52 protein-coding genes and 1 pseudogene are annotated in these 56994 nt (G+C 72.4%); 41 read left to right on the forward strand and 12 right to left on the reverse strand.

Annotation, left to right across the window (positions count from 1 at the left end):
- Window positions 1-310, forward strand: a 310-nt coding sequence (locus N5I75_RS24845; protein WP_476680754.1) for a cytochrome P450, incomplete at its 5' end; no start/stop codon positions are given.
- Between the two features lie 114 nt (window positions 311-424).
- On the opposite strand, the gene N5I75_RS24850 is transcribed toward N5I75_RS24845, so the two are convergent.
- On the reverse strand, window positions 425-1429 hold the full coding sequence (locus tag N5I75_RS24850; protein ID WP_476680756.1) for a Gfo/Idh/MocA family protein: 1005 nt from the start codon (window positions 1427-1429) through the stop codon (window positions 425-427).
- A 160-nt stretch (window positions 1430-1589) separates the two neighbouring features.
- On the opposite strand from N5I75_RS24850, the gene N5I75_RS24855 reads away from it, so the two are divergent.
- The 10 genes from N5I75_RS24855 (at window position 1590) to N5I75_RS24900 (ending at window position 12312) form a co-directional block, all read left to right on the forward strand.
- Complete coding sequence (locus tag N5I75_RS24855) at window positions 1590-2354, forward strand: GntR family transcriptional regulator (RefSeq protein ID WP_476680758.1); 765 nt, start codon at window positions 1590-1592, stop codon at window positions 2352-2354.
- A 146-nt stretch (window positions 2355-2500) separates the two neighbouring features.
- Window positions 2501-3511 carry a sugar ABC transporter substrate-binding protein gene (locus tag N5I75_RS24860; RefSeq protein WP_476680760.1) on the forward strand — a complete coding sequence of 337 codons (1011 nt, stop codon included), beginning with the start codon at window positions 2501-2503 and terminating at the stop codon, window positions 3509-3511.
- Window positions 3512-3651: 140 nt separating this feature from the next.
- Complete coding sequence (locus N5I75_RS24865; RefSeq protein WP_476680762.1) at window positions 3652-4656, forward strand: sugar ABC transporter substrate-binding protein; 1005 nt, start codon at window positions 3652-3654, stop codon at window positions 4654-4656.
- The gene (locus N5I75_RS24870; RefSeq protein WP_476680764.1) at window positions 4653-5720 is read left to right on the forward strand and encodes an ABC transporter permease; all 1068 of its coding nucleotides are present in this window, start codon (window positions 4653-4655) and stop codon (window positions 5718-5720) included. The genes N5I75_RS24865 and N5I75_RS24870 overlap by 4 nt, the downstream gene beginning before the upstream one ends.
- Window positions 5717-6571 carry an ATP-binding cassette domain-containing protein gene (locus N5I75_RS24875; protein WP_476680766.1) on the forward strand — a complete coding sequence of 285 codons (855 nt, stop codon included), beginning with the start codon at window positions 5717-5719 and terminating at the stop codon, window positions 6569-6571. Before N5I75_RS24870 ends, N5I75_RS24875 begins: the two co-directional genes overlap by 4 nt.
- A 509-nt stretch (window positions 6572-7080) precedes the next feature.
- Window positions 7081-8223: an ROK family glucokinase gene (locus N5I75_RS24880; RefSeq protein ID WP_476680768.1), complete on the forward strand. Its 1143-nt coding sequence runs from the start codon at window positions 7081-7083 to the stop codon at window positions 8221-8223.
- Window positions 8224-8260: 37 nt separating this feature from the next.
- Window positions 8261-8845 (forward strand): sugar kinase, encoded by a 585-nt coding sequence (locus N5I75_RS24885; protein ID WP_476680770.1) that lies wholly within the window; start codon window positions 8261-8263, stop codon window positions 8843-8845.
- A gap of 112 nt (window positions 8846-8957) precedes the next feature.
- Window positions 8958-10238: a sulfite oxidase gene (locus tag N5I75_RS24890; protein WP_476681266.1), complete on the forward strand. Its 1281-nt coding sequence runs from the start codon at window positions 8958-8960 to the stop codon at window positions 10236-10238.
- Between the two features lie 73 nt (window positions 10239-10311).
- Window positions 10312-11622 (forward strand): bifunctional 3-oxoadipate enol-lactonase/4-carboxymuconolactone decarboxylase PcaDC, encoded by a 1311-nt coding sequence (pcaDC, locus tag N5I75_RS24895; protein WP_476680772.1) that lies wholly within the window; start codon window positions 10312-10314, stop codon window positions 11620-11622.
- A gap of 45 nt (window positions 11623-11667) precedes the next feature.
- A complete protein-coding gene (locus N5I75_RS24900; protein ID WP_476680774.1) occupies window positions 11668-12312 on the forward strand; it encodes an MBL fold metallo-hydrolase in 645 nt (214 codons plus the stop codon).
- A 7-nt stretch (window positions 12313-12319) separates the two neighbouring features.
- Here the strand turns inward: N5I75_RS24900 and N5I75_RS24905 are convergent, their stop codons facing one another.
- On the reverse strand, window positions 12320-12895 hold the full coding sequence (locus N5I75_RS24905) for an isochorismatase family protein (RefSeq protein WP_476680776.1): 576 nt from the start codon (window positions 12893-12895) through the stop codon (window positions 12320-12322).
- A 117-nt stretch (window positions 12896-13012) separates the two neighbouring features.
- On the opposite strand from N5I75_RS24905, the gene N5I75_RS24910 reads away from it, so the two are divergent.
- Window positions 13013-13792, forward strand: a complete 780-nt coding sequence (locus N5I75_RS24910) for an exodeoxyribonuclease III (RefSeq protein WP_476680778.1) — start codon at window positions 13013-13015, stop codon at window positions 13790-13792.
- A gap of 311 nt (window positions 13793-14103) precedes the next feature.
- On the opposite strand, the gene N5I75_RS24915 is transcribed toward N5I75_RS24910, so the two are convergent.
- Window positions 14104-15930 (reverse strand): SGNH/GDSL hydrolase family protein, encoded by a 1827-nt coding sequence (locus N5I75_RS24915; RefSeq protein WP_476680780.1) that lies wholly within the window; start codon window positions 15928-15930, stop codon window positions 14104-14106.
- A 165-nt stretch (window positions 15931-16095) separates the two neighbouring features.
- On the opposite strand from N5I75_RS24915, the gene N5I75_RS24920 reads away from it, so the two are divergent.
- From N5I75_RS24920 to N5I75_RS24940, 5 genes are all read left to right on the forward strand, one after another.
- Complete coding sequence (locus N5I75_RS24920; RefSeq protein ID WP_476680782.1) at window positions 16096-16533, forward strand: DUF6278 family protein; 438 nt, start codon at window positions 16096-16098, stop codon at window positions 16531-16533.
- A 133-nt stretch (window positions 16534-16666) separates the two neighbouring features.
- Window positions 16667-17410: an amino acid ABC transporter ATP-binding protein gene (locus N5I75_RS24925; RefSeq protein ID WP_476680784.1), complete on the forward strand. Its 744-nt coding sequence runs from the start codon at window positions 16667-16669 to the stop codon at window positions 17408-17410.
- 17 nt (window positions 17411-17427) lie between these two features.
- A complete protein-coding gene (locus N5I75_RS24930) occupies window positions 17428-18339 on the forward strand; it encodes a glutamate ABC transporter substrate-binding protein (protein WP_476680786.1) in 912 nt (303 codons plus the stop codon).
- A gap of 11 nt (window positions 18340-18350) precedes the next feature.
- Complete coding sequence (locus tag N5I75_RS24935) at window positions 18351-18995, forward strand: amino acid ABC transporter permease (protein ID WP_398193992.1); 645 nt, start codon at window positions 18351-18353, stop codon at window positions 18993-18995.
- Window positions 18992-19897 (forward strand): amino acid ABC transporter permease, encoded by a 906-nt coding sequence (locus N5I75_RS24940; protein WP_476680788.1) that lies wholly within the window; start codon window positions 18992-18994, stop codon window positions 19895-19897. Before N5I75_RS24935 ends, N5I75_RS24940 begins: the two co-directional genes overlap by 4 nt.
- A gap of 175 nt (window positions 19898-20072) precedes the next feature.
- Here the strand turns inward: N5I75_RS24940 and N5I75_RS24945 are convergent, their stop codons facing one another.
- On the reverse strand, window positions 20073-20831 hold the full coding sequence (locus tag N5I75_RS24945; RefSeq protein WP_476680790.1) for a hypothetical protein: 759 nt from the start codon (window positions 20829-20831) through the stop codon (window positions 20073-20075).
- Between the two features lie 116 nt (window positions 20832-20947).
- Here N5I75_RS24945 and ggt point away from each other — a divergent pair, with 116 nt between their 5' ends.
- Window positions 20948-22771, forward strand: a complete 1824-nt coding sequence (gene ggt / locus N5I75_RS24950; protein WP_476680792.1) for a gamma-glutamyltransferase — start codon at window positions 20948-20950, stop codon at window positions 22769-22771.
- Window positions 22772-22787: 16 nt separating this feature from the next.
- Here the strand turns inward: ggt and N5I75_RS24955 are convergent, their stop codons facing one another.
- Complete coding sequence (locus tag N5I75_RS24955) at window positions 22788-23609, reverse strand: ABC transporter permease (protein ID WP_476680794.1); 822 nt, start codon at window positions 23607-23609, stop codon at window positions 22788-22790.
- Window positions 23606-24547 carry an ABC transporter ATP-binding protein gene (locus tag N5I75_RS24960; RefSeq protein ID WP_476681268.1) on the reverse strand — a complete coding sequence of 314 codons (942 nt, stop codon included), beginning with the start codon at window positions 24545-24547 and terminating at the stop codon, window positions 23606-23608. Before N5I75_RS24960 ends, N5I75_RS24955 begins: the two co-directional genes overlap by 4 nt.
- A gap of 102 nt (window positions 24548-24649) precedes the next feature.
- Between N5I75_RS24960 and N5I75_RS24965 the strand changes: the two genes are divergently transcribed.
- The 12 genes from N5I75_RS24965 (at window position 24650) to N5I75_RS25020 (ending at window position 37937) form a co-directional block, all read left to right on the forward strand.
- Entirely contained in the window at window positions 24650-25816 is a 1167-nt protein-coding gene (locus tag N5I75_RS24965; protein ID WP_476680796.1) for a sensor histidine kinase, read from the forward strand.
- Window positions 25813-26481 (forward strand): response regulator, encoded by a 669-nt coding sequence (locus N5I75_RS24970; protein WP_476680798.1) that lies wholly within the window; start codon window positions 25813-25815, stop codon window positions 26479-26481. Before N5I75_RS24965 ends, N5I75_RS24970 begins: the two co-directional genes overlap by 4 nt.
- A 64-nt stretch (window positions 26482-26545) precedes the next feature.
- Window positions 26546-26797, forward strand: a complete 252-nt coding sequence (locus N5I75_RS24975) for a helix-turn-helix domain-containing protein (RefSeq protein WP_398194010.1) — start codon at window positions 26546-26548, stop codon at window positions 26795-26797.
- Between the two features lie 172 nt (window positions 26798-26969).
- Complete coding sequence (locus tag N5I75_RS24980) at window positions 26970-28259, forward strand: aspartate aminotransferase family protein (protein WP_476680800.1); 1290 nt, start codon at window positions 26970-26972, stop codon at window positions 28257-28259.
- Window positions 28260-28352: 93 nt separating this feature from the next.
- Window positions 28353-29912 carry a PucR family transcriptional regulator gene (locus tag N5I75_RS24985; RefSeq protein WP_476680802.1) on the forward strand — a complete coding sequence of 520 codons (1560 nt, stop codon included), beginning with the start codon at window positions 28353-28355 and terminating at the stop codon, window positions 29910-29912.
- A gap of 108 nt (window positions 29913-30020) precedes the next feature.
- A complete protein-coding gene (locus tag N5I75_RS24990) occupies window positions 30021-30863 on the forward strand; it encodes a nitrilase-related carbon-nitrogen hydrolase (RefSeq protein WP_476680804.1) in 843 nt (280 codons plus the stop codon).
- 24 nt (window positions 30864-30887) lie between these two features.
- Complete coding sequence (hydA, locus tag N5I75_RS24995) at window positions 30888-32288, forward strand: dihydropyrimidinase (protein WP_476680806.1); 1401 nt, start codon at window positions 30888-30890, stop codon at window positions 32286-32288.
- A gap of 14 nt (window positions 32289-32302) precedes the next feature.
- On the forward strand, window positions 32303-33325 hold the full coding sequence (locus tag N5I75_RS25000; RefSeq protein WP_476680808.1) for a TIGR03842 family LLM class F420-dependent oxidoreductase: 1023 nt from the start codon (window positions 32303-32305) through the stop codon (window positions 33323-33325).
- Window positions 33326-33350: 25 nt separating this feature from the next.
- Window positions 33351-34871, forward strand: coding sequence for an NCS1 family nucleobase:cation symporter-1 (locus N5I75_RS25005; protein WP_476680810.1), 1521 nt, complete (start codon window positions 33351-33353; stop codon window positions 34869-34871).
- Window positions 34872-34903: 32 nt separating this feature from the next.
- Window positions 34904-35476 carry a dihydrofolate reductase family protein gene (locus N5I75_RS25010; protein ID WP_476680812.1) on the forward strand — a complete coding sequence of 191 codons (573 nt, stop codon included), beginning with the start codon at window positions 34904-34906 and terminating at the stop codon, window positions 35474-35476.
- A gap of 187 nt (window positions 35477-35663) precedes the next feature.
- A complete protein-coding gene (locus N5I75_RS25015; protein ID WP_476680814.1) occupies window positions 35664-37154 on the forward strand; it encodes an NCS1 family nucleobase:cation symporter-1 in 1491 nt (496 codons plus the stop codon).
- A 54-nt stretch (window positions 37155-37208) separates the two neighbouring features.
- Complete coding sequence (locus tag N5I75_RS25020) at window positions 37209-37937, forward strand: aspartate/glutamate racemase family protein (protein ID WP_476680816.1); 729 nt, start codon at window positions 37209-37211, stop codon at window positions 37935-37937.
- Window positions 37938-37984: 47 nt separating this feature from the next.
- On the opposite strand, the gene N5I75_RS25025 is transcribed toward N5I75_RS25020, so the two are convergent.
- The 3 genes from N5I75_RS25025 to N5I75_RS25035 form a co-directional block, all read right to left on the reverse strand.
- Window positions 37985-38671: a hypothetical protein gene (locus N5I75_RS25025; protein ID WP_476680818.1), complete on the reverse strand. Its 687-nt coding sequence runs from the start codon at window positions 38669-38671 to the stop codon at window positions 37985-37987.
- Window positions 38672-38755: 84 nt separating this feature from the next.
- On the reverse strand, window positions 38756-39727 hold the full coding sequence (locus N5I75_RS25030) for a class I SAM-dependent methyltransferase (RefSeq protein ID WP_476680820.1): 972 nt from the start codon (window positions 39725-39727) through the stop codon (window positions 38756-38758).
- Window positions 39724-40728 carry a carboxymuconolactone decarboxylase family protein gene (locus N5I75_RS25035; protein ID WP_476680822.1) on the reverse strand — a complete coding sequence of 335 codons (1005 nt, stop codon included), beginning with the start codon at window positions 40726-40728 and terminating at the stop codon, window positions 39724-39726. Before N5I75_RS25035 ends, N5I75_RS25030 begins: the two co-directional genes overlap by 4 nt.
- Before the next feature lie 210 nt (window positions 40729-40938).
- Between N5I75_RS25035 and N5I75_RS25040 the strand changes: the two genes are divergently transcribed.
- From N5I75_RS25040 to N5I75_RS25085, 10 genes and pseudogenes are all read left to right on the forward strand, one after another.
- Complete coding sequence (locus tag N5I75_RS25040; RefSeq protein WP_476680824.1) at window positions 40939-42258, forward strand: sensor histidine kinase; 1320 nt, start codon at window positions 40939-40941, stop codon at window positions 42256-42258.
- Complete coding sequence (locus N5I75_RS25045) at window positions 42255-42977, forward strand: response regulator (RefSeq protein WP_476680826.1); 723 nt, start codon at window positions 42255-42257, stop codon at window positions 42975-42977. Before N5I75_RS25040 ends, N5I75_RS25045 begins: the two co-directional genes overlap by 4 nt.
- Window positions 42974-43654: a DUF4232 domain-containing protein gene (locus N5I75_RS25050; protein WP_476680828.1), complete on the forward strand. Its 681-nt coding sequence runs from the start codon at window positions 42974-42976 to the stop codon at window positions 43652-43654. Before N5I75_RS25045 ends, N5I75_RS25050 begins: the two co-directional genes overlap by 4 nt.
- Before the next feature lie 75 nt (window positions 43655-43729).
- A complete protein-coding gene (locus N5I75_RS25055; protein ID WP_476680830.1) occupies window positions 43730-44131 on the forward strand; it encodes a cold-shock protein in 402 nt (133 codons plus the stop codon).
- A gap of 198 nt (window positions 44132-44329) precedes the next feature.
- Window positions 44330-46171, forward strand: a complete 1842-nt coding sequence (locus N5I75_RS25060) for a gamma-glutamyltransferase family protein (protein WP_476680832.1) — start codon at window positions 44330-44332, stop codon at window positions 46169-46171.
- A 103-nt stretch (window positions 46172-46274) separates the two neighbouring features.
- Window positions 46275-47138 (forward strand): inositol monophosphatase family protein, encoded by an 864-nt coding sequence (locus tag N5I75_RS25065; protein WP_476680834.1) that lies wholly within the window; start codon window positions 46275-46277, stop codon window positions 47136-47138.
- Between the two features lie 116 nt (window positions 47139-47254).
- Window positions 47255-48673 carry a phytoene desaturase family protein gene (locus tag N5I75_RS25070; RefSeq protein WP_476680836.1) on the forward strand — a complete coding sequence of 473 codons (1419 nt, stop codon included), beginning with the start codon at window positions 47255-47257 and terminating at the stop codon, window positions 48671-48673.
- Window positions 48670-49186 (forward strand): annotated as a pseudogene (locus N5I75_RS25075) (O-acetyl-ADP-ribose deacetylase). Before N5I75_RS25070 ends, N5I75_RS25075 begins: the two are co-directional and overlap by 4 nt.
- A 666-nt stretch (window positions 49187-49852) precedes the next feature.
- Complete coding sequence (locus N5I75_RS25080) at window positions 49853-51322, forward strand: AlkA N-terminal domain-containing protein (RefSeq protein ID WP_476681270.1); 1470 nt, start codon at window positions 49853-49855, stop codon at window positions 51320-51322.
- A gap of 18 nt (window positions 51323-51340) precedes the next feature.
- On the forward strand, window positions 51341-51829 hold the full coding sequence (locus N5I75_RS25085) for a methylated-DNA--[protein]-cysteine S-methyltransferase (RefSeq protein ID WP_476680838.1): 489 nt from the start codon (window positions 51341-51343) through the stop codon (window positions 51827-51829).
- A gap of 8 nt (window positions 51830-51837) precedes the next feature.
- Here the strand turns inward: N5I75_RS25085 and uriT are convergent, their stop codons facing one another.
- The 3 genes from uriT to N5I75_RS25100 all read right to left on the reverse strand — a co-directional run bounded on the left by uriT (window position 51838) and on the right by N5I75_RS25100 (window position 55460).
- Window positions 51838-53280: a uridine transporter UriT gene (gene uriT, locus N5I75_RS25090; RefSeq protein WP_476680840.1), complete on the reverse strand. Its 1443-nt coding sequence runs from the start codon at window positions 53278-53280 to the stop codon at window positions 51838-51840.
- Complete coding sequence (gene uriH, locus N5I75_RS25095; RefSeq protein ID WP_476680842.1) at window positions 53277-54224, reverse strand: uridine-preferring nucleoside hydrolase UriH; 948 nt, start codon at window positions 54222-54224, stop codon at window positions 53277-53279. Before uriH ends, uriT begins: the two co-directional genes overlap by 4 nt.
- A 147-nt stretch (window positions 54225-54371) precedes the next feature.
- The gene (locus N5I75_RS25100; RefSeq protein ID WP_476680844.1) at window positions 54372-55460 is read right to left on the reverse strand and encodes an ADP-ribosylglycohydrolase family protein; all 1089 of its coding nucleotides are present in this window, start codon (window positions 55458-55460) and stop codon (window positions 54372-54374) included.
- A 149-nt stretch (window positions 55461-55609) separates the two neighbouring features.
- On the opposite strand from N5I75_RS25100, the gene N5I75_RS25105 reads away from it, so the two are divergent.
- Window positions 55610-56761 (forward strand): glycerate kinase, encoded by a 1152-nt coding sequence (locus N5I75_RS25105; RefSeq protein ID WP_476680846.1) that lies wholly within the window; start codon window positions 55610-55612, stop codon window positions 56759-56761.
- Window positions 56762-56994 lie beyond the last annotated feature (233 nt).

Genomic DNA, 56994 nt, shown 5'->3' on the forward strand with positions numbered 1-56994 from the left:
GATCGACATGGACGGCATCCGCATCCCGACGGGCGCCCCCGTCCTCATCGGCATCGGCTCGGCGGACCGCGACCCGGACCGCTTCCCGTCCCCGGACACCTTCGACATCCACCGCGACCCGCGCGGCCACATGGCCTTCGGCCACGGCATCCACTTCTGCCTGGGCGCCCCCTTGGCCCGCATGGAGGCCCGCGCCGCCATCAGCTCCCTGCTGACCCGCTGCCCGAACCTCACCCTGGCCGAGCCCCCGACCACCTGGCTCCCAGGAATGCTGATGAGAGGCACCCGCACACTGCACGTGCGCTGGTGAGCGGAAGCGCCCCGCCAGGGGCGCGGGGAACGGCGCGAGCAACCACGACGCGAGGGGTGATCGCCCACGACGAAGGACCCCCACGGCGGCGCGTACGAAAAAGGGCCCGCACGATCACACCCCGGCCACCTCATCCACCCGCACCACCCTCCGCTCGGCCCGCGACACCTCACAAGCCTCCGCAACCCGCAACGCGGCCAACGCCTCGAACCCGTCGCACGGATTGACCCGCTCCCCCCGCACCACATCGACGAAGGCGACAAGCTCCGCCTCGTACGCCGCGGCGAACCGCTCAAGAAACCCCGGCCACGGCTTCGCCGCGGCGGGCGGCCCCTCCGGCTCGGTGGAGGCGATCGGCGTACGGTCGTCGAGGCCGACGACGACGGTGTCGCGCTCTCCGGACAGCTCCATGCGGACGTCGTACCCGGCACCGTTGCACCGCGTCGCCGTGGCGGTGGCCAGCGTCCCGTCGTCCAGGGTCAGCACGACCGCCGCCGTGTCGACGTCACCGGCCTCCCGGAACATGGCGGGCCCCGCGTCGGACCCGGTCGCGTACACCTCGACGATCTCCCGCCCGGTGACCCAGCGCAGGATGTCGAAGTCGTGGACGAGGCAGTCCCGGTAGAGCCCGCCGGAGAGCGGCAGGTACGCGGCCGGGGGCGGCGCCGGGTCGGAGGTCAGGGCCCGTACGGTGTGCAGCCGCCCGAGCGCCCCGGACCGTACGGCCTCGCGCGCGGCCACGTACCCGGCGTCGAAGCGGCGCTGGAAACCGAGCTGGAGCACAGTGCCCGCCGCCTCGACCTCGTGCAGCGCGGCCAGGGTCCCGGGCAGGTCGACGGCGATCGGCTTCTCGCAGAACACCGGCAGTCCGGCGCGCGCCGCCCGGCCGATCAGCTCGGCGTGCGCGGCGGTGGCGGCGGTGATGACGAGGGCGTCGACGCCCCAGGCGAAGAGTTCGTCGACGCCGGGCGCCGCCGTCGCCCCGATGCGGTCGGCGAGGGCGGCGGCCCGCGCGGGCTCGGCGTCGGTGACGACGAGCGAGCCGACCTCCCGGTACCGCTCCAGCACACCCGCGTGAAAGGTTCCGATCCGGCCCGTTCCGATGAGTCCGATGCGCATGGACCCAACGTGCCGCTCCCGCCACATACTGTCAATCCTTTGTCCTGACAAACCGGGTTCGTGAGGGTCCGCTGCCACGGCGCTCCTGACGTGGCGCCTTTGTCCGGACAATCTGACTTCCGGACTTCCCGTCAACCACACCCGCCGCTACGCTCGCCCCGTGGCCAAACCCGTAGCCGACCCCACCCTCCCGCTCGAACTCAGCGTCGACCGCACCAGCCCGGTCCCGCTGTACTTCCAGCTCGCGCAGCAGCTGGAGGCGGCGATCGAGCGCGGGGCCCTCACGCCCGGCAGCCTGCTCGGCAACGAGATCGAGCTGGCGGGGCGGCTCGGCCTGTCCCGGCCCACCGTCCGCCAGGCCATCCAGTCCCTCGTCGACAAGGGGCTGCTGGTGCGCCGCCGCGGCGTCGGCACCCAGGTCGTGCACAGCCAGGTCAAGCGCCCCCTGGAGCTGTCCAGCCTCTACGACGACCTGGAGGCCGCGGGCCAGCGCCCCGGGACCCGGGTCCTGGCCAACACGCTCGTCCCCGCCTCCGCCGAGATCGCCGCCGCGCTCGCGCTCGCGGAGGGCGAGGAGGTGCACCGTGTCGAGCGGCTCCGCCTCGCGCACGGCGAGCCGGTCGCGCACCTCTGCAACCACCTGCCCACCGGGCTGCTCGCCCTGGAGGACGCGCGCCTGGAGGCGACCGGCCTGTACCGGCTCATGCGCGCGGCGGGGATCACGCTGCACAGCGCCCGCCAGTCGGTCGGCGCGCGGGCCGCCACCGCCGCCGAGGGAGAGCGCCTCACCGAGCCGGAGGGCGCTCCGCTCCTGACGATGCAGCGCACGACCTTCGACGACAAGGGACGGGCCGTCGAGTTCGGCTCGCACACCTACCGGGCCTCGCGCTACTCCTTCGAGTTCCAGCTCCTCGTACGTTCCTGAACGCGGTCCGCACGCACGCGGTCCGCACGCACGCGGTCCGAACGAACGCGGTCCGAATGTTCTGACAAAGGCGTTGACGCTGCCGGGGGACCCCGCTACAAACTCCTCCAGCCGCACCGCGCGGCCGGAGGAGAGGTGGCTCCACCATGCGCACGCCCCGTACGACGACCCGTACAGCTCGCACGGCCGCGGCGCTCGTCGCGGTGTTCGCCCTCGCCGCCGGCTGCAGCGGATCGGGCGGCAAGGACTCCGAGGACAAGGCGGACGGGCCGTCCGGCGGCCAGGGGGTGACGACGCCACGGCTCAAGATCGCGATGGTGACGCACTCGGGTGAGGGCGACACGTTCTGGGACATCGTCCGCAGCGGCGCCAAGCAGGCGGCGGCCAAGGACAACGTCGACTTCCTCTACTCCAACGACAAGGAGGCCAAGGGCCAGGCCGAGCTGGTCCAGGCCGCGATCGACAAGAAGGTCGACGGGATCGTCGTCACCCTCGCCAAGCCGGAGGCCATGGAGGCGGTGCTCGGCAAGGCGAAGGCCGCGGGCATACCGGTGGTGTCGATCAACTCGGGCTCGGAGTTCTCGCAGAGGTTCGGGGCGCTCAGCCACATCGGCCAGGAGGAGTCGGTGGCCGGTGAGGCGGTCGGCACGAAACTGGCGGACGAGGGCCGGAAGAACGTCCTGTGCGTCATCCACGAGCAGGGCAATGTGTCGCTGGAACAGCGCTGCGCGGGCGTCGAGAAGACGTTCAAGGGCAGCGTCGAGAACCTGAACGTCGACGGCACCAACGCACCCGCTTCCCAGTCGTCCATCGAGGCGAAGCTCCAGGCCGACAAGGACATCGACGCGATCGTGGCGCTCGGCGCGCCGATCGCGGCCCTCGCGGTGAAGGCGAAGGACGGCGCGGGCAGCAAGGCGGAGATCGCCACCTTCGACCTGAACGCCGAGGTCGTCCGGCGCCTCAAGGCGGAGGAGGTCGCCTTCGCGGTCGACCAGCAGCCGTATCTGCAGGGCTATCTGGCGGTGGACGAACTGTGGCTGTACAAGACCAACGGCAACGTCCTCGGCGGCGGGAAACCCGTGCTCACCGGCCCGGCCCTGGTCACCGGTGAGGACGTGCCCCAGCTGGAGAAGTACACCGCGCGCGGCACCCGGTGAATCGTTGGATGATCCCCGTGACCCATACTTGTGCGTTTGGGACCGCGAAATGGTCCCCAAGGACCGGACGACGGTCCACCGGGACCGGCCCGTCGCCGGTTCCGGTGTACGACGCAGCAGACCAAGAAGGGCACGGCCTCGTGGCACGGTTTCGGACCTGGGTGAGCATCGCCGTTGCGGGGGCGCTCGGCCTCTCGCTGGCGGGTTGCAGCAGCACCGGCGGCAAGCGGGCGGAGGACGCCAGGAAGGCCCAGGCCGCGCAGGGCAAGGCCGCGGTGACCACCCCGCGCTGGACCTTCGCGATGATCACCCACTCGGGGGACGGCGACACCTTCTGGGACATCGTCCAGAGCGGTGCGAAGGAAGCCGCCCGCAAGGACAACATCAACTTCCTGTACTCGCACAACGACGAGGCCAACCAGCAGGCGCAGCTCGTCGACGCCGCGATCGACAAGAAGGTCGACGGGATCATCGTCACCCTCGCCAAGCCCGCCGCGATGAAGGCTGCCGTGGCCCGCGCCGAGAAGGCCGGCATCCCGGTGATCACGGTGAACTCGGGCTCCGCGGAGTCCAAGGAGTTCGGCGCGCTCACCCACATCGGGCAGGACGAGAAGATCGCGGGCGAGGCCGTCGGCGAGGAGCTGAACAAGCGCGGCAGGAAGAAGGCGCTGTGCATCCTGCACGAGCAGGGCAACGTCGGCCATGAGCAGCGCTGCGAAGGCGCCAAGGAGACCTTCAAGGGCTCGATGACGAACCTGTACGTGGAGGGCACCAACATGCCCGACGTGCAGTCCTCCATCGAGGCGAAGCTCCAGTCCGACAAGTCCGTCGACGCGGTCGTCACCCTCGGCGCCCCGTTCGCCGCGACCGCCGTGAAATCCGCCGAGGACGCGGGCAGCAAGGCCGAGGTCGACACCTTCGACCTGAACGAGAAGGTCGCCCAGGGCCTCAAGGACGGCTCGCTCGGCTTCGCCGTCGACCAGCAGCCCTACCTCCAGGGCTACCAGGCCGTCGACCTGCTCTGGCTCTACCGGTACAACGCCAATGTGCTCGGCGGCGGACAGCCCGTCCTCACCGGTCCGCAGATCGTGACCAAGGACGAGGCCGCCAAGCTCGAGGAGTACGCGAAGCGGGGGACACGATGACGACGACCGCTCCCGAGAAGCAGCCCGGCAGGCAGCCGGACCCGCCCGTCGACGAGCGGCTGCTGCGCGCCTCGCCCTGGAAGAAGCTCCTCGGCCGCCCCGAGCTGGGCTCGGTCGTCGGCGCCGTCGCCGTCTTCGTCTTCTTCGCGATCTTCGCGGACAGCTTCCTGCGCGCGACCAGCCTCGCGACGGTCCTGTACGCGGCGTCCACCCTCGGCATCATGGCCGTCCCCGTCGCGCTCCTCATGATCGGCGGCGAGTTCGACCTGTCGGCCGGTGTCCTCGTGACGTCCTCCGCGCTGATCTCGTCGATGTTCAGCTACCAAATGACGGCGAACACCTGGGTAGGCGTCGGTGTGTCGCTCCTGGTCACCCTCGCCATCGGCGTCTTCAACGGGGTCATGCTGACCCGCACCAAGCTGCCCAGCTTCATCATCACCCTCGGCACGTTCCTGATGCTGACCGGCATGAATCTGGGCTTCACCAAGCTGATCAGCGGCACCGTCTCGACGAAGTCGATCTCCGACATGGAGGGCTTCTCGTCGGCCAAGTCCGTCTTCGCCTCGACGCTCACCATCGGCGGCATCGACTTCAAGATCACCATCGTGTGGTGGCTCGCGCTGATCCTGGTCGCGACCTGGATCCTGCTGCGCACCCGCGCCGGTAACTGGATCTTCGCGGTCGGCGGTGACGTGGACGCGGCCCGCGCGGTCGGCGTCCCGGTCAACAAGACCAAGATCGGCCTCTACATGGGTGTCGCGTTCGGCGCCTGGATCTCCGGCCAGCACCTGCTCTTCTCCTACGACGTCGTGCAGTCCGGCGAGGGCGTCGGCAACGAGCTGATCTACATCGTCGCGGCCGTCATCGGCGGCTGCCTGATCACCGGCGGCTACGGGTCCGCGGTCGGCGCCGCCATCGGCGCGCTGATCTTCGGCATGACCAGCAAGGGCATCGTGTTCGCCGAGTGGAACTCGGACTGGTTCAAGTTCTTCCTCGGAGCGATGCTGCTCCTCGCGACCCTGCTGAACGCGTGGGTCCGCAAGCGCGCGGAGGCGATCAAGTGAGTACGCAGCTGAGTACGGAGCATGAGCCGGCGGCGCCGCTGGTCGAACTGGACGGCGTCAGCAAGTACTACGGCAACATCCGCGCCCTGGAGGATGTCTCCCTGCTCGTGAACGCGGGGGAGATCACCTGCGTGCTCGGTGACAACGGGGCGGGCAAGTCGACCCTCATCAAGATCATCGCGGGGTTGCACCGGCACGACGCGGGCACCTTCTCGATCGAGGGGGAGGAGGCGAAGCTCGCGAATCCGCGGGACGCGCTGGACCGCGGGATCGCCACCGTCCACCAGAACCTGGCCGTCGTCCCCCTCATGCCGGTCTGGCGGAACTTCTTCCTCGGCTCCGAGCCGACGAAGGGGGCCGGGCCGTTCAAGCGCCTGGACGTCGACCTCATGCGCCGGACGACGCGTGAGGAACTTGCCCGCATGGGCATTGACCTGCGCGACGTCGATCAGCCGGTCGGCACGCTGTCCGGCGGTGAGCGCCAGTGTGTCGCGATCGCCCGCGCGGTCTACTTCGGGGCGAAGGTCCTCGTCCTCGACGAGCCGACCGCGGCGCTCGGTGTGAAGCAGTCCGGGGTCGTCCTCAAGTACGTGGCGGCGGCGCGGGACGCGGGTCTGGGCGTGGTCCTCATCACCCACAACCCGCACCACGCGTACCTGGTCGGTGACCGGTTCGTCCTGCTGAAGCGCGGGGCGATGTTCGGCAGCCACACCCGTGACGAGATCACCCTCGATGAACTGACCCGTCAGATGGCGGGCGGCAACGAGCTGGACGACCTCCGCCACGAGCTCGAACGGGCCCCCGTCCCCACACACCTGGGCGGCCACCCGACGGACCCGGCACGCAAGTAACCCGGCGTTGCTCGCCGCGCCGCCGTCGCGGCTGCCCTCCGGAAGCCATGCGACTGCGCCGCGCCGCCTGCGTTCGCCGTCGGCTTCCCCGCCGTCGTGGCTGGTCGCGCAGTTCCCCGCGCCCCTGAGATGCGCACTCCGTGCGCCATCTCAGGGACGCGGGAGGCCGCACGAAGTGCGCCTCCAGGGGCGCGGGGAACTGCGCGCTCAGCCCGCACGGGCGGATGGTCGCGTGCGAGACCTGAGCCACCCCGCCGGTGGCGGGCATGTCAGGGGCGCGGGGAACTGCGCGCTCAGCCTCCACCGGCCGGTGGTCGCGTGTGCGACATAAGCCACCCCGTCGGTGGCGGGCATGTCAGGGGCGCGGGGAACTGCGCGACCGGCCCCCACCGGCCGGTGGTCGTGGGCGCGACGTGGGCCACCCCGCCGGTGGGCGACACCGGGACCCAGCCCCCCGAACCAGAAACCCGGATCGCGGCGCAGCCACCACGTGAGGCAGAATCGCCGCAATGAGCACCTACCGCGACCTCGCCCACCGGGGCTCCGCCCGGGCCACCGTCCTGCGGACCGTCGGCACCCGGGAGCGCCGCTCGCACCTGACGGCCCCGCGCGTCCCCACCGTCGGTATCGACATCGGCGGTACGAAGGTGATGGCGGGGGTCGTCGACGCGGACGGGGTGATCCTGGAGACGCTGCGGGCCGAGACCCCGGACAAGTCGAAGAGTCCGAAGGTCGTCGAGGACACCATCACCGAGCTGGTCCTCGACCTCTCGGACCGGCACGACGTGCACGCGGTCGGCATCGGCGCGGCGGGCTGGGTCGACGCGGACCGCAACCGCGTCCTGTTCGCCCCGCACCTGTCGTGGCGCAACGAGCCGCTGCGCGACCGCCTCGCGGGCCGCCTGTCGGTGCCCGTGCTCGTCGACAACGACGCCAACACGGCCGCCTGGGCGGAGTGGCGGTTCGGCGCGGGGCGCGGCGAGGAACACCTCGTCATGATCACGCTCGGCACCGGCATCGGCGGCGCGATCCTGGAGGACGGCCAGGTCAAGCGCGGCAAGTTCGGCGTCGCGGGCGAGTTCGGCCACATGCAGGTCGTCCCCGGCGGGCACCGCTGCCCGTGCGGCAACCGCGGCTGCTGGGAGCAGTACAGCTCGGGCAACGCGCTGGTCAGGGAGGCCCGCGAGCTGGCCGCCGCCGACTCCCCGGTGGCGTACAACATCATCGAGCGGGTGAAGGGGAGCGTTCCGGACATCACCGGCCCCCTCATCACCGAGCTGGCCCGCGAGGGCGACGCGATGTGCGTGGAGCTGCTCCAGGACATCGGCCAGTGGCTCGGCGTCGGCATCGCGAACCTGGCCGCCGCCCTGGACCCGTCCTGCTTCGTCATCGGCGGCGGCGTGTCGGCCGCCGACGACCTGCTCATCGGCCCGGCCCGCGACGCGTTCAAGCGCCACCTCACCGGCCGCGGCTACCGCCCGGAGGCCCGCATCGCCCGCGCCCAGCTCGGCCCGGAGGCGGGCATGGTCGGCGCCGCCGACCTGGCCCGTCTGGTCGCCCGCCGCTTCCGCCGCGCCAAGCGCCGCCGCGTGGAGCGCTACGAGCGCTACGACAGGTTCGCCCGTACCGTCGGCGGCGACACCGAGAGCTGAGGCGCGAGAAAGACCCGGGACGACAGGAATGCCAGCCATGACGACGACCGTGCCCCGCCAGCCCCCGTCCCCGGACGAGAAGCCGCCGCGCCGGGGCCCGGACCGCCGCCGCGTGATCCGCCGCCGCGCCCTCACCCTCCTGACCATCGTGCTGCTCATCGGGATCCCCGCCGGCTATCTGGTGATCTCGGCGAACCAGAGCCGCAACAGCGGCAAGGACAAGGAGGCCAAGTACTCGGCGACCGGCCTCACCATCGGCTGGCCCTCCAAGGTGCAGCGGCGGCTCTACGAGATCCCGATCCCCGCGCAGTCCCGTGCCGTCGCCTACTACGAGACGAACAACTACAAGGTCAGCCGCCTGTACGCGCAGTTCCTCACGGACGACGACGGCCTGGACGAGTTCCTCGACGACATCGACAGCGGCACGGACGATCTCACGCAGGACGATCTGCCGATCAGCGAGCGCGACCGGTCCGTGGCGGGCTGGGAGTTCACGGGCCCCGGCCCCTGGTACGGCCTCACGCATCCGCAGAAGGACCCGTCCCCGACCCAGAGCGTCGTGGTGAACCGCTCGAACGCGGACCATCCGATGGTCTACGTCGTCTCGACCACGCACCCCTGACCCAGCCGGCTGTCAGGGTTGTGAACAGCGCATTGCAGTACGGGAGTTGACCTGGGCCGGAGCGCTCCGTCCTCCCTACACTCCGGGCGTGACGACACAGACCGCACCGCCCATGACAGCGCTCGACGAGGCCGCCTACGACCGCCGCAGGCTGCGGCAGTGGCTCGCGGGACGGGCCAGGGCCGGCACCGTGGACCGCCGCGACCTGCTGCGGCTCCTCGCGGCGGCGGGCCTCGCGACCGCGCTGCCGCCGGCCCTCGCCGCCCCGGCCCGCGCGGCGGCCCGGTCCGGCGTGGTGGCGGCCGCGGCTCCCGGCATCGTCAAGCCCCTCCCCACCGACCGCTTCACGGTCCGCGGGACGAACGCCGAGACGAACTTCGCCGCGCTCGCGGGCACCGGCCACTCCACGCCCGTCTCCCACTTCTTCGTCCGCAACCACACCTCGACGCCGCTCATCGACCCGGCGGCCTGGGAGCTGCGGCTGTGGGGCGACGGCCTCGCGGGCGGACGGGAGCGGACCTTCACGCTCGCCGACCTCGAACGGCTGCCCGCCGTGACCCGCTCCGCGTTCGTCGAGTGCGCGGGCAACGGCCGCAGCTTCTACGCGAGCCAGCAGGGCCAGAGCGTCGAGGGCACCGCATGGACCCTGGGCGCGATCGGCTCGGCCCGCTGGCGCGGCGCCCGCCTCGCCGACGTGCTGCGCCTCGCTGGCATCCGGCGCGACGCGGTCGACGTCCTGCCGCGCGGCCTCGACCCCGACTACGTGACGGCGGACGGCACCAATCTCGGCCGGGTGCGCCGCCCGCTCCCCGTGGCGAAAGCCCTCGACGACGTCCTCCTCGCCTACGAGATGAACGGCGAACCCCTCCCACCGGACCACGGCGCCCCGGTCCGCCTCGTCGTCCCGTCCTGGATCGGCATCGCCTCGACCAAGTGGGTGGGCGACATCGAGGTGGCGCGCGAGCCGCTGTTCTCGCCCTGGAACACGCTCTTCTACCGCTTGTTCGGTGCCGCGTACCCGTCCGGGGGCAGCGCCCCGCTGACCCGCCAGACCCTGAAGTCCGCCTTCGAACTCCCGTGGAACGCGACCCTGCCCGCCCACACCCACCACCGCCTCACCGGCCGCTCCTGGTCGGGAACGGGCACCATCGCGCGCGTGGACGTCAGCACGGACGCGGGCCGCACCTGGCACCGCGCCCGGCTCCACGACACCCCGCGCCGCGCCGACTGGGTCCGCTGGTCCGCCCCCTGGCACCCGACCACGACGGGCCCGACGGAGCTCCTCGCCCGGGCCACGGACACCACGGGCCGCACCCAGCCCGCCACCACGGTCCACAACACCCAGGGCTACTTGTTCGACGCGGTGGTCCGGCACGCGGTCACCGTCGTCTGACGTTTCACGACAGCTCCACAGCGGCTCCACAGCCGCCCCGGGAGTCCGACCCGACTCCGGCGGAACCGGGGCGATGTGGGAGCGTGAACGGGTGAGCACGACGACGATCGCACCCCTGCAATACCGCTTCGACGGTCCGGAGGACGCCCCGGTCCTCATCCTGGGCCCCTCCCTCGGCACCACCTGGCACATGTGGGACCGCCAGATACCCGAGCTGGCCAAGCAGTGGCGGGTGTTCCGCTTCGACCTTCCCGGGCACGGCGGCGCCCCCGCCCACCCGGTCGGGTCCGTCGCGGAGCTCGCGAACCGGCTGCTCGCCACCCTCGACGCCGTGGGCGTGCAGCGCTTCGGGTACGCGGGCTGCTCGCTCGGCGGCGCGATCGGCGCCGAGCTGGCCCTGCGCCACCCGCAGCGCGTCGCGTCCCTCGCGCTGATCGCCGCGTCGCCGCGGTTCGGCACGGCCGACGAGTTCCGCCAGCGCGGCGTCATCGTCCGCAGCAACGGCCTGGACCCGATCGCGCGGACGTCGCCGGAGCGCTGGTTCACGTCCGGTTTCGCCGCCGCGCAGCCCGCGATCACGGACTGGGCCGTGCAGATGGTCCGCACGACCGACCCCGGGTGCTACATCGCCGCGTGCGAGGCGCTCGCCGCCTTCGACATCCGAACCGAGCTGGGCGCCATCGGGGTGCCGACGCTCGTCCTGGTGGGGTCGGAGGACCAGGTCACGGGCCCGGCCGAGGCCCGTACGCTCGTCGCGGGGATTCCGGACGCGCGGCTCGCCGTCGTCCCCGGCGCCTCGCACCTGGCCCCGGTCGAGCAGCCCGCGGCCGTCACCGACCTCCTCGTACGGCACTTCTCCTCGGCCTGGATCCCCGGCTACGAGACCGGGCAGCACGCGATCGTCGCCGCCCCCGTCAAGCCGGTGATCGCGCCGCCGCCCCCGCCGGTCGCCCCGGTCGCGGAGATCACCGCGGCGGTCGCGCAGCCGGAGGCGGCCGTGCGCGCCGACCCGCACGAGGCGGGTCTGAAGGTGCGCCGCGAGGTCCTCGGCGACGCGCACGTGGACCAGGCGCTCGCGACGGCCGACGACTTCTCCGGCGACTTCCAGGCGTTCCTCACCCGCTACACCTGGGGCGAGGTCTGGAACCGCGGCGGCCTCGACCGCCGTATGCGCTCCGCCGTCGCCCTGACGGCCCTGGTCGCGGGCGGCCACCACGACGAGCTCGCCGCCCACACGCGGGCCGCCCTGCGCAACGGGCTCACCGCCGACGAGATCAAGGAAGTCCTGATCCAGACGGCGGTCTACTGCGGGATGCCCGCCGCGAACGCCGCGTTCAAGGTGGCCAAGGAAGTCATCCGCGAGGAGACGACCCCCCAGGAGTAGCGGCCCGCCGCACGTTTCCCCGTGCGGCGGAGCAGGATGGGACCCATGAAGTTCACGAAGAAGTCCCACTCCTGCGTCCGCCTGGAGAAGGACGGACAGACGCTCGTCATCGACCCGGGCGGGTTCTCCGAGGAGGACGCCGCGCTCGGCGCCGACGCGATCCTGGTGACGCACGAGCACCCCGACCACTTCGACGAGGCACGGCTGCGCGCCGGGATGGAGGACAACCCGGCCGCGCGGATCTGGACGCTGAAGTCGGTGGCGGAGCAGCTCTCGGCGGCGTTCCCGGGCCGCGTCCACACGGTCGGGCACGGCGACACGTTCACAGCGGCCGGGTTCGACGTCCAGGTCCACGGCGAGCTGCACGCCGTCATCCACCCCGACATCCCGCGCATCACGAACGTCGGCTATCTCGTGCGGGGGGCGGAGAGGGGTTCCGTCTTCCACCCCGGCGACGCCCTCACCGTCCCCGACCAGCCGGTCGAGACGCTGATGCTGCCGGTCATGGCCCCGTGGAACAAGATCTCCGAGGTCATCGACTACATACGCGAGGTGAAGCCGAGCCGCGCCTACGACATCCACGACGCGCTCCTGACCGATCTGGCGCGGCCGATCTACGACCGGCAGATCGGCGGGCTCGGCGGGGCGGAGCATCTGCGCCTGACGCCGGGCGACTCGGCGCAGGTCTGAACTGCCGCTACTCGCCGAGGAGTCCGAGCACCTCGGCCGTCGTGCCGAGCTGCGCGATGCGCGGGAAGATCTTGCCCATCGCGTGCTCGTGGGACGCGGCGTCCGTGTCGGTCGTCGCGTCCGTGACGATCACCTGGTGGTAGCTCAGCTCGAACGCGGAGCGCGCGGTCGACTCGACGCCGATCGACGTCGAGATGCCGCCGAGCACGATCTGCGTGACGCCGCGCCGGCGCAGCTGCAGGTCCAGCTCGGTGCCGGTGAACGCGCCCCAGTGCCGCTTGGTGATCACGATGTCGTCGCCGAGCGGGCCGAGGTCGGCCGGGAACTCGGCGAACTCGGCCGGCGGCGCCTGCGTCATGCCCGGCGCCTCGGAGCGGCTCACCGGCAGGTCGCCGCCGTCGGGCGACCACATCACGCGTACGCGGACGACGGGCAGGTCCTTGGCGCGGAAGGCGTCGGCGAGCCGGACGGCGTTCTTCAGCACGTCGGCCGAGGGGTGCACCGTGGGGAGGCCGAGGATGCCGTTCTGGAGGTCGATGAGGACGAGGGCGGGGCGCTCGTCCAGGGGGGTGCTGATGCTCATGATGCGCAGGCTACCTGTCTGACAGGAAAACTTGCAAGGTTGCCTGTCTATGTGGGGGAGTGGCGTGGGCTAGTCGTCGCGGGCCCGTTGTCACACCCGGCGGGTAGGTTGGACCGCATGCGCATTGCTACGTGGAACGTGAACTCGATCACCGCGCGCCTCCCGCGCCTCCTGGCCTGGCTGGAGTCCAGCGGCACCGACGTGCTGTGCATCCAGGAGACCAAGTGCTCGGCTGAGCAGTTCCCCACGGACGAGCTGCGGGAGCTGGGCTACGAGGCGGCGGTCAACGCCACTGGGCGGTGGAACGGGGTGGCGGTGCTGTCCCGGGTCGGCCTCGAGGACGTCGTGCGGGGGCTGCCCGGCGACCCCGGGTACGAGGGGGTCGAGGAGCCGCGCGCCGTCTCCGCGACCTGTGGGCCGGTGCGCGTGTGGTCGGTGTACGTGCCGAACGGGCGAGAGGTCGGGCATCCGCACTACGCCTACAAGCTGGCGTGGTTCGAGGCGCTGCGGGCGGCCGTCGCGGAGGACGCGGCCGGGGCGCGGCCCTTCGCGGTCCTCGGCGACTACAACGTCGCTCCGACCGATGACGACGTCTGGGACATCTCCCTCTTCGAGGGCGCCACGCATGTCACTCCGGGTGAGCGTGAGGCGCTGGCCGCGCTGCGTTCGACCGGGCTGTCCGATGTGGTCCCGCGCCCTCTCAAGTACGACCGTCCCTTCACGTACTGGGACTATCGGCAGCTCGGGTTCCCCAAGAACCGGGGTATGCGGATTGATCTGGTGTACGGGAACGCGGCGTTCGTCGAGGCCGGTAAGGATGCGTATGTCGACCGGGAGGAGCGGAAGGGCAAGGGGGCTTCGGATCACGCTCCCGTGGTGGTGGATCTGGACGTGTAGCGCGACTGCGGGTGAGTGGGGGCTGGTCGCGCAGTCCCCCGCGCCCCTGTGATGCGCACTGCGTGCGGCATCCCTTCGCTCGTCCCAAGGCGCCGCGCCGTCGTGGCTGGTCGCGCCGTTCCCCGCGCCCCTGGAATGCGCACTTCGTGCGGCATTCACCCGTTCTCGGGTGCGGGTTTCGTCGTGGTTGCTCGCGCCGTTCCCCGCTCAGGGGCCCATGGGGCTGCGGCGGAGCCGCATGCTCCAGGGGCGCGGGGAACTGCGCGACCAGCCACGGCGAGAGGCGCGCGTCCCCCGCCGGACCGGTTGGACTACGGCGCGAGGAGGCGCAGGTCCACAGAGTTCGCCAGCGCAGCGAGACCCGCGTCGCCGGGATGCAAGTGGTCCCCGGAGTCGAACTCCGCCCGCATCCGGGAGGGCCGCTCCGGGTCACGGATGACCGCGTCGAAGTCGAGCACCCCGTCGAACCCGGCCCCGGCCCCGCGCAGAACCCCGTTCACAGCCACCCGCTCCGCATCAGCCGCAGCCGTGCACAACGCCTCCCCCTCGCACGGAGTGATCGTCGCCCCGATCACCTTCAGCCCCCGCGCATGCGCCCGCCGCGCGATCTCCCGCAGCCCGGCCACCACCTGCTCCGCGCTCGCCCCCCACCGCACGTCGTTGACGCCCTGGAACACCACGACGGTCCGCGCCGAGGTCTGCGAGAAGACGTCGCGGTCGAGCCGGTGCAGGGCGCTGACCCCGCCCGTGTCGGTCGAGATGCCGTCCCCGGGGTACCGGTCGGCGACGACCCGGTTCGCGGAGATGCCTTCGTTGAGCACGCCGTACCGGGGCACGTCCGACTGCGCGAGCAGCCGCGTGGCCAGCACGTTCGGCCACCGCCGGTTCGCGTCCCGCGTCGACCGCACGCCGTCCGTGATGGAGTCGCCGAGAAGGACCACCGATCCCGGCCCGCCGCTCACGTCGACCCCCGTGAGCAGCGGCCAGTACGAGAGCGTCGACGTGTACGCCGACCCCGCCGCCTCACCGGCGTGATCACCCGGCTCACTCACGTACGACGTCTGGATCGCCTGACTGTGCACGGGCGCGGCGGCGACCGGCTCCGGCAGATGGAAGCTGACCAGCAGGTTCGTGTCGGCCGGGACCCGGAAGCCGACCGGGTCGCTGTACGCCTGGCCGCCCGCGGGCAGCACGGCCCCCCGCGCGCCCCGGAACGTCAGCCGCACCGGCTTCCCCCGCGCCGCCGCCCCGGCCCCCTGCACCGCCACCGCCGCGCTCCCGATCCGTACCGGCGTCGACGCGAACGTGTTGTCGAGCCGGACGCGGACCCGCGACCCGCCGACGCTGCTGTGCACGACGAGCCGCACCGTGCGGTCGGCCCAGGGCCCGACCGTCGTGTACCCGGCGGGGGACGCCGCCCAGGTCCCGGTCCAGCCGGTCGCCGCCGCGCGGACCGAGAGCGCGAAGACGTGCAGAACCGCACCCCCATGCGTCGCGCCCCCATCCGTTGCACCCCCATCCGTCGCGCCGCCGCCCGTCGCCCGGGGCAGGTCCACCGACGAGATCCGGTGACCCGGCCGCACCGGCACCGTCACCACGTACAGGCGGGTCTTCTCGGTGAGCTGCCCGCCGGGCGTGTTGCGGTGCGGCAGGGCCACCGACTTCGTGGCGAGTGGGCCCGTGCGCCAGTCGGGCGCGGTGAGCGTGTACGCGGACCGGGAGCCGTCGGCGTAGCGCACGGTGCCGGAGCCGTGCGCGTCGCCGCCGGTCCCGGCGACGAGGAACGCCAGCGCGTCGCCCCGGCCGCTGATGCGGACGCGCTGACCGTCGGCCCTTACGTTGTCGGGTCCGGCGCCCGCCGAGCGCGGCCAGGTGAGGCGGGCGCCCTCGACGCCGAGCCGGGTGCCGGGTGTCCAGCCCGCGGCCGTCAGGTCCTGCGCGGAGAACGAGCCGCCCGCGCCGTCGAAGTCGGCGGCTCCGGGCGCGGTGTCGTCGCTGACCGCGCGGTTGTCGAAGAGCCGCTCCAGGGGGAGCGGCCCGGGTCTGTGCGGGGCCGTGGTGGCGCCCGCGGCCGTGACGGGGGCGAGGCCCGCGCAGACGGCCAGGGCGAGGACGGTGGACCAGGTGCGTCGGCGCACGACCGGCTCCCTTCATGGTGCGGCTGGCGTGACGGTGCGCACTGAAGGTAAGGAGGAGGTGACGACGGGTCAATGAGGTGCGGCCGAAGGCGGCGTGAACTCACCGCGAACGTAGGCCAGCGCGCCTGTGGTGCGAGGGCGGGGCCGAATGCGAGGCTGGTCGGTATGAAGATCCCTTTCGTGGAGCATTGGCGCAAGAGGTACGGCGCGGCGGCGGTCGCCGTCGTCCCGCCGGACGGGACCGACGCGGCCGGGCTCGCCGAACTCCTCGCCGAGTGCGAACTGTTGCGCGCCCAGGCGGAGCAGTCCGGGGTCGAACTCGACGACTCCGTGCAGTCCTTGGCGGCGCTCGACCAACTGGTGCCCCGCTGGCGGGAGGACGAGGAGGCGCTGCACTGGCTCGGCAATGACGCGGGCCTCTACCTCGGCACCGTCCTCGTCCGCCGGGTGCCCGGCACCGCGTGGGTGATCTGGTCCGACGGGCAGCCGGTGGTGCGGCTCGCGTCGGGCCGGGAGATCGACGTGGTGGAGGCCGGTCACGCCTGGGCGGCGAGCGGGGTCCCCGAGTTGTCGCAGTTCTACGCGGAGGCCGCCGAGTTCTAGCGAGGGCCGGTGCCCGGACGCAGTTGAGCCGCAAATACGGTTAATGCCCATACTCGCGTGTCGTCCGTTAAGTCCTATATCGGCGTGGATAGTTTGCGCGGACCGACACAGCTGAGAGTGGGCAGGTACTGCCATGGCCGTCGATCCGTTGATCGAGCTGCGTGACGTGAACAAGCACTACGGGGAGCTGCATGTCCTCCAGGACATCGATCTCGCCGTCGGCAAGGGGGAGGTGGTGGTGGTCATCGGCCCTTCGGGGTCGGGAAAGTCGACGCTCTGCCGGACGATCAACCGCCTGGAGACCATCGGGTCGGGGTCGATCCGGCTCGACGGCCGGCCGCTGCCCGCGGAGGGCAAGGCGCTCGCCCGGCTGCGGGCCGAAGTCGGCATGGTCTTCCAGTCCTTCAACCTCTTCGCGCACAAGACGGTCCTGCAGAACGTCTCGCTCGCCCAGGTGAAGGTCAGGAAGCGCAAGAAGGACGAGGCCGACCGGCGCTCCCGGGAACTCCTGGACCGGGTCGGGCTCGCCGCGCACGCCGAGAAGTTCCCCGCCCAGCTCTCCGGCGGCCAGCAGCAGCGCGTGGCCATCGCCCGCGCCCTGGCCATGGACCCGAAGGCGCTCCTCTTCGACGAGCCGACCTCGGCCCTCGACCCCGAGATGATCAACGAGGTCCTGGAGGTCATGCGGCAACTGGCGCGCGAGGGCATGACGATGGTCGTCGTCACCCACGAGATGGGCTTCGCCCGCACCGCCGCCGACCGCGTCGTCTTCATGGCGGACGGCAGGATCGTCGAGGACCGCGCCCCGGAGGACTTCTTCGCCCGCCCCGAGAGCGAGCGCGCCCGGGACTTCCTCTCCAAGATCCTCAAGCACTGACGGGGAGTGCAGCACGCATGATGCGCAGATCGCCACTGCTGCTTGCCGCCCTGGCGCTGACGGCCCTCGCCGCCACCGCCTGCGGCAAGGAGGGCAGCCCGCCCGTCAAGGGCCCGTCGGGGGACGAACTCCCCCAGTACACCGTCGCGCGGGGCTTCTCCCTGCCCGACTCCCGTACGTGGCGGGCCGCGCAACGGCGCGGCCACTTCGTCGTCGGCGCCAAGGAGGACCAGCCCTACCTCGGCGAGAAGAATCCGGCCAACGGCGTCTACTCCGGGTTCGACATCGAGATCGCCAAGATGGTCTCGGCCTCGCTCGGCCTGGACCCCAAGAAGATCACGTTCAAGACGATCGCCTCCGCCAACCGCGAGACGGCCCTGCAGAACGGCCAGATCGACTACTACGTCGGCACCTACACCATCAACGACAACCGCAAGAAGCTCGTCGGTTTCGCCGGGCCCTACTACATGGCGGGCCAGTCCCTGCTCGTGCGCACCGACGAGGACGACATCAAGGGCGCGGACGACCTCGACGGCAAGCGCGTCTGCTCGGCCGCGGGTTCGACCCCGTACCAGCGGATCCAGGCCGACCACCCGAAGGCCGACCTCGTCGCCTACGACACGTACTCGATCTGCGTCGACAACCTCCTCACCTATCAGGTCGACGCCGTCACCACCGACGACGCGATCCTGCTCGGCTTCGCCGCCAAGGCGCCCGACGAGATGAAGCTGGCCGGCAAACCGTTCTCGCAGGAGCCGTACGGGATCGGTCTCCCGCGGAGCGACGACGCGCTGCGGTCCGCCATGAACGACGCCCTGGAGGCCCGGCAGAAGAACGGCGACTGGAAGCGCGCCTACGAGGCCACGCTCGGCCTGTCCGGCGAGTCCGCCCCGAAGCCGCCCGCCATCGACCGCTACCCGGCGAGCTGAGGAGCGCGACCGTGAACGTCCTGACCGACAACTTCTCGCTCTACTGGAAGGGCTTCCTCGGCACCGTCGAACTCACCGTCTACGCCTCGGTCCTCGCGCTCGTGCTCGGGTTCCTCATGGCGTCCTTCCGCGTCGCGCCCGTCGGCTCCTTCCGCGCCCTCGGCACCGCCTGGGTCACCGTCCTGCGCAACACCCCGCTCACCCTGCTGTTCTTCGCGGTGCTGCTCGGGCTGCCGCGCTTCGGGCTCGTCCTGCCCTTCACCGTCTTCGCGGTGCTCGCGCTCGGCTGCTACACCTCCGCGTTCATCTGCGAGGCGGTGCGCTCCGGCATCAACACCGTGCCCAAGGGGCAGGGCGAGGCGGCGCGCAGCCTGGGCATGACCTTCGGCCAGACGCTGACCCACGTGATCCTGCCGCAGGCGTTCCGGTCCGTGATCCCGCCGGTCGGCTCCACGCTCATCGCGCTGGCCAAGAACTCGGCGATCGCGGGCGCGTTCAGCGTCGTCGAGCTGCTCGGCACGTACAAGACGCTCAGCGAACTCGGCTACAACATCATCTGGACGTTCGTCTGGATCGCGATCGGCTACCTCGTCATCACGCTCGCCATCAGCGCCCTGTTCAACATCCTCGAGAAGCGCTGGGGGGTCGCCCGATGAGCCACCTGCTGAGCCGCCCGAAGCGGCGGCGGCTGAAAGCCCTCGACCACGACTCCACCGCCCTCTACGACATCCCGGGCCCGAAGACGGAGCGCCGCCACCGCCTCTACGGCGTCCTGTCCACCCTCCTCGTGCTCGCGCTCGTCGGCTGGATCCTCTACCTCCTCTTCGACACCGACCAGTTCACGCGCACCAAGTGGATGCCGTTCGAGTACAAGGGCATCCAGGAACTGCTCCTGCGCGGCCTCGGCAATACGCTGAAGGCGTTCGCCATCGCCGCCGTCCTCTCGCTCGTCCTCGGCACGCTCCTCGCCGTGGGCCGCCTCTCCGACCACAGGCCGGTGCGCTGGCTCGCCACGCTCTTCGTCGAGTTCTTCCGCGCCATGCCGGTCCTCGTGATGATCTTCTTCATCTACGTGGCCCTGAAGATGGAGCCGCTCTCCGCGCTTGTCGCCGGACTGACGCTCTACAACGGGTCCGTGCTCGCCGAGGTCTTCCGCTCCGGCATCAACTCCGTGGAGCGCGGCCAGCGCGAGGCGGCGTACGCGCTCGGGATGCGCAAGACGCAGGTCATGACGCATGTCCTCGTACCGCAGGCCGTACGGGCGATGCTGCCCGCGATCATCAGCCAGCTGGTGGTCGCCCTGAAGGACACCTCGCTCGGTTATTTGATCACGTATGAGGAGTTTCTCCATGCCGGGAAGCTGATCGCTTCGAACCTCGACTACGATTTGCCCTTCATCCCTGTGGTGATGGTGATCTCGCCGATCTACATCGGGATGTGCATGCTGCTGTCGTGGTTCGCCCAGTGGGTGTCCAAGCGGCAGCGGCGCAATCCCAAGACCGAGGCCGCGGATGTCGCCCCGGCCGAACCAGGGACGCTGCTGCCAGGGGTGCAGTAGCCGGAGCATGGGCAGTCCTCGCCCGGCAGCCGGAGATCACTTCGCATTCCGTGCGGAGAAGGTCAGCTGCGCGCGGGACGGGACGCGCCTGCTTGCCGAGGCCGAGCGGGCCCTTGTCGCCTTCGTACGCGGCAGGGGCACCGCTCCCCTTGGTCTTCAACGGGGTTTGGCGGGCCTACTTCGCGCGGTGCGAGGTGCGCGGCCCCGCCGGGGCCGGCAGCGGCGTCTGCGCGGCCCGTGTGACATCGCCCACCAGTTCGACCACGTCGGGCCCGTACGCGCCCGAGTTGACGACCTTCAGGAGCAGCACGAACGAGGCGTTGCCGTGCTTGCGCGCGAGCCGCTCGTGGTTCCGGGCGAGGTAGCGGGTGGCGGCCTGGTGGGTGATGGGCAGCTGGCCGCAGAAGAGGAACACCGGCCGCGCCTCCTTGGCCTGGCCCGCCGTCAGCCGGGCGAGGACCACGTACTCCGTCATCCCGGGCTCCAGGCGGTAGCGCTCGGAGCCGATCTGGAAGGCGCCGCGGTCGGGGCCCGGCTCGGGGTCGTTGTTGACCCGGATGCCGGGCAGCAGGCTGACCATGTGCGCGGCCATCCGCCGGTTGGCTACCGGGCCGCCGATGCAGAACTCCGTGCGCTCGCCGAAGCCCTGCTGGGCCGTGTCGTGCGCGACGACCTGCGCGTGGGCGCCGCAGTCCTTGACGATCGCGGAGAGTTCGAGGAGCGCGAAGACGTCGTGGCGCCGCACCATCAGGTCGGGGCCGCCCGCGTCCCGGTTCACCACAAGCAGCGACTCGGAGTTGTCGGGCAGCCCGAAGAAGGCCTGCTTGCGGCGGAGGCGGCGCTTCCACAGATGGGCGCGGACGAGCCAGCCAAGGGCGGCGCCGACGCCCGCCGCGATCAGGCCGACGACGATGGAGCGCACGTCTTCAGTCATGGGCGCGCACTCTAGCGGGCGGACACACCGGCCGGACACACCGGTGTTCGAGGGGGTCCTGACGTCGCTGACAAGTCAAGTTACGCTGCGCGGACGGCTGTTGACCGGAGGTACTGATGCGACGTTCGATTGGGCGGAATCTGTCATTCTGCGCCGTTGCGGCGACCATGGTGGCGGTCGGCGCGGCGGCGCCTCCCTCGGCCGCCTCGGGGAGTTCCGGCGCTTCTCAGGACGGCCCGCGGAAGGTGCCGGTGGCCGTCGGGTACGGCGGCGCCGTGGCGAGCGTCGACGCGGACGCCTCGGCGGCGGGCATCGAGGTGCTGCGGAACGGGGGCAACGCGGTGGACGCCGCCGTCGCCACCGCCGCCGCGCTCGGCGTGACCGAGCCGTACTCCTCGGGCGTCGGCGGAGGCGGCTACTTCGTCTACTACGACGCCAAGAGCCGCGAGGTGCACACCATCGACGGCCGCGAGACGGCGCCGCTGTCGGCGGGCCCGGACCTGTTCCTGGAGAACGGCAAGCCGATCCCCTTCGCCGACGCGGTCACCAGCGGCCTGGGCGTGGGCACGCCGGGGACCCCGGCGACCTGGCAGTCCGCGCTCGACGCGTGGGGCAGCAAGCGGCTCGGTACGGTGCTGAAGCCCGCGGAGAAGCTGGCGCGCGACGGGTTCACCGTCGACGAGACGTTCCGCTCGCAGACCGCCGCGAACGAGGCCCGGTTCCGCAACTTCCCCGACACGGTGAAGCTGTTCCTGCCCGGCGGTCGGCTCCCGGCCGTCGGCTCGACGCTGAAGAACCCGGACCTGGCGCGGACGTACCAGGAGCTGGCCCGCAAGGGCGTCGGGGCCGTGTACCGCGGGGACATCGGCGCCGACATCGTGCGCACCGCCACCAAGCCGCCCGTCGACCCGGCGTCGGGGTACAACGCGCGGCCGGGCAAGCTGTCGGCGAAGGACCTGAAGGCGTACCGCGCCAAGTACCAGGCCCCGTCGAAGACCTCCTACCGCGGTCTCGGCGTCTACTCGATGGCGCCGTCCTCGTCCGGCGGCACGACCGTCGGCGAGGCGCTGAACATCCTGGAGCGGACGAACCTGTCGAAGGCGTCCGACGTGCGCTACCTGCACCGGTACATCGAGGCGAGCCGTATCGCGTTCGCCGACCGGGGCCGCTGGGTCGGCGACCCGGCCTTCGAGGACGTACCGGCCAAGCAGCTCCTGTCGCAGCGGTTCGCGGACTCGCGCGCGTGCCTGATCAAGGACGACGCGGTGCTCACCAGCCCGGTCGCGCCCGGCGACCCCAGGCATCCGGGACAGTGCGGCAAGGCGGGTGACAAGGCGGCCCCGACGACGTACGAGGGCGAGAACACCACGCACCTCACCACCGCCGACAAGTGGGGCAACGTCGTCTCCTACACCCTCACCATCGAGCAGACCGGCGGCAGCGGCATCACCGTGCCCGGCCGCGGCTTCCTGCTCAACAACGAGCTGACCGACTTCTCCTTCGCCCCGGCGAGCCCGGACGTGCACGACCCGAACCTGCCGGGTCCCGGCAAGCGGCCGCGCTCGTCGATCTCGCCGACCATCGTGCTCGACAAGGCGGGCAAGCCGGTCGTCGCGGTCGGTTCGCCCGGCGGCGCCACCATCATCACGACCGTGCTGCAGACCCTGACCGGGTTCCTCGACCGGGGCCTGCCGCTCGTCGACGCCATCGCCGCGCCCCGCGCCAGCCAGCGCAACGCCGCGCAGACCGAGCTGGAACCTGGCCTGTACGACAGCCCGCTCCGTACGGAGCTGGAGGCCATCGGGCACTCCTTCAAGCTCAACCCGGAGATCGGCGCGGCGACGGGCGTGCAGCGCCTGGCGAACGGCAAGTGGCTGGCCGCCGCCGAGCCCGTACGGCGCGGCGGGGGCTCGGCGATGGTGGTGACGCCGGGCAGGTGACTCGGCGGGGACGGTGTCACACGTCCCTGCGGCCCACCACGAACAGGGCGAGCGCGACGGTCACCAGCGGCCAGACGGCGAACACCGTCCAGGACCCGGCGACCGTCGCGCCGCCGTACGCCTCCGGCCCCCACCCGTACAGCGTCACCAGGCGTTGCCAGGCGCTCTGCACCATCATGTTCCGTGCCCGCTCGACCCACGGTTCGGGCGAGCCGAAGAACATCGGCAGCATCAGGAGCACGAACGCCGAGGCCACCATGGTCGTCGCGCCGTGCCGGAGCAGCACGCCGAGGCCGAACCCGATCAGCGCGCTGACGGGGGCGAGGAGCGCCGACGCGGCGAGGGCGCGCAGGGAGCCCGGGTCGGTGAGGGAGACGGCGACGTCCCGGCCGCTCAGGATCGCCTGCGACACCGCGAACGAGCCGAGCGCGCAGAGCAGTCCCACGCCGGTCCAGAGCAGGGCGGTGACGGCGGCCTTGGCGAGCATGAGCGCGCGGCGGGCCGGCACGGCGGCGGTCGTGGTCCGGATCAGTCCGCTGCCGTACTCGCTGACGACGACGATCGCGCCGACGCTGCCCGCCACCAGCATCAGGACGAGGTAGCCCTCGGCGGGGAAGGCGTCCCCGAGCGCGAAGACGCGGTCGCGGCGGGCGTCCGCGTCGAGCCGGGGCACGTCCTGGTAGTCGCTCCAGGCGGCGAGCGCGGCGGTGACGAGGACGGTCAGGGTGACGGCGCCGAGCAGCCACGGCGTGGAGCGCAGCGAGCGGAGCTTGATCCACTCGGCGGCGAGCAGATCGGTGCTGCGGGCGCGGGGGGCGGCGGCGGTGGGCGCGGTCATCGGGCGGCTCCCGTCGGGTGCGGGGTGTGCGCCGGGTACTCGACCCGGTCGGCGGTCAGCTCCATGAAGGCCTCCTCCAAGGAGGCGGTCCGCGTGGTCAGTTCCCGTAGCGGGAAGCGGTGCTCCGACGCGAGAGCACCGATCCGCTCGGCGGACAGCCCGGTCACCACCAGGCGCTCACCGCTCTCGGAACCGCCCTCCGGCACGGCCTCCGCGCCCGCCGCCACCAGCACCTGGGCGAAGTCGGCGGCCCGCACCGTCCCCACCACGACACTGAGCCGCGCCGCCCGCGCCGCGAAGACCCGCAGCGGCTCGGCCGCCACGAGCCGCCCCCGCCCGATCACCACCAACTCGTCGGCCGTGGACTCCATCTCCGCCATCAGATGGCTCGACAGGAACACCGTGCGCCCCTCGGCGGCGAGCCGCCGGAACAGCCGCCGCAGCCACAGCACCCCCTCCGGGTCCATCCCGTTGAACGGCTCGTCGAACAGCAGCACCGGCGGATCCCCGAGCAGCGCCGCCGCCACCCCGAGCCGCTGCTTCATACCCAGCGAGAATCCGCCGATCCGCCGCCCGGCCGCCTCGGCGAGACCGACCTCGGCGAGGACGTCGGCGACCCGCCGCGCGGGAAGCCCGTTGGAGCGGGCGAGCGCCGCCAGATGGGCGCGGGCGGTGCGCCCGCCGTGCACCTGCTGCGCGTCGAGCAGAGCGCCCGCGTGCCGCAGCCCGCGCGGATGCGAGGCGAACGGCACCCCGCCGACGGCCGTGCCGCCCGCGTCCGGCGCGTCCAGGCCGAGGACCACCCGCAGAGTGGTGGACTTGCCCGCCCCGTTCGGCCCGAGGAACCCGGTGACGACACCGGGCCGCACGGTGAAGGACAGGCGGTCGACGGCCGTCCTGCGGCCGTACCGTTTCGTGAGCTCGTTGACCTCGATCATGTCCGCCACCGTGCCGCGCGGCGGCACGCCCGCACATCGGGCCACGGGATGCATCCCCCGGGCCGATGACCCCGCGCCCCCCGCCCTCGTACGCTCACCGGTGTGAACGCCGCAAACGCAGCCGCGCCCCCGCGACGATCCGTCCTCGTCTGGTGCGGCCTCGCCCTGTACCCCCTGGCCGGGGCCCTGTGCCTGTTCGGCTCCTCGCAGGTGCTGCCGTCGGTGCGGGCGGTCGGGGTGGCGCTGTCGGCGGTGCTCCTCGTGGGCGTGGTCGCACGGGTGCCGCTGCTCGCGCTGATCGTGGTGCTGCTCGGAACCCTGTCCGCGGTCGCGCTCCAGCCCTCGTACGGGCCCTGGGACGACTCGCGGCAGACGACGGTGGTCGCGTTCGTCTCGGCCGACGTGATCCTCGCCCGTCTCGTGGCGACCCGTTCGTCCGCGCAATGGAGCACGGGCGTCGTCCTCTCCGTCCTCGCGCAGGCGGCCGCCATCCTCTTCTTCGTGCACCCGGAGAACCTGATCGCCTTCGGGGTCGTCGCCCTGCTCGTGCTGCTCGTCGCCTGCATGGTCGGGCTGCTGGCGGGGGAGCGGCGCCGGCACGCGGCGGCCCTGCGCGAACAGGCCGTCGCCGAGGCGGTGACCGCCGAACGGCTGCGCATCGCGCGGGAGTTGCACGATCTCGTCTCGCACAGCATCAGCGTCATCGCCATCCAGTCGGGTGTCGCGAGCCGCGTCATCGAGACCCGTCCGAAGGAGGCCCGCGACGCCCTGCGCGCCATCGAGGCGACCAGCCGCGAGACCCTCCAGGGCCTGCGCCGCACCCTGGTCGCGCTGCGCCGGGCCGAGCCGGGCGAGACGGCCCCGCTCGCCCCGAGCACGGGACTCGCGGACCTCGGCCGGCTCTCCGAGACGACGACCAGGGACGCGGGTGTGCGCGTCGAGGTGGCCGTGACCGGCACGCCCCGCGCGCTCCCGCCCGACATCGACCTGGCGGCGTACCGCATCGTGCAGGAGTCCCTGGCCAACGTGGTCCGGCACGCCCGCACCGACACCTGCCGCGTCCTCGTCACCCACGCCGACGACGCGCTGCGCCTGGAGATCGTGGACGCCGGGACGGGCCCCGTCGCCTCCGCTACCGTGCCCGGCATGGGGATCACGGGGATGGCGGAGCGGGTGAGCCTGCTGCACGGCGAGTTCAGCGCGGGTCCTGGACCGGACGGCGGGTTCCGGGTGGCGGCGCGGATACCGCTGCCGGAGGCGGCCCGGTGACCGTACGGGTGCTGCTCGTCGACGACCAGCCGCTGGTGCGTTCCGGGCTCAGGGTCCTGATCAGTGACACAGACGACCTGGAGGTGGCCGGCGAGGCGGGCGACGGCGCCGAGGCCGTCGAGCAGGCCGTCCGCCTGCGGCCCGACGTCGTCGTCATGGACATCCGGATGCCCGGCACCGACGGCATCGAGGCGACGCGGCGGATCATGGCGGCGGACACCGGCAGCCGCGTCCTCGTGCTCACCACCTTCGACGAGGACGCGTACGTGTACGGGGCCCTGCGGGCCGGCGCGGGCGGGTTCGTCGTCAAGGACATGCAGCTGGAGGACATCCTGGCGGCGATCCGCGTCGTCGCCGCCGGGGACGCGCTCATCGCGCCGGGCGTCACCCGCCGCCTGATCGCGGACTTCGTGGGGCGGCCGGAGCGGGCGACGACGACGGCCCGCGCGTCGCGCGTCACCGAGGGCGTCACCCAGCGCGAGCGCGAGGTCCTCACCCTGATCGGCCTCGGCCGCTCGAACCAGGAGATCGCCGACGACCTGGTCATCAGCGTGGCCACGGTCAAGTCCCACGTGGCCCGCCTGCTCACCAAGCTGGACGCGCGGGACCGCGTGCAGCTCGTGATCACCGCGTACGAGGCGGGCCTGGTGGCACCGGAGCGCTGAGAGCAGGGGGAGGCACCGGTATTCTTATCCGGTATAGGAATAGGGCCTCAGGTACCCTGGACCCATGGTCCGAACCCCTTTGACCCCGCAAGAGCGAGAGCGCGGCGAGCGCCTCGGCCGGCTGCTGCGCGAGGCCCGGCTCGGCCGCAGCATGACCGAGGTCGCGGCGGCGGCGGGCGTCTCCGTCGAGACGCTGCGCAAGATCGAGACCGGTCGTGCGCCCACCCCCGCGTTCTTCACCGTCGCCGCCATCGCGCGCGAGCTGGGCCTCTCCATGGACGAACTGATGGCGCACTGCGGCCCGGTCCCCGTCTGACGCGGCTCGCGCCTCGGCCGGCCCCGGGCCGGAGATCACCCGCAAGGGTGTCAATCAAGATCGATCGAGCGGGTTGCCGACGATGGTCTTGGCAAGCCTGCCGCACGGGCTTACGTTCGTGCCTCTACGACCCTGGTCTACGGGCGTAGAGGAGCAGGCAAAGGAGCGGCCCATGACACCCGATCTGCACGCCCGCCACCGCGCCACCCTGCCGGACTGGCTGGCGCTGTACTACGCGAACCCGATCGAGCTGACCCACGGCGAGGGCCGCCACGTCTGGGACGCGGCGGGCACCAAGTACCTCGACTTCTTCGGCGGCATCCTCACCACGATGACGGCGCACGCGCTGCCCGAGGTCACCAAGGCGGTGAGCGAACAGGCGGCCCGCATCGTCCACTCCTCGACGCTCTACCTCAACCGCACGATGATCGAACTCGCCGAGCGCGTAGCCCAGTTGTCGGGCATCCCGGATGCCCGGGTCTTCTTCACCACCTCCGGCACCGAGGCCAACGACGCGGCGCTGCTCCTCGCCACCTCCTACCGCCGCTCGAACCAGATCCTCGCCATGCGCAACAGCTACCACGGCCGCTCCTTCTCGGCCGTCGGCATCACCGGCAACCGCGGCTGGTCCCCGACCAGCCTCTCCCCGCTCCAGACGCTCTACGTGCACGGAGGCGTCCGGAGCCGCGGCCCGTACGCCCACCTCTCCGACGCCGAGTTCACCGACGCCTGCGTCGCCGACCTGCGCGACATGCTCGGCCAGACGCGCGGCGACGTGGCGGCGCTCATCGCCGAACCGGTCCAGGGCGTCGGCGGCTTCACCTCGCCCCCGGACGGCCTCTACGCCCGCTTCCGCGAGGTGCTCCGCGAACACGGCATCCTCTGGATCACCGACGAGGTGCAGACCGGCTGGGGCCGCACCGGCGACCACTTCTGGGGCTGGCAGGCCCACGCCGAGTCCGGCCCGCCGGACATCCTCACCTTCGCCAAGGGCATCGGCAACGGCATGTCGATCGGCGGCGTCGTCGCCCGTGCCGAGGTCATGAACTGCCTCGGCGCGAACTCCATCTCCACCTTCGGCGGCTCCCCCATCACCATGGCCGCGGGCCTCGCCAACCTCTCCTACCTCCTCGAACACGACCTCCAGGGCAACGCGCGCCGCGTCGGCGGCCTCCTCATCGAACGCCTCCGCGCCATCGCGGCGCATGCCTCCGGCGTCCGCGAGGTACGCGGCCGGGGCCTCATGATCGGCATCGAACTGGCCCACCCCGACACGGGCGAGGCGACCCCGAACGCCGCCGCGGCGGTCCTGGAGTCCTGCCGCGAGAACGGCCTCCTGATCGGCAAGGGAGGCGCCCACGACACAAGCGTCCTGCGCATCGCGCCCCCGCTGTCCCTGACGGTGGCGGAGGCGGAGGAGGGAGCCTCGATCCTGGACGCGGCGCTGCGGGAGCACGCCTAGGGGCGCGGGGAACTGCGCGACCAGCCACGACGCACCCGCAGTCGGCGGACAACAGAAGACCCACGGCGCGCTTCCGTCCAGGAGAGGACGCCCATGACCCTGAACCCGGCTCTCGACCACTCCCTCTCCGTCCGCCAGATCCTCGCCCTGGACAGAATCGCAGCCGGACAACCGGAGGTGGTCGCAGCGGCGGCACACCTCGACCGCCCCGTCCGCTGGGTCCACGTAGCAGAGGCCGCGGACGTGGGCGTCATGCTCACCGGCGGCGAGATGATCCTGACCACCGGCGTCCTCCTGGCAGGCGACGTCCGCAGCCAGACCGAGTACATCCGCTCCCTCCACAAAGCAGAGGCCGCGGCCCTCGTCCTGGGCCTCGGCCGCGCCTTCCCCGCACCTCCGGAGGACATGCGCCGCGAGGCGGAGCGCCACGGCCTGCCCATGGTGGTCCTCCACCGCCCGTTCCCCTTCGCGGAGTTGACGGAAGAGGTCCAGTCCCGCCTGGTCCGCCGCAAGTTCGCGGCCGTCAGCCTCTCCGAGGGCATCCGCACCGCGCTGACGGGCCTGATCACAGCGGGCGCCCCGCTCCAGAGCCTGCTCGACGAGATCGCCGCCCACAGCGCCTGCCCGGTCGTCGTCACCAACCTGGCCCACCGTGTCCTCGCCACGGCCGGGGAGCGCCCCGCCGTCGACGACGTCCTGCGCGACTGGGACCGCATCGCCCGCAAGGCCGGCGAGATCGACGGCGAGGGCTGGCTCCGCGCCGACCTCGGCGGCCGGGGCGAACGCTGGGGCTCCGTCGTCCTGTGCGGCTACCGGGGCGACGGCGCCTCGGGCCGCCTGCTGGCCGACCGAGCCGCCGAGGCGCTCGTCCTGCACCGCATGTTGTCCGGCTCCGCGCCGAGCTGGGAGGAGCAGTCCGCCCGGTGCCTCCTCGCCGACCTCCTCTCCGGCGTCGTCCCGGCCCGCCAACTCCTGCCCCGCGCAAGGGCGGCAGGGCTGCCGGTGAACCGCCGCACCTTCGTCCCGCTCGTCGTCCGCGACGGAGACCCGGCCCAGCTCGACCGTGTGATACGCCTCCTGGGCCTCCCCGGGCTCGTCGCCGAGGTCGCCGAGGGTGCCACCGCCGTCCTCCTCAGCCTCGCCCGCGACCAGGCCGCCGACGCCCTCACCGACCGCTTCGCGTCCCGCCTGCGCGCCGAGACGGGAGAAGGGGACGCGGTCGTCGCCGCCGGACCCGCACGGCCCGGCTGGGAGGACGTGCCCGCCGGGCTGCGCGAGGCGCTGCACGTCGCGGAGGCCGTCGCGGAAGCGCCGCCCGGCCTGCCGTCCGTGGTCCGGCTCGGCGACGTACGCCTGCGCGGTCTCGTCCGGCTGCTGCGGGACGACCCGCGCGTGCAGTCGTTCGCCGAGCGGGAGCTGGACGGCCTGCTGCGCGCCGACGACACGGACGCCCTGCTGCCCGTCCTGCGCACGTATCTCGCCACCGGCCGCAACAAATCCCGGACCGCCCACCTCCACCACATGAGCCGCCCCGCCCTCTACCGCCGCCTGGAGACCATCGAGGCGCTGCTCGGCATGGACCTCGACGACTTCGAGCAGGCCGCCTCCGTCCACATCGCCCTGCTCGCGCACGACGCCCAGCGCGGAACGTGACACCGTGCAACGCCGCGCGCCCGACGACGTGACACGGTGCGACTCGGCGCCCCCGGCCGGAATTCCTATCGTCGACAGCACGCCGCGCACCCCCCTCAGGAGGTCCCGATGAGCCCCGTGATCCGTGCCGCGATCTTCCAGACCGCCTGGACCGGCGAGAAAGAGTCCATGATCAAGGCGCACGAGCAGGCCGTCCGCGACGCCGCCGCGCAGGGCGCCCAAGTCCTCTGCTTCCAGGAGCTGTTCTACGGCCCGTACTTCTGCCAGGTCCAGGACCCGGAGTTCTACGCGTACGCCGAGGCGATCCCGGACGGACCGATCGTGCGCCGCTTCCAGGAGCTGGCCCGCGAGCACCACATCGTCCTCGTGCTGCCGATGTACGAGGAGGAGCAGCCCGGCGTTCTTTACAACACGGCCGCCGTGATCGACGCCGACGGCTCCTACCTCGGCAAGTACCGCAAGACGCACATCCCGCAGGTCAAGGGGTTCTGGGAGAAGTTCTACTTCCGGCCCGGCAACTCCGGCTGGCCCGTCTTCGACACGGCGGTCGGCAAGATCGGCGTCTACATCTGCTACGACCGGCACTTCCCGGAGGGCTGGCGCGCGCTCGGCCTCGAAGGCGCGCAGATCGTCTTCAACCCCTCCGCCACCAGCCGGGGCCTCTCCCGCTACCTGTGGCAGCTGGAGCAGCCGGCCGCCGCCGTCGCCAACGAGTACTTCGTCGGCGCCATCAACCGCGTGGGGGTGGAGGAGTACGGCGACAACGACTTCTACGGCACCTCCTACTTCGTCGACCCCGAGGGCCGGTTCGTGGGCGAGGTCGCCGACGACAAGGCGCCCGAACTCGTCGTCCGCGACCTCGACATCGCCACACTCCGCGAGGTCCGCGACCGCTGGCAGTTCTACCGCGACCGCAACCCGCAGGCGTACGAGCCGCTCACCCGCCCGTAGTTCGGCAGACCCCTGGAGGAGAGCATGAGCGCCGTCCGTACCGTCGTCCGCGGCGGACTCGTCGTCACCGCCGCCGACGAGATGCACGCCGACGTCCTCATCGAGGACGGGCGCGTCGTGGCCCTGGCGGCCAGCGGCAGCGACACCGCCGCGTCCTGGACGGACGCGCGGGTCGTCGACGCGAGCCGGAAGTACGTCATCCCGGGCGGCGTCGACGGGCACACCCACATGGAGATGCCGTTCGGCGGCACCTTCGCCGCCGACACCTTCGAGACCGGGACCCGGGCGGCGGCCTGGGGCGGCACCACGACCATCGTCGACTTCGCCATCCAGTCCGTCGGGCACTCGCTGCGCGAGGGCCTCGACGCCTGGCACGCCAAGGCCGACGGCACGTGCGCCATCGACTACGGCTTCCACATGATCGTCTCTGACGTGCACGACGAGACGCTCAAGGAGATGGACCTCCTCGTCGAGGAGGGAGTGACCTCCTTCAAGCAGTTCATGGCGTATCCGGGCGTCTTCTACTCCGACGACGGGCAGATCCTGCGCGCCATGCAGCGCGCCGCCGAGAACGGCGGCCTGATCATGATGCACGCCGAGAACGGCATCGCCATCGACGTCCTCGTGCAGCAGGCCCTCGCGCGCGGCGAGACCGACCCCCGCCACCACGGCGAGGTCAGGAAGGCGCTGCTCGAAGCGGAGGCCACGCACCGCGCGATCAAGCTGGCGCAGGTGGCGGGCGCGCCGCTGTACGTCGTGCACGTCTCCGCGCAGGAGGCGGTCGCCGAGCTGGCGCGCGCCCGCGACGAGGGCCTCCCCGTCTTCGGCGAGACCTGCCCGCAGTACCTGTTCCTGTCCACCGACAACCTCGCCGAGCCGGAGTTCGAGGGCGCGAAGTACGTGTGCTCGACCCCGCTCAGGCCGAAGGAGCACCAGGCGGCCCTCTGGCGCGGCCTGCGCACCAATGACCTCCAGGTCGTCTCCACCGACCACTGCCCCTTCTGCTTCACCGGCCAGAAGGAGCTGGGCCGCGGCGACTTCTCGAAGATCCCCAACGGGATGCCGGGTGTCGAGAACCGCATGGACCTCCTGCACCAGGCGGTCGTCGACGGGCACATCACGCGCCGCCGCTGGATCGAGATCGCCTGCGCCTCACCGGCCCGGATGTTCGGCCTGTACCCGAAGAAGGGCACGATCGCGCCGGGCGCCGACGCGGACATCGTGATCTACGACCCGCACGCCGAGCAGACCGTCAGCGCCGCCACGCACCACATGAACGTCGACTACTCGGCGTACGAGGGCAAGCGGCTGACCGGCCGCGTCGAGACGGTCCTCTCGCGCGGTGAACTGGTCATCACCGAACGGGAGTTCACCGGCCGGGCCGGGCACGGCGCGTACACCCCGCGCTCCACATGTCAGTACTGAGAGGGGCAGCCAGCATGGACTTCGGACTCGTCCTGCAGACCGACCCGCCGGCGTCGGCGGTCGTGGAGTTGATGAAGCGCGCGGAGGGGGCCGGGTTCACCCACGGGTGGACGTTCGACTCGTGCGTGCTGTGGCAGGAGCCGTTCGTCATTTACAGCCGCATCCTCGCCGAGACGGAGCGGCTGACCGTCGGCCCGATGGTGACCAACCCGGGGACCCGCACCTGGGAGGTGACCGGCTCGACCTTCGCCACGCTCAACGACATGTACGGCAACCGCACCGTCTGCGGCATCGGACGCGGCGACTCCGCCATGCGCGTCGCGGGCCGGGCCCCGAACACCCTCGCCCGGATCAGCGACGCGATGAAGGTGATCCGTGCGCTCGGCCGGGGCGACGAGGCGGACCTCGGCGGCGGCGCGGTCGTCCGCTTCCCCTGGGTGCGCGAGGGCGCCGAACTCCCCGTCTGGATGGCCGCGTACGGGCCGAAGGCGCTGAGGATGACCGGCGAGGAGGCCGACGGCTTCATCCTCCAGCTCGCCGATCCGTTCCTGACGGAGTGGATGGTGAAGGCGGTGCGGGACGCGGCCGTCGCGGCGGGCCGGGACCCGGCGGACGTGAAGATCTGCGTCGCCGCGCCCGCATACGTCACCGACGACGACTCACCGGAGGCCCTCGCGCACGCGCGGGAGCAGTGCCGCTGGTTCGGCGGCATGGTCGGCAACCACGTCGCCGACCTGGTCTCCAGGTACGGCGCGCACTCGGGCATGGTCCCCGACGAGCTGACCGAGTACATCAAGGCGCGCGAGGGCTACGACTACGCGCACCACGGCCGCTCGGGCAACCCGGACACCGCGTTCGTGCCGGACGAGATCGTCGACCGCTTCTGCCTCCTCGGCCCGGCCTCGGCCCACGTGGAGAAACTGCGCACGCTGCGGGAGTTGGGCGTCGACCAGTTCGCCCTGTACGCCATGCACGACGCGAAGGAGGCGGTGATCGACCGGTACGGCAGGGACGTGATCCCGGCGCTGCACGTGTGAACCGTTTCGCTAGAACGGACTGCCCATGACCGACACCGCCCCGCCCGTCCGCGCGGCCGACCTGGGGGCCGACGCCTTCCCGGCGGACAGCCGTTACGCCAACGAGGATCTGCGCCCCGTCCCGCTCGCCGAGCGCCGCTGGACCACGTACAACTTCGTGGCCCTGTGGATCGGCATGGCCCACTGCATCCCGTCCTGGACGCTCGCCTCGGGCCTGGTCGCGCTCGGCATGGACTGGAGACAGGCGGTGCTCACCATCGCCCTGGCCAATGTGATCGTGCTGCTTCCGATGCTGCTCACGGGCCACGCCGGGCCGAAGTACGGCATACCCTTCCCGGTCCTGGCCCGCGCCTCGTTCGGGATACGCGGGGCCAATCTGCCCGCGATGGTGCGCGCGGCGGTGGCCTGCTGCTGGTTCGGCATCCAGACGTGGATCGGCGGCCAGGGCATCTTCGTCCTCCTGGGCAAGATCTTCGGCGGCTGGGCCGACGCGGCGAGGATCGGCGGCTACCCGTGGACGCTGTGGCTGTGCTTCGGCGTCTTCTGGGTGCTCGAACTCGCCATCATCTACCGGGGGATGGACACCCTGCGCCGGTTCGAGAACTGGGCGGCGCCGTTCGTCCTCGTCGGCGCGCTGGTGCTGCTCGTCTGGATCGCGCACAAGGCGGGCGGCTTCGGCCCGCTGCTGCACGAGCCGTCGAAGGTCGGCTGGGGCGCGGACTTCTGGAAGATCTTCTTCCCCGGCCTGATGGGCATGATCGGTTTCTGGTCGACGCTGTCGCTGAACATCCCGGACTTCACCCGGTTCGGCAAGGGGCAGCGGGCGCAGGTGGTCGGGCAGACGCTCGGGCTGCCGACGACCATGACGCTGTTCGCGCTGATGTCGGTCCTCGTGACCGCCGGTTCGGAGCAGGTCTACGGCGTCGCGATCTGGGACCCGGTCGAGCTGGCCGGCAAGACGGACAGCGTCTTCGGGCTGCTTTTCGCGCTGGTCACGGTGTTCGTGGCGACGATCTCGGTCAACATCGCCGCGAACGTCGTCTCGCCCGCGTACGACCTCGCGAACCTCGCCCCGAAGCTGATCACCTTCCGTACGGGCGCGGTCATCACCGGCGTCGTGGGTGTCCTGGTGATGCCGTGGAAGCTGACCTCGACGCCCGAGCTGTACATCTTCACCTGGCTCGGTGTGGTGGGCGGGCTGCTCGGCACGGTCGCGGGCATCCTCATCGCCGACTACTGGATCGTCCGGCGGACGGCCCTGGACCTCGCCGACCTGTACGTGGCGGGCGGGCGCTACTGGTACTCCGGCGGCTGGAACCTGCGGGCCGTCGCCGCCTTCGCCGTCGGCGGGCTGCTCGCGGTCGGCGGCTCGTACTCCACGCTCGACGAGGACGGGAACAAGGCGGGCCCGTTCCCCGTGGACGGCGTCGTCCCCTTCCTGAAACCGCTGGCCGACTACGGGTGGGCCGTGGGGCTCGGCGCGTCGCTGTGCTTGTATCTGGTGCTCATGGCGGCCGGGCGCGATCGTGGGACGCGGCATGCGTGACACGCCTAGGCCCACTGATCAGGAGGACCGAGATGCGTACGTTGATCAGCACCGCCTTCGTCTCGCTGGACGGGGTCATGGAGGCCCCGGGCGGCGAGTCCGGGTACCGCAACGCCGGGTGGACCTTCAAGGACATCGAGTTCCGTCCCGAGGCGTACGAGCTGAAGGGCCGCGAGCAGAAGGAAGCGGCCGCGATGATGCTCGGCCGGGTCAGCTATGAGGCGTTCAGCCCGCTCTGGCCCACGATGGAGGAGTTCGCCGACTACGCGGCGATGCCGAAGTACGTCGTGTCGACGACGCTCGGCGAGGAGGCCCTGGTGGACAACTGGGGCCCGACCACGATCCTGCGCTCGCTCGACGACGTCGCCGCGCTGAAGGAGACCGAGGGCGGGCCGGTCATCGTCCACGGCAGCGCCTCGCTCAACCGGAGCCTGTCGGCGGCCGGGCTCATCGACCGCTACCACCTGCTGGTCTTCCCGGTGCTGCTCGGCGCGGGAAAACGCCTGTTCAGCGACGCGGACAGGGACAAGCAGAACCTGCGGCTCGTCGAGCACGAGGCGTACGCGAACGGGCTGCAGAAGAACGTTTTCGAGGTCGTGCGCTGACGCGCACGCTGCCGCTCCGCTCCGGTTGAATCCCGGAATTCCATGACGCGTTCCATTGACGGATGCCTTTCACACGCCGTATTGGTATACCAAAGCCGTCGGGGCGTGCTGTCGCTCTCGCGGAGGCGTGTGCCCCTTTGCCTGCATTCGAGGGCGAGTTGGGCGCATTCAGACAGAGGAGCGCGTCATGGTCGCCGTGCACGAACAGACCTCCACAGCCGCAGCCACGGGGCCGGACGGCACCAGCCCCGGGCTCTACAGTCCCGACCTCGCGCCCACCCGCAGGGAGGGCCGCCGCTGGGGCGCGTACAACGTGTTCACGCTGTGGGGCAACGACGTGCACAGCCTCGGCAACTACGCCTTCGCCATGGGCCTCTTCGCCCTCGGGATGAGCGTCTGGCAGATCCTCATCGCCTTCGCCATCGCCTCGGCCCTGCTGTTCGGACTGCTCACGCTCTCCGGGTACATGGGCCACAAGACGGGCGTCCCGTTCCCGGTGATGAGCCGGATCTCGTTCGGCACCAAGGGCGCGCAGCTCCCGGCAGCGGTGCGCGGCATCGTCGCCATCGCCTGGTTCGGCATCCAGACCTACCTCGCCGCCTCGGTGCTCCGCGCGGTGATCAAGAAACTCGCGCCGGGCGCCGCGTCGCTCGACCACAACTCGATCCTCGGCCTGTCCACCCTCGGCTGGATCACCTTCGTCGCGCTGTGGGCGGTCCAGGTCGTGATCGTCAGCTACGGCATGGAGCTGATCCGCAAGTACATGGCGTTCGCCGCGCCCGCCATCCTGATCACGATGTGCGGCCTCGCGATCTGGATCCTGACCAAGACGGACCTGTCGATCGCGGTCTCCACGGGCCACGCCCCGACCGGCCTCGACGCCTGGCGGCAGGTCTTCGAGAGCGCCGCTCTCTGGGTCGTCATCTACGGCACGTTCGTCCTGAACTTCTGCGACTTCACGCGCTCCGCGAAGAGCCGCCGCGCCATCGTCGTGGGCAACCTCGTCGGCATCCCGCTCAACATGCTCTTCTTCGCCGGGATCGTGGTCGTGCTCTCCGGCGGCCAGTTCACGCTCGACGGGCAGGTCGTCACCGGTCCCGAGGACATCGTCGCCACCGTCCCCAGCACCACGCTGATGGTGCTCGCCTCGCTCGCCTTCATCACCCTGACCATCGCGGTGAACCTGCTCGCGAACTTCGTCGCCCCGATCTACGCGCTGGTCAACCTCTTCCCGCGCAAGCTCGACTTCCGCAAGGCCGGCCTGGTCAGCGCCGTGATCGGCCTCGTCATCCTGCCGTGGAACCTCTACAACAGCCCGACCGTCGTCAACTACTTCCTCGGCGGCCTCGGCGCCCTCCTCGGCCCCGCCTTCGGCGTCGTCATGGCCGACTACTGGCTGGTGCGCAGGACCCGCGTCAACGTCCCCGCGCTCTACACCGACGCCGCCGACGGCGACTACCACTACCGCTCCGGCTTCCACCTGCGCGCCGTCGGCGCCTTCGGCCCGGCCGCCGCCGTGGCCGTCGTCGTCGCCCTCGTGCCCGTCTTCGAGCCGGTCTCCGGCTTCTCCTGGTTCATCGGAGCGGGCCTCGCCGCCCTGCTCTACGTGGCCTTCGCCGACCGCAGCCGCACCGCCCTCGACGTGGACGGCGAGGCGCTCGCGGTCGACTCCGCGTAACTCCTCGTCGCCACGCGGCAGTTGAGGCCCACCCTCCGCACAGAAAGCACCACCATGCGCATACTCGTCTGCAACGTCAACACCACCGGGACGATGACCGACGCCATCGGCGCCCAGGCGCGGTCCGTCGCCGCGCCCGGCACCGAGATCGTGGCGCTGACCCCGGCGTTCGGCGCCGAGTCGGTCGAGGGCAACTACGAGAGCTACCTCGCCGCGATCGCGGTGATGGAGACGGTGCGCGCCTACCCCGGACCGTTCGACGCCGTCATCCAGGCCGGGTACGGCGAGCACGGGCGCGAGGGGCTCCAGGAGCTGCTCGACGTGCCGGTCGTCGACATCACCGAGGCCGCCGCCTCCACCGCCCAGTACCTCGGCCACCGCTACTCCGTCGTCACCACCCTGGACCGGGCCGTGCCGCTCATCGAGGACCGGCTGAAGCTCGCCGGACTCACCGACCGGTGCGCCTCCGTGCGCGCCAGCGGCATGGCCGTGCTCGACCTCGAACGCGACCCGGACGCCGCCGTCGAGGCCATCGTCGAGGAGGCCGCCCGCGCCGTGGAGATCGACCGCGCCGAGGTCGTCTGTCTCGGCTGCGGCGGCATGGCCGAGCTGACCGAGCGGGTCAAGGAGCGCACCGGCGTCCCGGTCGTCGACGGGGTCGCCGCCGCCGTGACCGTCGCCGAGTCGCTCGTACGGCTCGGACTCACCACGTCGAAGGTGCGGACGTACGCGGCGCCCCGCGAGAAGAAGATCCGCAACTGGCCGCCGTTCATCGCGGCGTAGCGGCCGGACCGGCGGGCGGGGAGGTCAGGAGGGGGGCAGGAGAGGGGTCAGGAGGCGGCGGCCGGGGTGCTTCCGGCTGTCGCCCGGAGCGCGGCGATCGCGTCCTGGGCCGCCTGGAGCGCGCCCTTGTCGATCGTGGCGGCGGACGGCGCGCCCTTGGACTCGAAGTCGCTGCCGTTGTAGGTGACGGTCACCAGGACGTTCGCGGCGCGGGCCGTGACCACGGCCTCGCGGGTCTTCTGCTTGTCCTTGGTGGCGAGGGTCGAGGTGAGCCGGGCCGCGTCGCCGATCCGCTGCGGCGTGCCGTCGCCCTTGTCCCCGGACGTGTACGACCGCTCCGCGAGCGCGTCGGAGTCCTTCACCTCGAAGGAGACGTCGAGCCAGTGGTACTCGTAGCCCTTGAGCGCGCTCCAGGAGCAGCCGCGGCGCACCGCCTCGTCGGTCGCCGTGAGCTCCTTGCCCGCCGTCTTCGCGCCCGGCACCAGCGACGTGACCGTTTTGTCCGTCACGGCGTCGCAGGGCGTGGGCGGCTTCGCGTACGTCTTGACCGCCGCGCTCTCGCTCGGGCCGGGCGACGCGGACGCCGAGGGCCGGGGCGCCGCGTCCTTGTGCTCCTTCTCGGAGGAGTCGGAGCCGGACATCGGGCCCGTGGACCAGGCCCAGCCCACGCAGGCGAGCAGGGCGACCGGCAGGAGCCGGGCGGTCAGCATGACCGGCAGCGGGAGAGAACGCACGGCGTACGTCCCTTACTTCAGTGGGGTGGGGGCGGTCGGTTTCAGTTTCACATGACTTGCTGTGCGGCGATACCGCCACTTCCGTCACCCCGGCATCACACACCGGCACCGCACGCCGGAGCCCGCGCCGCCCTCGCGCGCCCGTCCTCGGCTCACGCGCCCGCGTCGTCCCGGCGCAGGGCCGTGACCACCCAGACGCCCGCGCGCATCCGCACGCCGCCCCCGGTCGCGTACGGACGGAGCGTGTCCTCCGGGCGAGTCGCCCCAGCGGGTCCGGACGTCGACCGGGTTCACGGCGATCCGGTGGAACGTGCGGTGCAGCGCCGCGTGGATCCGGTACGGCTCGGACAGCGAGGCCATCGCGGCGCCCGCCGCGCGCGCGTCCGGGTCCGGCTCCGCGGGCGCCGCGTCCCGGGTGCCCTCCGCGAGGCGGCGCGCGAACCGTGCGAGCACCGCGCCCTCCTCCGTCTCCGGGCCCGTCCGGCGCGGACAGACGAAGGCGAGCCTGCCGCCCTCGCGCAGGGCGCGCGCCACGTTCGCGAACGCCGCCACATGGTCCTCGAAGAACATCACGCCGCCCCGGCTGAGCGCGAGGTCGTAGGTGCCGGGGGCGAACGGGTGGGTCTGCACGTCGCCGATCTCGTACGTCGCCCCGCGCACGCCCTCCTCGTCGGTACGCGCGCGGGCGCGCTCGATGAGCGGCACCGAGATGTCGACGCCCACGGCATGCCCCGGCGCGGCGAGCAGGGCGGCCGTGCGGGTGGTGGCGCCGGCGCCGCAGCCGATGTCCAGGACACGGTCGCCGGGCGCGATCGCGGCGGCCTCGAACAGCGCCGCGTCGGCCTCGCCGAGCATCGCGTCGAAGCGGCGGTGGTGGGCGGCCCAGTGCCGGCCCAGGGGGCCGTTCCAGGCGAGTTCCTGGCGGAGGTTGGCGACTGTGGCGTGCACCGGGGCGGCGGGGGCGGCGGGGGCGGTCGGGGTGACCGGGGCGGCTGGGGTCGTCGGGGTCGTCATGGTCGTCGGGGTCATCGAGGTCAGCGGGGTGCTGGGGGTCATCGGGGCTCCAGGAGGTGGGTGACGGGCAGGGCCGACTCGATCCGGTCCACGGCGGCGAACGCCCCGTAGGCGATGAGACGCACCAGGCAGTGGTCGGTGAACGGCTGCACGCGCCACGCCGCTACGTCCTCGTCGGTGATCCGGTACGGCGCCAGCGCGGCGAGCAGCGCGAGCCGCGCCCCCGGGCGCTCGGCCCGGCCGGGCAGGTCCGGCCAGGCGGGCGCCGGATGCGAGCCGTCCCAGCGCGCCACGGTGTCCTGTACGAGGCTCAGGTCGGCGTCGTCGAGGAGGGCGGCGCCCGCTGTGGCGGCGGTGCGCAGGGCGTCGTAGGCGGGCCCGACGGAGGTGCCCGCCGCCCAGGCCGGCCCCGGGCCCGGGGAGTCGAGCAGGGCGAGCGAGGCGCCCGGGGCGTGCGCGGCGCGGACCACGCGGGCCACGCTCCGGCCGACGAGCGAGCGGACCGCCTGCACGCGCTGGGCATTGCCGGGCAGCAGGTTCTCGGCGCACAACGCGGAGACGATCCGGTTAATGAAGTGGAAGGTCAGCGCGGTGCCGAGGTGCGAGGCGAGGTCGGCACGGGCGAACGGCGGCGGTGCGAGGTTCGGGGAGCCCGGCACGCGCGTGGCGCGCCCCCACGCCAGGAGCCGCGCCGCGCGGGCGTCGTCCGGGGCGCGGTCGCGGGCCACCGCCTCGCCGAGCGCGTGGTCGCCGGTGGCGTGCAGCAGCACGGCGTGCGCGTCGACGCAGAACGGGCAGCGGTTGGCGAGGGAGGCCCCGGCCGCGACCAGCTCGCGGTCGGTACGCGAACCGCTGCCCGCGATCAGGGACTCCCGGAGCAACGCCCAGGCGGGCGCCAGCAGTTCGGGTGCCGAGGAGAGGACGACCAGGGTCGAGGGGCGTGCGATGCCGAAGTCGGTCGCGGTCTGCGCCCAGACGGCGGCCGCGGTGCCGGTGACGGACTTGGGCGACGGTGGCTCGGTGTAGCGGTACGGGCCGGGCATACGGGCTCCTTGGTCCGTGGTCACTTGCTGCGACGCCGCACAGCCTCGCCCGGCGCCCCGTACTCGGGCGTCGTACGCCGGATCCCAACTCGGCCTACTCCCGGGGGAGTAGGCGGGCGCCCGCCGCCCTTCTCGGGGCGGACGCCGATGTCAGTGGGGCGGTCTAGTGTGCCGGGCAGACGGGGGAACCGGCCGGAGGGGGCGTGGGGCGTGGGGGTGGACGAGACCATGGGTGCGGGTGCGGGTGCGGGTGCGGGTGCGGGTGCGAGTGCGAGTGCGAGTGCGGATGCGCGCGCGAGCGGGGGAGCGGGGACGGGGCGGCGGGCCGGTGCGTCGGCGGCGCCGCCCGGGCCGCGCGCGTACGTCGGGGACGCGCTGCTCGCCGTCGTGGTCGCCGCGATCGTCGTATTCGGCGCGGCACTTGGCGACGACGGCCGGGCAACGCCGCTGGATCATGTCCTGATGGTGGCGTCGGCGCTGGCCCTGGCCGGACACCGCCGGGCGCCCCGCGCCGTACTGCTCGTCTCGGCGGCCCTGACGACAGCCTACGCCGTGCACGCGCACCCCGGCACACTCGCCGCGCTGCCGGTCATCGCTGCGGTGCACACCGCGTCCCGGGCCGGGCACCGGGGGCTCGGCGCCGCTGTGGCCGGCGCCTTCCTTGCCGTCTACAGCACGCAGGACGCGCTCGCCGCCGACGGTGCGACCACGCGCGGGATGCTGCTCGCGGGCTGGTTCCTGTGCGCCGTCGTGACCGGGCTCGCCGACAAGAACTGGCAGGCGTACCTCCACCAGACCGAGCAGCGCGCCCTGGAGGCCGAGCGGACCCGCGAGGAGGCGGCGCGGCGCCGCGCCGGGGAGGAACGGCTGCGCATCGCACGGGAGTTGCACGACTCCCTCACCCACAGCATCTCCATCGTCAAGCTCCAGGCCGGGGTCGCCGTGCACCTCGCCCGCAAGCGCGGCGAGGAGATTCCGCCCGCGCTCCTCGCCATCCAGGAGGCGAGCCGCGAGGCGATGCGCGAACTGCGCGCCACGCTGGACGTCCTGCGCGCGGACGAGCCCACCGGCGACCCCGCGACCCTGGTCGAACGCGCCCGCGCGGCGGGCATCCCCGTCGACTACACGATCACGGGCCCGCGGCGCGAGGTGCCCGCGGCGCTGGACCGGGCGGCGTACCGGATCGTGCAGGAGGCCCTGACGAACGTGGCCCGGCACGCGGGCCGGGGGGCGAGCGCCGACGTACGACTGGTCTACGGCGAGTCCGAGTTGACGCTCACAGTGACGGACACCGGCACAGCGTCGGCGTCCCGCCCGGTGACCGAGGGGACGGGGCTCACGGGGATGCGGGAGCGGGTGAGCGCCCTGGGTGGCACGTTGGTCGCGGGGGCGCGTGACGGGGGCGGGTTCGAGGTACGGGCATGTCTGCCGTTCGGCGAGAAGCCGGTGGACGCGGTCCCTGATCCTGACCCGGTTCCTGACCCTGATCCGGCCGCGCGGGGCCCGGTGCGCGAGGCGGCCGCCTCGTGACCGGCCCGGCACCCCTCCCGGCGATCCGCGTCGCCCTCGTCGACGACCAAGCCCTCATGCGGGCCGGGTTCCGGGCGTTGCTCGATGCCGAGGACGGGGTCGAGGTCGTGGGGGAGGCCGGGGGCGGGGAAGAGGGGGTGCGGCTCGTGCGGGAGCGGGTGCCCGATGTCGTGCTCATGGACGTGCAGATGCCCGGCGTCAGCGGCATCGAGGCGACCCGGTGGATCGCCCAGGACCCCGCGCTCGCCCGCGTCCGCGTCGTCATGCTGACCAACTACGGCCTGGACGAGTACGTCTTCGAGGCGCTGCGCGCGGGCGCGTCCGGGTTCCTGCTCAAGGACAGCGAACCGGAGGACCTGCTCACCGGGATCGCGGTCGTGGCGCGCGGCGACGCGCTGCTCTCGCCGTCCGTCACGCGCCGCCTGATCGGCGCCTTCGTGGCCCGGCCTCCGGACCGTACGACCGCGCCGGGCCTGGAGTGCCTCACCCCGCGCGAACGGGAGGTCACCGCGCTGGCCGCACGCGGCCTCACCAACGAGGAGATCGCCGCGCACATGGTGATCAGCCCCTTCACCGCGAAGACCCACGTCAGCCGCGCCATGACCAAGCTCGGCGCCCGCGACCGGGCCCAACTCGTCGTGTTCGCCTACGAGTCGGGCCTCGTCGCCGCCCGCACACCGGACGCCGCGCGCGCGGAGCTCCGTAGGATCACGCCATGACGATCAAGGGGAAAGCGGCGCCCTGGCGCGCCGTGGGGCTCATGGCGACGGCGCTGCTCGTCGCGGCATGCGGGACACAGACGCCGGGCCCGCCCGCGGCGACGGCCGACAGCGGCGCCGGTGCGGACGGCTACCGCGTCCATGCTGACTCGCTCGACACCAGCACCCCGAGGCCGTACGGAAGCCTCGACGTGAAGGGGACGGTCCGTCCGGACGCCCCCGCGTCGGCAACCGCCCCCTCCGGCCCCTGCCCCGGCTCCGGCATGCGCGTCACCCCGGGCCCCGTCGAGGCCGCGATGGGCCTGCGCGCCCTCACCGTCACCCTCACCAACTGCGGCAAGGCCACCTTCGACCTGTACGGGTACCCGCGCCTGAAACTCCTCGACGAGGACGGGGCGCCCGTCGAGCGCGTCCGGGTCCTCGAAGGCGCCGACGCCGTCACCACCGGCATCCGCGACGACGGCCCCCGCCCCATCACCGTGCGCCCCGGCGAGGCCGCCGTCACATCGTGGGTGTGGCGCAACACCTACGACGACACGACGTACCCGCCGGTCACGGTCGAGCGTGTGGTCGTCGCCCCCGCCCTCGGCCGCGGCACCGCGACCGTCGCCCCGGACGCCGGGCTCGACCTCGGCAGCACGGGCAGACTCGGCACGACCGCCTGGCGCAAGGGCTGAGGGCGGCGGGCTAGGATCCGCACACGGTGCAGAGGAGCGCGGACACCGGGTCCGCCGTGGTGGTTGGGGGTCGGCGTGGTCGCTGGTCGTGTGGTGCGCTTCGACGGAGCGCGCGGATATGGGTTCATCGCGCCGGACGACGGCGGTGAGGACGTCTTTCTCCATGTGAACGACCTCCTCATCCCCGAGTCGTACCTGCGCACGGGGCTGAAGGTCGAGTTCGACATCGAGGAGGGCGACCGCGGCCCGAAGGCGTCGTCCGTGCAGCTCGCCGAGGGCACCCCGGTGCCGACGGCGGGACGCGCCGCGGTCGACGGCGACGACGTGCTGTGCGACGTCCTGCGCGTCGACGAGTTCACCAACGAGGTCACCGAGCTGCTGCTGCGCGCCGCGCCCTCGCTGACCGGCGAGCAGATCCTGGCGATCCGCCGCGAACTGGTGCAGAGCGGACGCAAGCACGGCTGGGTGGACAGCTGACCGACGCACACCGCACACCCCGGGGCCCGGACCGAGTCGACGTACTCGGTCCGGGCCCCGGCGCGTTGAGGCCCCTGCCGCCTGATGGCCGACGACGCCACAGCCTCGACACCGCCTCAGCACCGACGCCGCCACAGCACCTTCGAAAACCTCTCGTACGATCCCGGAAACCCGCACCCCCACCCGCTAGGAGCCCTCTTGTTCACCACCCGGCCGACTCTCCAGGGCACCTTCGGAATGGTGTCCTCCACGCACTACCTCGCCTCCCAGTCCGCGATGGCGGTCCTGGAGGACGGCGGCAACGCCTATGACGCCGCCGTCGCCGCGGGCTTCGTGCTGCACGTCGTCGAGCCGCACCTGAACGGGCCCGCGGGCGAGGTGCCGATCATCCTCGCCCCGGCCGGCGGCGAGGTGCGGGTCCTGTGCGGCCAGGGCGTCGCGCCCGCCGGGGCCACCGTCGCCCACTACAAGTCGCTCGGCCTCGACCTCGTGCCCGGCACAGGGCCCCTCGCCGCCGCCGTGCCCGGCGCCTTCGACGCCTGGATGCTCCTTCTCAAGGACCACGGCACCAAGTCCCTCGCCGAGGTCCTGAAGTACGCCGTCGGCTACGCGGAGGACGGCCACGCGCCCGTGGAGCGCGTCGGCGAGACCGTCGAGACGGTGCGGGAACTCTTCGAGACCGAGTGGCCGTCCTCGGCCGGGATCTACCTGGTCGACGGCGCGGCGCCCGCGCCCGGTGAGCTGTTCCGCAACCCGCGGCTCGCCGCCACCTGGAAGCGGCTCATAGCGGAGGCCGAGGAGGCGGGCGCCGACCGCGTCGCGCAGATCGAGGCGGCCCGGCGGATCTGGCGCGAGGGCTTCATCGCCGAGGCGCTCGTCCGCCAGTCCGCACGCCCCACCAAGGACACCAGCGGCGAGCACCACACCGGCACCCTCACCCTCGCCGACCTCGCCGCCTGGGAAGCGGCCTACGAGGCCCCGGCCACGTACGACTGGAACGGCTGGACGCTCTGCAAGGCGGGCGGCTGGAGCCAGGGCCCTGCCTTCCTCCAGCAGCTCGCCCTGCTCCCGCCCGAGCTGCCCGCGTACGGCTCCGCCGACTACGTCCACCTGCTCGTCGAGGGCTGCAAGCTCGCGATGGCGGACCGGGAGGCGTGGTACGGCGACGCGCAGGACGTCCCGGTGGACGCGTTGCTGTCCGACGACTACAACGCCGCGCGCCGCGCCCTGATCGACCCGGAGAAGGCGTCGTACGAGCTGCGCCCCGGGCGTCCGCTCGGCGCCGCGCCCCGGCTGAGCGCGCACGCGACCGCCGTCGCCGCCGGTGAGCCCGGTTTCGACGCCATGGGGGTCGCGGGCGCGGGCGAGCCCACCGTCGCCAAGAGCCCGTCCTCCCCGGTGCCGGGGGAGCCCGAGGTCTCCGCCGACGGGCTGACCCGCGGCGACACCTGCCACCTCGACATCGTCGACCGCTGGGGCAACATGGTCGCCGCGACACCGTCCGGCGGCTGGCTGCAGTCCAACCCGGTCGTGCCCGAGCTGGGCTTCCCGCTCGGCACGCGGCTGCAGATGACGTGGCTGGAGGAGGGTCTGCCGAACTCGCTCACCCCGGGCCGCCGTCCGCGCACCACCCTCACCCCGTCGCTCGCCCTGAAGGACGGCGTCCCGGTGATGGCGTTCGGCACGCCCGGCGGCGACCAGCAGGACCAGTGGCAGCTGCACTTCTTCCTGTCGGTGGCGCTGCGCCCGGCGGTCCGCGGCGGCCTCGACCTCCAGGGCGCCATCGATGCCCCGAACTGGCACAACGACTCCTTCCCCGGCTCCTTCTTCCCGCGCGGAATGCGGCCGGGGTCGGTCACCGTCGAGTCGCGGACGGACGAGGAGGTCGTCGCCGGGCTGCGCCGCCGGGGCCATGACGTGACCGTGGGGGACGCGTGGTCCGAGGGCCGGCTGTGCGCCGTCGCCCGCGACCCGCGCACGGGTGTGCTCTCGGCGGCGGCGAATCCGCGGGGGATGCAGGGGTACGCGGTCGGCCGCTGACGCCGGAGGTCAACAGTGGGTGGAATCACCGATTTCATGGTGATTCCACCCACAGTTCATCCGATCAGTACGCGTTGTCAGTGGGGCGTGTTCTCATGGAGGCATGATCGAAACAGTCACAGAAAGCATCGACGACTTTCTGACCCGCAATGTCAACGACCAGCTGGTGAGCGATGTGGAGCGGATCGTCCGCGCCGCGGCCGCCGCCGAGATCACCCCCCGCTTCCGGCAGCTCGCGGCCCACGAGATCCAGCAGAAGAGCGCCCCGCACGACCTCGTGACCGTCGCCGACAAGCGCGCCGAGGAGTACCTCACGCGCGAGCTGCCCGCCCTGCTCCCCGGCTCCGTCGTGGTGGGCGAGGAAGCGGTCGCCGCCGACCCGACGACGTACGACGCGATCCGGGGCGCGGCGCCCGTCTGGATCGTCGACCCGGTCGACGGCACCCGCCAGTTCGTCCACGGCGACCCCGGCTTCTGCACGCTCGTCGCGCTCGCGCTCGACGGCGTGGTCCTCGCGTCGTGGACGTACGCGCCCGCGCTCGACGAGTTCGCGGTGGCGGTCCGCGGCCGGGGCGCGCGGCTCAACGGCCGCGTCCTTCCCGCGGGCGCGCCCGCGCCGGGCCGCGCCCTGCGCGTCGCCACCTCGCACCCCGACTTCACCACCGACGCCCAGAAGCGCGCCCTGCTCGGCCTGCGCACCGAGGGCGTTGCACCGCGCCCGTGCGGCTCGGCGGGCCTGGAGTACCTGGCGATAGCCCGCGGCGATCTCGAAGCGGTCGCCTTCGGCTGGGAGCTGGCCTGGGACCACGCCGCCGGACTGCTCCTCGTCGAGGAGACGGGCGGCGCGCACCTCACCCGGGACGGCCTCCCGTTCGCGATCACCGGCGGGAACGCGCTGCCGTTCACGGCGGCACGGGACGCGGCCACGGCGCGCCGGATCGCCGGTCTCCTCGCGGACGGCGCCTGACCTCGCACCTCACCCGTCCGCCGCTGCCCGGCGGGCGGGCACCCGCGCCCGGTGGTGTCGGTGGTGCGGCATATCCTGTGCGGGCAGTGGCCGTCGGCTGACGAAGGAGTCCGAAGGTGCCGTCGATGCTCGATGCCGTCGTGGTCGGTGCGGGGCCCAACGGTCTGACCGCCGCGGTCGAACTGGCCAGGCGGGGCTTCTCCGTGGCCCTCTTCGAGGCCGGGTCCACCGTCGGGGGCGGCGCCCGCACCGAGGAACTCACCCTGCCCGGCTTCCGCCACGACCCCTGCTCGGCGGCGCACCCGCTGGGCGTCAACTCCCCGGCGTTCAGGGCGATGCCGCTGGAGCGGTACGGCCTCGACTGGGTCCACCCCGAGCTGCCGATGGCGCACCCGTTCCCCGACGGCACGGCCGCCGTCCTCGCCCGCTCCGTCGCCGAGACCGCCGCCTCCTTCGGGGCGCGGGACGCGGGCGCCTACCGGCGTCTGGTCGAACCCCTCCTGCCGCACTGGGACGCCCTGGTGCGGGACTTCATGTCCCTGCCGCTCAGCGCGCTGCCCCGGGACCCGCTCGCCCTCGCCCGGTTCGGCCTGCGCGGACTGCCGCCCGCGACCTGGCTGATGCGCCGCTTCCGCGATGAGCGGGCCGGCGCCCTGTTCTCCGGGCTCGTCGCCCACACCATCGCCCCGCTCGGCGGCTTCGCCACGTCGGCGATAGGGCTCGTCTTCGCGCTCGCCGCCCACGCGCGCGGGTGGCCGCTGGCGCGCGGCGGCTCCCAGTCCCTCTCCGACGCGCTCGCCGCGTACCTGAAGGACCTCGGCGGCGTCATCCACACCGACTACACGGTCAAACGCCTCGACGACCTGCCGCCCGCCCGCGCCTACGTCTTCGACACCTCGCCGACCGCCCTCGCGCGGATCGCGGGGCTCGGCCGTTACTACGACCGGTTCCGGTACGGGGCGAGCGTCTTCAAGCTCGACTACGCGCTCGACGGGCCGGTGCCCTGGACCGCGCCGGAGGCCCGGAAGGCGGGCACCGTGCAGGTCGGCCCGTACCGGCGGGACATCGACAAGGCGCTGCGTGCCGCGTCGGTCGAGGGCCGGGCGCCCGAGGCGCCGTTCCTCATCACCGTGCAGCCGAGCGTCGTCGACCCGTCCCGCGCGCCCGAGGGCAAGCACACGTTCTGGGCCTACGGGCACGTGCCGAACGGCTGGGACGGTGACCTCACCGACGCCGTCGAGCGTCAACTGGAGCGGTTCGCCCCCGGGTTCAGGGATCTGATTCTCGCCCGTGCCACCGCGGGGCCGCCCGAACTCGCCGTGCGCAACGCCAACTACGTGGGCGGCGACATCTCCTGCGGCTCCGTCGGCGGCCTCCAGCTCCTGCTCCGGCCCAGACTGTCCCTCTCCCCGTACACGACCCCGCACCCGGCCGTCTTCCTCTGCTCCTCGGCGACCCCGCCGGGGCCCGGTGTGCACGGCATGTCCGGGCACAACGCGGCGAAGGCCGTCTGGCGCAGACTGCGAGCGACATGAGTACGCGACTGACCCTCGTCCAGGGCGACATCACGCGGCAGGACGTCGACGCCGTGGTCAACGCGGCGAACTCGTCGCTGCTCGGCGGCGGGGGAGTCGACGGGGCCATTCACCGGCGGGGCGGGCCCGAAATCCTTGCCGCGTGCCGGGCGCTGCGTGCGTCCCACTACGGCAAGGGGCTGGCGACCGGCCAGGCCGTGGCCACCACGGGGGGCCGGCTTCCGGCCCGCCATGTCATCCACACGGTCGGGCCCCGCTGGTCCGCCACCGAGGACCGGTCGGAGCTGCTCGCCTCCTGCTACCGGGAGTCGCTGAAGGTGGCGGCTGAGCTGGGGGCGCGTACGGTTGCGTTTCCCGCGATCTCCACGGGGATCTATGGGTGGCCCCTGGACGACGGGGCGCGGATCGCGGTGGAGACGGTTCGGGGGGGCGGTCCCTGCCGGGATAGAGGAGGTGCGGTTCGTGCTGTTCGACGAACCAGCACGCCTGGCTTTCGCCGGGTACCTGGACTGAGCTGTTCGGGGCGGGCGCGCTGAACCGGCGCCTCTGAGAACCCCGGCTCCCGGGTGCGGGTCTCGTCGTGGCTGGTCGCGCAGTTCCTCGCGCCCCTTTGTGGGCCGGTGCCGGTGGGCCCGTGCGGGTCTCGTCGTGGCTGGTCGCGCCGTTCCCCGCGCCCCTTTGTGGGCCGGTGGCCACGTGCCGGTTTGGTCGTGGCTGGTTGCGCGGTTCCTCGCGCCCCTTTGTGGGCCGGTGCCGGTGGGCCCGTGCCGGTTTCGTCGTGGCTGGTCGCGCCGTTCCCCGCGCCCCTTGGTGGGCCGGTGGCTCCGTGCGGGTTTCGTCGTGGCTGGGCGCGCCGTTCCCCGCGCCCCTTGGTGGGCCGGTGGGCCTGTGCGGGTTTCGTTGTGGCTGGGCGCGCCGTTCCTCGCGCCCCTGAGAGGCGCACTTCGTGCGTCCTCTCGGGCGCGCCGGTGCCGCGTGATGGGTTGCGTCCTGCGGCGGAGCCGCTGTTGGGCGGCGGTCGTGACCCCGTGTACGCGGGTTGAGGGCCATGTCGGATTCCCGCCAGCCAGGCCGCTCACCATGCCCGATGCTGGACCCATGCCCACCGCCGAGCACGCCTCCTACGCCAGCGCCCCGCGCACCGACCCCACCCGCGGGAGCGACCACCGCATCGCCGCCATGCACACCGACACCGAGCGGTGCGTTCAGGCCGTGCAGGCCAAGGACACCCGGTTCGACGGGGTGTTCTTCACCGCCGTCGTGACCACCCGTATCTACTGCCGGCCCGGCTGTCCCGTCGTGCCGCCCAAGGCGCGGAACATGCGGTTCTATCCGAGCGCCGCCGCCTGTCAGCAGGCCGGGTTCCGGGCCTGCAAGCGGTGTCGGCCCGATACCAGTCCCGGGTCGCCGGAGTGGAATCAGCGGGCCGATCTCACCGCCCGCGCGATGCGGCTGATCGCCGACGGGACCGTGGACCGGGAGGGCGTTCCGGGGCTGGCCGGCCGGCTCGGGTACAGCGTGCGGCAGATCGAGCGGCAGCTCCTCGCCGAGCTGGGCGCCGGGCCGCTCGCGCTCGCCCGCGCGCAACGCGCCCAGACCGCGCGGCTGCTGATCGAGACGACCGCGCTGCCGATGGCGGACATCGCCTTCGCGGCCGGGTTCTCCTCCATCCGCACCTTCAACGACACCGTCCGCGAGGTCTTCGCCCTCTCCCCGAGCGAGCTGCGCACCCGCGCGCCCCAGGGACTGCCGAGCGCGCCCGGCGCGATCACGCTCAGGCTGCCGTTCCGCGCGCCCCTCACCCCCGACAACCTCTTCGGCCACCTCGCGGCGACCGCCGTGCCAGGGGTCGAGGAGTGGCGGGACGGGGCGTACCGGCGCACGCTGCGGCTCCCGTACGGGCACGGCATCGTGACCCTGACCCCGGGCGCCGAGCGGCACATCGGGTGCCGGCTCGTCCTCACCGACCAGCGCGATCTGACCGTCGCCATCAGCCGCTGCCGCCGCCTGCTCGACCTCGACGCCGACCCGGTCGCCGTGGACGAACGGCTGCGCGCCGACCCGCTGCTGGCGCCGCTCGTCGACAAGGCGCCGGGCCGCCGGGTCCCGCGCACGGTCGACGAGGCCGAGTTCGCGGTCCGCGCCGTGCTCGGGCAGCAGGTCTCCACCGCCGCCGCCCGCACCCACGCGGCCCGCCTCGTCCAGGGGCACGGCGAACCGGTCGACGACCCCGAGGGCGGCCTCACGCACCTCTTCCCGACGCCGGAGGCCCTCGCCTCGCTCGACCCGGAGGCCCTCGCGCTCCCGCGCACGCGCCGGACCACGCTCATCACCCTCGTACGCCGACTCGCCGACGGAGAGCTGACGCTCGGCCCCGAGTCCGACTGGGACGAGGCGCGCGCCCGCCTCGCCGCACTGCCCGGCTTCGGGCCCTGGACCATCGAGGCCATCGCCATGCGCGCCCTCGGCGACCCGGACGCCTTCCTCCCCACCGACCTCGGGATGCGGCGCGCCGCACGGGAGCTGGGCCTGCCGCACACCCCGGCGGCGCTCACCGCGCGGGCGGCGGCCTGGCGCCCTTGGCGCGCGTACGCCGTCCAGTACCTCTGGGCGACCGACAGTCACCCGATCAACTTCCTCCCCAGCTAGCGAAAGGAACGTACGGCCATGGAAAGCAAGCAGTACACCGTCGTCGACAGCCCCTACGGCGCGCTCACCCTCGTCGCCACCGACGGCACGCTCTCCGGTCTCTACATGACCGAACAGCGCCACCGCCCCGCCGAGGAGACGTTCGGCGCGCGCGACGAGCGCCCCTTCGGCGCCGTCATCGACCAGCTGAACGCGTACTTCGCCGGCGAGCTGATCACCTTCGACGTGCCGCTGCACCTGCACGGCACGCCGTTCCAGCGCTCCGTCTGGGAGCAGCTCCAGCAGATCCCGTACGGCGAGACCCGTACGTACGGCGAGCTGGCCGCCGCCCTCGGCAACCCGGCCGCCTCCCGCGCCGTGGGCCTCGCCAACGGCAAGAACCCGGTCGGTGTCATCGTCCCGTGCCACCGGGTGATCGGCGCGAGCGGCGGCCTCACCGGGTACGGCGGCGGCCTGGAGCGCAAGCGCCGCCTGCTCGACTTCGAGCGCGGCACGGCGCTTTTCTGAGGCCTCTTCTAGGGCTTGGCCTCCGCGTCCACCGGCTTGGGGATGAGCAGGGAGGTGCACAGCGCCGCCACGATCAGCACGAGCCCGGCGATGACACCGGCGCTGTACCCGCCGACGGACGTCCCGTCGGCGGGGGCGACCGCGTCCATCACCGCGTACAGGAGGACGAAGCTGAGGCCCGCGCCCAGGTTGAAGCAGCCCGCGTTCAGGCCCGGCAGGAAGCCCGGGTTCTCCTTGGGGGAGAGGAGGATGCCGAGGCCGTTGAGCATGATGTTGACCGTGCCCGCGTAGGTCGCGCCGAGCAGGATCGACGAGGCGAGCAGCAGGCCCGAGGAGTCGGTCCGCAGGGTCAGCAGGGCGAGCACCGTCGCGACGGCCGTCGAGATCAGGCCGATGCGCAGGACGCGGCCGTAGCCGAAGCCCGCCGCGAGCCGTCCGGCCAGCGGGCCCATGGCGAGGCCCGCGAGCGCGTAGGGCGTGAGGGTCCACCAGGTGGCGCCCTCGGCGCCCAGGCCGAGGCCGACGCCGGCGTCCTGGGCGAAGCCCGGCAGCAGCCCGTTCATGATGGCGAAGACGCCGGTCATGGTCAGCATGGTGGAGAGGAGCAGTGACCAGGTGGCGCGCCGCTTCAGCAGGTGCGTGGCGATCAACGGCGTACGGGTACGGGTCTCGAGCCGCCAGAACGCCCAGAACGCGAGCGCGGCCAGGACGAGGAGCCCGATGGCCAGCGGCCAGTTGGCGTCGGCGAGCTTGCCCGCCTCGTTGAAGGCGATGAGCAGCGCGCCGACGGAGACGACCAGGAGGGCGACGCCGGGCCAGTCCATCGGCGGGCGCTCCTCCGCGCGCGACTCGGACGCGAGGAAGCGGACGAGGACGGCGGCGAGCGCCGCGAACGCGGTCATGACCCAGAAGATCGACGCGTAACCGTGGTGCTCGGCGAGCGAACCGCCCGCGAACGAGTCGACGCCCGCGATACCGCCGTTGACCGCCGTGACCAGGCCGAGCAGGGTCCCGTACCGCTTCGGGTCGGGGACCTCGACGCGCAGCATGATCAGCGCGAGCGGGATGGTGGGGCCCGACGCGCCCTGGATGACGCGGCCGACGGCGAGCGTGCCGACCGACGTGGCGAGCGCGGAGATCACGCAGCCGACCGCCATCAGGACCATCATCCCGGTGAGCACCTTGCGGCGGCCGATCAGGTCGCCGAGGCGCGGCAGGAACAGCGAGAACAGCGCGGCGGCCGTGAAGAACGCCGTCTGGGTGACGCCGACGGCCGAGGCCGTGGTGTGCAGCTCGTCGGCCATCGTGGACAGCGCGGGGCTGAGCATCGACGCGTTGAGCTGGAAGGCGAAACTGGCCGCGAGCAGTGCGGCCATCAGGGCGCCGACCCGGGCGGGGCGGCCCGTACGGGGGCCGCCGGCCGGGGTGTGGGGGGTGGCGTCGACGCTCATGCCGCCGGGTCTCCGATGCGGACGAGGGCGTCCACGACGAGGTTCCAGAACCGCTCGTGGTCGAGGTCGACGGCGACCTGGGTGTGGCAGTCGTCGGGCGCGGGGGCACGCAGGTCGGTGACGGTCATGCCGAGGGTGAGCGTGCCGCGCAGCTCGATGTCGACGGGCGCCTTGCGTACGGTCATGACGTTCGGGTCGATCACGTACGCGACGGCGCACGGGTCGTGCACGGGCGGGTGCTCGAAGCCCTGGTTCTCGCGGTAGGCCTCGCGGAAGAACTCCAGGAGATCGAGGACGAACGCGGCCGGCTTGGTGCCGACGGCCGCGATCTTCTTCTCGACCTCGGGGGTGGCGAGCGCCTGGTGGGTGAGGTCGAGGCCGACCATCGTGACCGGCCACTTCTCGTTGAAGACGATGTGGGCGGCCTCGGGGTCGATGACGATGTTGAACTCGGCGACCGGGCGCCAGTTGCCCTCGTGGAAACCGCCGCCCATCAGCACGACCTCGCGCACGCGCTCCGCGATGCGGGGCTCCTTGCGCACGGCGAGCGCGATGTTGGTCAGGCCCGCGGTCGGCACGATGGTGATCTCGCCGGGCTCGTGCGCCATGACGGTGTCGATGATGAGGTCGACGGCGTGCCGGTCGTCCAGCTCGGTGGTTGCCTCGGCCAGCTCGGGTCCGTCCATGCCGGTGTCGCCGTGGATCTCGGCGGCGGTCTCGATCTCGCGCACCAGCGGTCGCGCGCAGCCCGCCGCGAAGGGCACACCCGTGATCCCGGCGATGGCGGCCACCGAGAGGGCGTTGCGGGTCACCTTCTCCAGGGTCTGGTTCCCGACGACGGTCGTCACCGCGACCAGGTCGATGTCGGGGTTGCCGTGCGCGAGGAGCATGGCGATCGCGTCGTCGTGCCCCGGGTCGCAGTCGAGAATGATCTTCCTGGCCAACGGAATGAGCCCCTTTGCTCCGAAAAACTGTCCACGGACAGCTCACCTGTCACAGGCTGTGTTGTCAACGCGCGTAGATGACCAAGATGTGGCGGTCTGGTTCGTGCGGACGTCCAAGGAAGTGGAGGCGAGCCTTCCACAACGATCCTAGAGGTGGATCAGCGCCACCGTCCGCTCGGCCAGTTCGCTGATCCGCACCCCGTCGAAGCCGAAGACCGCGCTGCGGACCCGGTCCTCGAGGGGCGCCGCCCACTGCCCGGGAACGGCCTCGGCCCCGCACAGGACACCGGCCACGGACCCGGCCGTCGCCCCGTTGGAGTCGGTGTCGAGACCGCCGCGCACCGTCAGGGCGAGGGTGTGGGTGAAGTCGCCGCCGCCGTACAGCAGCGCGGCGGTGATCACGGCGGCGTTCGGGACCGTGTGGATCCAGCCGAGCCCCGCCGTCTCCCGCTCCACCGTGACGAGCGTCTCCTCCCAGCTCAGACGCGCGTCGTGCAGCGACGTCGTACGGCGCACCACACGGGCGAGGCGGCTGCTCGCCGGGATCGTGGTCAGCGCCGCGTCGAGCGCGGCCCGCGCGGACGGCGCCGTGAACGCGGCGGCCACCAGCGCCGCCGCCCACATCGCGCCGTAGACCCCGTTCCCGGTGTGCGAGAGCACCGCGTCGCGGCGGGCCAGGTAGGCGGCCCGGCGCGGATCACCGGGCGAGATCCAGCCGTAGACGTCAGCGCGGATCAGCGCGCCGATCCACTCCTGGTAGGGGTTGTCGTACGTGGCCGTCAGCGGCGGCTTCAGCCCGTTCGCCAGATTGCGGTACGCGGCGCGCTCCGCCGTGAACGTCTGCAGGTACGGAAGGCGCAGCAGCCACACCTCGCCCACCTGCTCGGTGCTGAACGCGGAGCCGAAGGTTTCGAGGAGGTGCAGGTTCAGGATCGCGTAGTCCACGTCGTCGTCCCGGCAGCTGCCGTGCACCCGGCCCCGTACGCACCGCTGCCACTCGGGGCGCAGCGCCGAGGCGATCTCCTCCGACGGGGGCTGGGGGAGGTAGTCGGTCAGCGGCAGCGCTTCCGCCTCGCGCAGATAGCGGTCGATGCGGGTCCGCGTCCACACCTCGCCCTGCTCGACCGGCTTGCCGAGCATGTTCCCGGCGACGCGGCCGAGCCAGCCGCCGAGGACGCGGTCGGCGAGGGCGTCCTCGGTGAGCGCGGGGCGGGCGGGAGGGGCCGTCGGCGTCATGAACCCGGTCTACTCGCTTCCCACCCCGCCTGCCAGTGCCCCTGGTCAGCCCGTGGGCGCCCCTGGGCAGCGGGCCCCTGTTGCGGTTAAGGTCGCAGCGGCGCGACTGCCTTGACGCGAGCAAGGCCCGAAACAGCAAGGGGAGCAAGGTGGCGGACGCTGCACAGGCCGCGCGACGCGTGTTGATCGCTGCGGACAAGTTCAAGGGGTCGCTCACCGCGGTGCAGGTCGCCGAGCGGGTGAGCGCGGGGCTGCGCCGGGTCGCGCCGGACGTCGAGATCGCGTCCGTGCCGGTCGCGGACGGCGGGGACGGCACCGTCGCGGCGGCGGTCGCGGCCGGGTTCGAGCGCCGTGAGGTCCGGGTGACCGGGCCGCTGGGTGAGCCGGTGACGGCGGCGTACGCGCTGCGCGGCTCCACGGCCGTGGTGGAGATGGCGGAGGCGTCGGGCCTCCAACTCCTGCCCGAGGGCGTCTTCGCCCCGCTCACCGCCACGACGTACGGCTCCGGTGAGGTCATCGCCGCCGCGCTCGACGCGGGGGCCACGTCCATCGTCTTCGGCGTCGGGGGCAGTGCCACGACCGACGGCGGGGCGGGGATGCTGGCCGCGCTCGGGGCGCGTTTCCTGGACGCGTCGGGGGCGGAGGTCGGGCCGGGTGGTGGCGCGCTGGCCTCCCTGGCCTCCGCGGACCTGTCAGGTCTCGACCCGCGCCTTTCCTCGGTGTCCGTCGTCCTCGCCAGCGATGTCGACAATCCGCTCACCGGGCCCAAGGGCGCGCCCGCGGTCTACGGTCCCCAGAAGGGTGCCTCGCCCGAGGACGTGGCCGAACTCGACGCGGCGCTCTCTCACTTCGCGAAGGTGCTCGGGGAGTGTGTCGGGCCTCAGGCGCTTGAGTACGCGGAGTCGCCGGGGGCGGGGGCCGCCGGGGGGATCGGGTACGGAGCCCTTGTCGGGCTCGGGGCGAGTTTCCGGGCCGGGATCGAGGTCATGCTCGACGTCCTCGGGTTCGGGCCGGCGCTCGAAGGGGCCACGCTCGTCATCACCGGTGAAGGGTCTCTGGACGAGCAGACTCTGCACGGCAAGGCGCCGGCGGGTGTGGCGTCCGCCGCGCGCGCGGCCGGCATCGAGGTCGTCGCGGTCTGCGGCCGCCTGGCCCTCGACCCGTCCACGCTCGGCCGGGCCGGCATTCGCCGCGCCTACGCGTTGACCCAGCTCGAACCGGACGTCTCGCGTTGCATCGCGGAGGCGGGGCCGATTCTGGAGGACGTGGCTGAGCGGATCGCGACGGATTTCCTCGGCTGAGGGTGCGCGGGGCGGACCTGTTGTGCGCAGTTCCCCGCGCCCCTAGGCGTCTGCCCCTGTCGCGCCATTGACGTGTGCGAGCCGCGTCGTGGCTGGTCGCGCAGTTCCCCGCGCCCCTGGGGGCTGCCCCTGTCGCGTTGTTGATGGGTGCGAGCCGCGTCGTGGCTGGTCGCGCCGTTCCCCGCGCCCCTGAAGGGTGTTGGTGCGGTCGCAGTGTCGTCGTGACTGCGCGA

The organism is Streptomyces sp. R818 (genome assembly GCF_056172735.1).

Bases quoted from the DNA above. Each gene is read 5' to 3' on its own strand.
- ggt (WP_476680792.1), top strand. From the start codon at position 20,948: ATGCGACGTTCGATTGGGCGGAATCTGTCATTCTGCGCCGTTGCGGCG.
- N5I75_RS24900 (WP_476680774.1), top strand. From the start codon at position 11,668: ATGAAGTTCACGAAGAAGTCCCACTCCTGCGTCCGCCTGGAGAAGGAC.
- N5I75_RS24975 (WP_398194010.1), top strand. From the start codon at position 26,546: ATGGTCCGAACCCCTTTGACCCCGCAAGAGCGAGAGCGCGGCGAGCGC.
- N5I75_RS24890 (WP_476681266.1), top strand. From the start codon at position 8,958: ATGACAGCGCTCGACGAGGCCGCCTACGACCGCCGCAGGCTGCGGCAG.
- N5I75_RS25080 (WP_476681270.1), top strand. From the start codon at position 49,853: ATGCACACCGACACCGAGCGGTGCGTTCAGGCCGTGCAGGCCAAGGAC.
- N5I75_RS24930 (WP_476680786.1), top strand. From the start codon at position 17,428: ATGATGCGCAGATCGCCACTGCTGCTTGCCGCCCTGGCGCTGACGGCC.
- N5I75_RS25030 (WP_476680820.1), bottom strand. From the start codon at position 39,727: ATGACCCCCAGCACCCCGCTGACCTCGATGACCCCGACGACCATGACG.
- N5I75_RS24990 (WP_476680804.1), top strand. From the start codon at position 30,021: ATGAGCCCCGTGATCCGTGCCGCGATCTTCCAGACCGCCTGGACCGGC.
- N5I75_RS25085 (WP_476680838.1), top strand. From the start codon at position 51,341: ATGGAAAGCAAGCAGTACACCGTCGTCGACAGCCCCTACGGCGCGCTC.
- N5I75_RS24920 (WP_476680782.1), top strand. From the start codon at position 16,096: ATGAAGATCCCTTTCGTGGAGCATTGGCGCAAGAGGTACGGCGCGGCG.
- N5I75_RS24980 (WP_476680800.1), top strand. From the start codon at position 26,970: ATGACACCCGATCTGCACGCCCGCCACCGCGCCACCCTGCCGGACTGG.
- N5I75_RS24850 (WP_476680756.1), bottom strand. From the start codon at position 1,429: ATGCGCATCGGACTCATCGGAACGGGCCGGATCGGAACCTTTCACGCG.
- N5I75_RS24925 (WP_476680784.1), top strand. From the start codon at position 16,667: ATGGCCGTCGATCCGTTGATCGAGCTGCGTGACGTGAACAAGCACTAC.
- N5I75_RS25050 (WP_476680828.1), top strand. From the start codon at position 42,974: ATGACGATCAAGGGGAAAGCGGCGCCCTGGCGCGCCGTGGGGCTCATG.
- N5I75_RS24960 (WP_476681268.1), bottom strand. From the start codon at position 24,547: ATGATCGAGGTCAACGAGCTCACGAAACGGTACGGCCGCAGGACGGCC.
- N5I75_RS24905 (WP_476680776.1), bottom strand. From the start codon at position 12,895: ATGAGCATCAGCACCCCCCTGGACGAGCGCCCCGCCCTCGTCCTCATC.
- N5I75_RS25020 (WP_476680816.1), top strand. From the start codon at position 37,209: ATGCGCATACTCGTCTGCAACGTCAACACCACCGGGACGATGACCGAC.
- N5I75_RS24910 (WP_476680778.1), top strand. From the start codon at position 13,013: ATGCGCATTGCTACGTGGAACGTGAACTCGATCACCGCGCGCCTCCCG.
- N5I75_RS24870 (WP_476680764.1), top strand. From the start codon at position 4,653: ATGACGACGACCGCTCCCGAGAAGCAGCCCGGCAGGCAGCCGGACCCG.
- pcaDC (WP_476680772.1), top strand. From the start codon at position 10,312: ATGTGGGAGCGTGAACGGGTGAGCACGACGACGATCGCACCCCTGCAA.
- N5I75_RS24945 (WP_476680790.1), bottom strand. From the start codon at position 20,831: ATGACTGAAGACGTGCGCTCCATCGTCGTCGGCCTGATCGCGGCGGGC.
- N5I75_RS25065 (WP_476680834.1), top strand. From the start codon at position 46,275: ATGATCGAAACAGTCACAGAAAGCATCGACGACTTTCTGACCCGCAAT.
- uriT (WP_476680840.1), bottom strand. From the start codon at position 53,280: ATGAGCGTCGACGCCACCCCCCACACCCCGGCCGGCGGCCCCCGTACG.
- N5I75_RS24880 (WP_476680768.1), top strand. From the start codon at position 7,081: ATGAGCACCTACCGCGACCTCGCCCACCGGGGCTCCGCCCGGGCCACC.
- N5I75_RS25035 (WP_476680822.1), bottom strand. From the start codon at position 40,728: ATGCCCGGCCCGTACCGCTACACCGAGCCACCGTCGCCCAAGTCCGTC.
- N5I75_RS24885 (WP_476680770.1), top strand. From the start codon at position 8,261: ATGACGACGACCGTGCCCCGCCAGCCCCCGTCCCCGGACGAGAAGCCG.
- N5I75_RS24955 (WP_476680794.1), bottom strand. From the start codon at position 23,609: ATGACCGCGCCCACCGCCGCCGCCCCCCGCGCCCGCAGCACCGATCTG.
- N5I75_RS24985 (WP_476680802.1), top strand. From the start codon at position 28,353: ATGACCCTGAACCCGGCTCTCGACCACTCCCTCTCCGTCCGCCAGATC.
- hydA (WP_476680806.1), top strand. From the start codon at position 30,888: ATGAGCGCCGTCCGTACCGTCGTCCGCGGCGGACTCGTCGTCACCGCC.
- N5I75_RS25015 (WP_476680814.1), top strand. From the start codon at position 35,664: ATGGTCGCCGTGCACGAACAGACCTCCACAGCCGCAGCCACGGGGCCG.
- N5I75_RS24860 (WP_476680760.1), top strand. From the start codon at position 2,501: ATGCGCACGCCCCGTACGACGACCCGTACAGCTCGCACGGCCGCGGCG.
- N5I75_RS25005 (WP_476680810.1), top strand. From the start codon at position 33,351: ATGACCGACACCGCCCCGCCCGTCCGCGCGGCCGACCTGGGGGCCGAC.
- N5I75_RS25000 (WP_476680808.1), top strand. From the start codon at position 32,303: ATGGACTTCGGACTCGTCCTGCAGACCGACCCGCCGGCGTCGGCGGTC.
- N5I75_RS25100 (WP_476680844.1), bottom strand. From the start codon at position 55,460: ATGACGCCGACGGCCCCTCCCGCCCGCCCCGCGCTCACCGAGGACGCC.
- N5I75_RS24940 (WP_476680788.1), top strand. From the start codon at position 18,992: ATGAGCCACCTGCTGAGCCGCCCGAAGCGGCGGCGGCTGAAAGCCCTC.
- N5I75_RS25010 (WP_476680812.1), top strand. From the start codon at position 34,904: ATGCGTACGTTGATCAGCACCGCCTTCGTCTCGCTGGACGGGGTCATG.